Annotated in this window: 52 protein-coding genes, 1 tRNA gene, 1 other RNA gene and 1 pseudogene (1 of these 55 running past the window's edge); 25 read left to right on the plus strand and 30 right to left on the minus strand. The window is 42.0% G+C overall.

Translation table 11 applies throughout. The features are described from left to right. The 3 genes from PN457_RS07235 to egtB form a co-directional block, all read left to right on the plus strand. A partial coding sequence (locus PN457_RS07235) for a WD40 repeat domain-containing protein (protein ID WP_271732320.1) occupies window positions 1–497 on the plus strand: 497 nt, incomplete at its 5' end. Window positions 498–951: 454 nt separating this feature from the next. Then, on the plus strand, window positions 952–1740 hold the full coding sequence (egtC, locus tag PN457_RS07240) for an ergothioneine biosynthesis protein EgtC (protein WP_271732322.1): 789 nt from the start codon (window positions 952–954) through the stop codon (window positions 1738–1740). Then, a complete protein-coding gene (egtB, locus tag PN457_RS07245) occupies window positions 1715–2956 on the plus strand; it encodes an ergothioneine biosynthesis protein EgtB (protein WP_271732323.1) in 1242 nt (413 codons plus the stop codon). The genes egtC and egtB overlap by 26 nt, the downstream gene beginning before the upstream one ends. Here egtB and PN457_RS07250 read toward each other — a convergent pair. Then, the gene (locus PN457_RS07250) at window positions 2953–3654 is read right to left on the minus strand and encodes a serine/threonine-protein kinase (RefSeq protein ID WP_271732325.1); all 702 of its coding nucleotides are present in this window, start codon (window positions 3652–3654) and stop codon (window positions 2953–2955) included. The genes egtB and PN457_RS07250 overlap by 4 nt on opposite strands. Before the next feature lie 267 nt (window positions 3655–3921). Between PN457_RS07250 and egtD the strand changes: the two genes are divergently transcribed. Together egtD and PN457_RS07260 are read left to right on the plus strand one after the other, a co-directional pair. Continuing rightward, complete coding sequence (gene egtD / locus PN457_RS07255; protein WP_271732326.1) at window positions 3922–4953, plus strand: L-histidine N(alpha)-methyltransferase; 1032 nt, start codon at window positions 3922–3924, stop codon at window positions 4951–4953. A 148-nt stretch (window positions 4954–5101) separates the two neighbouring features. Then, entirely contained in the window at window positions 5102–5833 is a 732-nt protein-coding gene (locus PN457_RS07260) for a hypothetical protein (protein WP_271732327.1), read from the plus strand. 11 nt (window positions 5834–5844) lie between these two features. Here PN457_RS07260 and PN457_RS07265 read toward each other — a convergent pair whose 3' ends face one another. Next, a complete protein-coding gene (locus PN457_RS07265) occupies window positions 5845–6975 on the minus strand; it encodes a quinone-dependent dihydroorotate dehydrogenase (RefSeq protein WP_271732328.1) in 1131 nt (376 codons plus the stop codon). Window positions 6976–7179: 204 nt separating this feature from the next. Here PN457_RS07265 and PN457_RS07270 point away from each other — a divergent pair, with 204 nt between their 5' ends. Together PN457_RS07270 and PN457_RS07275 are read left to right on the plus strand one after the other, a co-directional pair. Further along, complete coding sequence (locus PN457_RS07270; RefSeq protein WP_271732329.1) at window positions 7180–7335, plus strand: DUF2256 domain-containing protein; 156 nt, start codon at window positions 7180–7182, stop codon at window positions 7333–7335. A 75-nt stretch (window positions 7336–7410) separates the two neighbouring features. After that, window positions 7411–8358, plus strand: coding sequence for an isoaspartyl peptidase/L-asparaginase (locus PN457_RS07275; protein ID WP_271732330.1), 948 nt, complete (start codon window positions 7411–7413; stop codon window positions 8356–8358). A gap of 285 nt (window positions 8359–8643) precedes the next feature. Here PN457_RS07275 and PN457_RS07280 read toward each other — a convergent pair whose 3' ends face one another. From PN457_RS07280 to PN457_RS07290, 3 genes are all read right to left on the minus strand, one after another. Further along, window positions 8644–9066, minus strand: a complete 423-nt coding sequence (locus PN457_RS07280; protein WP_271732331.1) for a DUF29 family protein — start codon at window positions 9064–9066, stop codon at window positions 8644–8646. Window positions 9067–9108: 42 nt separating this feature from the next. Then, a complete protein-coding gene (gene glmU, locus PN457_RS07285; RefSeq protein ID WP_271732332.1) occupies window positions 9109–10461 on the minus strand; it encodes a bifunctional UDP-N-acetylglucosamine diphosphorylase/glucosamine-1-phosphate N-acetyltransferase GlmU in 1353 nt (450 codons plus the stop codon). Between the two features lie 72 nt (window positions 10462–10533). Continuing rightward, window positions 10534–11418 (minus strand): tRNA (5-methylaminomethyl-2-thiouridine)(34)-methyltransferase MnmD, encoded by an 885-nt coding sequence (locus tag PN457_RS07290; protein ID WP_271732334.1) that lies wholly within the window; start codon window positions 11416–11418, stop codon window positions 10534–10536. Between PN457_RS07290 and PN457_RS07295 the strand changes: the two genes are divergently transcribed. Beyond that, complete coding sequence (locus tag PN457_RS07295) at window positions 11417–12238, plus strand: sulfurtransferase (protein WP_271732336.1); 822 nt, start codon at window positions 11417–11419, stop codon at window positions 12236–12238. The two genes, PN457_RS07290 and PN457_RS07295, sit on opposite strands and share 2 nt — an antisense overlap. On the opposite strand, the gene PN457_RS07300 is transcribed toward PN457_RS07295, so the two are convergent. From PN457_RS07300 to PN457_RS07315, 4 genes are all read right to left on the minus strand, one after another. Continuing rightward, entirely contained in the window at window positions 12239–12562 is a 324-nt protein-coding gene (locus PN457_RS07300) for a hypothetical protein (RefSeq protein ID WP_271732413.1), read from the minus strand. 153 nt (window positions 12563–12715) lie between these two features. Continuing rightward, window positions 12716–13423: a thermonuclease family protein gene (locus PN457_RS07305; protein WP_271732338.1), complete on the minus strand. Its 708-nt coding sequence runs from the start codon at window positions 13421–13423 to the stop codon at window positions 12716–12718. Window positions 13424–13670: 247 nt separating this feature from the next. Then, window positions 13671–13838, minus strand: a complete 168-nt coding sequence (locus PN457_RS07310; protein WP_271732339.1) for a hypothetical protein — start codon at window positions 13836–13838, stop codon at window positions 13671–13673. 192 nt (window positions 13839–14030) lie between these two features. Then, complete coding sequence (locus PN457_RS07315) at window positions 14031–14222, minus strand: hypothetical protein (RefSeq protein ID WP_271732341.1); 192 nt, start codon at window positions 14220–14222, stop codon at window positions 14031–14033. Window positions 14223–14466: 244 nt separating this feature from the next. Between PN457_RS07315 and PN457_RS07320 the strand changes: the two genes are divergently transcribed. Then, on the plus strand, window positions 14467–14691 hold the full coding sequence (locus PN457_RS07320; RefSeq protein WP_271732342.1) for a DUF433 domain-containing protein: 225 nt from the start codon (window positions 14467–14469) through the stop codon (window positions 14689–14691). Beyond that, on the plus strand, window positions 14688–15020 hold the full coding sequence (locus tag PN457_RS07325) for a DUF5615 family PIN-like protein (RefSeq protein ID WP_271732344.1): 333 nt from the start codon (window positions 14688–14690) through the stop codon (window positions 15018–15020). Before PN457_RS07320 ends, PN457_RS07325 begins: the two co-directional genes overlap by 4 nt. Before the next feature lie 358 nt (window positions 15021–15378). Here the strand turns inward: PN457_RS07325 and PN457_RS07330 are convergent, their stop codons facing one another. After that, entirely contained in the window at window positions 15379–17703 is a 2325-nt protein-coding gene (locus PN457_RS07330) for a hypothetical protein (protein ID WP_271732345.1), read from the minus strand. Between the two features lie 449 nt (window positions 17704–18152). Next, window positions 18153–21701, minus strand: a complete 3549-nt coding sequence (gene nifJ / locus PN457_RS07335; protein ID WP_271732346.1) for a pyruvate:ferredoxin (flavodoxin) oxidoreductase — start codon at window positions 21699–21701, stop codon at window positions 18153–18155. A 127-nt stretch (window positions 21702–21828) separates the two neighbouring features. Between nifJ and PN457_RS07340 the strand changes: the two genes are divergently transcribed. From PN457_RS07340 to PN457_RS07350, 3 genes are all read left to right on the plus strand, one after another. Next, window positions 21829–21993 carry a hypothetical protein gene (locus PN457_RS07340; RefSeq protein WP_271732347.1) on the plus strand — a complete coding sequence of 55 codons (165 nt, stop codon included), beginning with the start codon at window positions 21829–21831 and terminating at the stop codon, window positions 21991–21993. Window positions 21994–22086: 93 nt separating this feature from the next. Beyond that, window positions 22087–22827, plus strand: a complete 741-nt coding sequence (locus PN457_RS07345) for a cytochrome c biogenesis protein CcdA (RefSeq protein ID WP_271732349.1) — start codon at window positions 22087–22089, stop codon at window positions 22825–22827. Window positions 22828–22830: 3 nt separating this feature from the next. Beyond that, window positions 22831–24201, plus strand: a complete 1371-nt coding sequence (locus tag PN457_RS07350) for a cytochrome c biogenesis protein (protein ID WP_271732350.1) — start codon at window positions 22831–22833, stop codon at window positions 24199–24201. 57 nt (window positions 24202–24258) lie between these two features. On the opposite strand, the gene queF is transcribed toward PN457_RS07350, so the two are convergent. The 5 genes from queF to PN457_RS07375 all read right to left on the minus strand — a co-directional run bounded on the left by queF (window position 24259) and on the right by PN457_RS07375 (window position 26132). Beyond that, a complete protein-coding gene (queF, locus tag PN457_RS07355) occupies window positions 24259–24675 on the minus strand; it encodes a preQ(1) synthase (protein WP_271732352.1) in 417 nt (138 codons plus the stop codon). A gap of 27 nt (window positions 24676–24702) precedes the next feature. Next, the gene (locus tag PN457_RS07360) at window positions 24703–25101 is read right to left on the minus strand and encodes a hypothetical protein (RefSeq protein WP_271732354.1); all 399 of its coding nucleotides are present in this window, start codon (window positions 25099–25101) and stop codon (window positions 24703–24705) included. A gap of 211 nt (window positions 25102–25312) precedes the next feature. Further along, window positions 25313–25705 carry a phasin family protein gene (locus PN457_RS07365; protein ID WP_271732356.1) on the minus strand — a complete coding sequence of 131 codons (393 nt, stop codon included), beginning with the start codon at window positions 25703–25705 and terminating at the stop codon, window positions 25313–25315. A 26-nt stretch (window positions 25706–25731) separates the two neighbouring features. Beyond that, window positions 25732–25828, minus strand: an RNA gene (gene ffs, locus PN457_RS07370) — signal recognition particle sRNA small type. 37 nt (window positions 25829–25865) lie between these two features. Further along, window positions 25866–26132, minus strand: a complete 267-nt coding sequence (locus PN457_RS07375) for a YciI family protein (RefSeq protein ID WP_271732357.1) — start codon at window positions 26130–26132, stop codon at window positions 25866–25868. A gap of 144 nt (window positions 26133–26276) precedes the next feature. Here PN457_RS07375 and PN457_RS07380 point away from each other — a divergent pair, with 144 nt between their 5' ends. Next, window positions 26277–26558: a small RNA NsiR4-regulated ssr1528 family protein gene (locus tag PN457_RS07380; protein WP_271732358.1), complete on the plus strand. Its 282-nt coding sequence runs from the start codon at window positions 26277–26279 to the stop codon at window positions 26556–26558. A gap of 63 nt (window positions 26559–26621) precedes the next feature. Here the strand turns inward: PN457_RS07380 and petA are convergent, their stop codons facing one another. Together petA and petC are read right to left on the minus strand one after the other, a co-directional pair. Then, complete coding sequence (petA, locus tag PN457_RS07385) at window positions 26622–27623, minus strand: cytochrome f (protein ID WP_271732359.1); 1002 nt, start codon at window positions 27621–27623, stop codon at window positions 26622–26624. A gap of 60 nt (window positions 27624–27683) precedes the next feature. Next, window positions 27684–28223: a cytochrome b6-f complex iron-sulfur subunit gene (petC, locus tag PN457_RS07390; protein WP_271732361.1), complete on the minus strand. Its 540-nt coding sequence runs from the start codon at window positions 28221–28223 to the stop codon at window positions 27684–27686. A 229-nt stretch (window positions 28224–28452) separates the two neighbouring features. On the opposite strand from petC, the gene PN457_RS07395 reads away from it, so the two are divergent. Beyond that, window positions 28453–28761, plus strand: a complete 309-nt coding sequence (locus PN457_RS07395; RefSeq protein ID WP_271732362.1) for a DUF3067 family protein — start codon at window positions 28453–28455, stop codon at window positions 28759–28761. 364 nt (window positions 28762–29125) lie between these two features. Here the strand turns inward: PN457_RS07395 and PN457_RS07400 are convergent. Together PN457_RS07400 and PN457_RS07405 are read right to left on the minus strand one after the other, a co-directional pair. Beyond that, window positions 29126–29198: transfer RNA gene (locus PN457_RS07400), tRNA-Phe, on the minus strand. A gap of 88 nt (window positions 29199–29286) precedes the next feature. Continuing rightward, on the minus strand, window positions 29287–30156 hold the full coding sequence (locus PN457_RS07405; protein WP_271732363.1) for a metal ABC transporter permease: 870 nt from the start codon (window positions 30154–30156) through the stop codon (window positions 29287–29289). 179 nt (window positions 30157–30335) lie between these two features. Between PN457_RS07405 and PN457_RS07410 the strand changes: the two genes are divergently transcribed. Continuing rightward, on the plus strand, window positions 30336–30599 hold the full coding sequence (locus tag PN457_RS07410) for an ArsR/SmtB family transcription factor (protein ID WP_334310751.1): 264 nt from the start codon (window positions 30336–30338) through the stop codon (window positions 30597–30599). A gap of 183 nt (window positions 30600–30782) precedes the next feature. Here the strand turns inward: PN457_RS07410 and PN457_RS07415 are convergent, their stop codons facing one another. Next, a complete protein-coding gene (locus tag PN457_RS07415) occupies window positions 30783–31550 on the minus strand; it encodes a metal ABC transporter ATP-binding protein (protein WP_271732364.1) in 768 nt (255 codons plus the stop codon). Between the two features lie 53 nt (window positions 31551–31603). Beyond that, the gene (locus PN457_RS07420) at window positions 31604–32605 is read right to left on the minus strand and encodes a metal ABC transporter solute-binding protein, Zn/Mn family (protein ID WP_417006595.1); all 1002 of its coding nucleotides are present in this window, start codon (window positions 32603–32605) and stop codon (window positions 31604–31606) included. 363 nt (window positions 32606–32968) lie between these two features. Between PN457_RS07420 and PN457_RS07425 the strand changes: the two genes are divergently transcribed. Then, window positions 32969–34531, plus strand: coding sequence for an iron uptake porin (locus tag PN457_RS07425; protein WP_271732366.1), 1563 nt, complete (start codon window positions 32969–32971; stop codon window positions 34529–34531). 268 nt (window positions 34532–34799) lie between these two features. On the opposite strand, the gene PN457_RS07430 is transcribed toward PN457_RS07425, so the two are convergent. From PN457_RS07430 to trpS, 7 genes and pseudogenes are all read right to left on the minus strand, one after another. Further along, window positions 34800–36521, minus strand: coding sequence for an Rqc2 family fibronectin-binding protein (locus tag PN457_RS07430; RefSeq protein WP_271732368.1), 1722 nt, complete (start codon window positions 36519–36521; stop codon window positions 34800–34802). Between the two features lie 22 nt (window positions 36522–36543). After that, complete coding sequence (locus tag PN457_RS07435) at window positions 36544–37806, minus strand: glycosyltransferase family 4 protein (RefSeq protein ID WP_271732369.1); 1263 nt, start codon at window positions 37804–37806, stop codon at window positions 36544–36546. A gap of 606 nt (window positions 37807–38412) precedes the next feature. Then, window positions 38413–38901: an RNA recognition motif domain-containing protein gene (locus PN457_RS07440; protein WP_271732370.1), complete on the minus strand. Its 489-nt coding sequence runs from the start codon at window positions 38899–38901 to the stop codon at window positions 38413–38415. Window positions 38902–39256: 355 nt separating this feature from the next. After that, a pseudogene (locus tag PN457_RS18400) lies at window positions 39257–39588 on the minus strand (RNA-guided endonuclease TnpB family protein); the annotation flags it as partial. Between the two features lie 366 nt (window positions 39589–39954). Further along, entirely contained in the window at window positions 39955–42264 is a 2310-nt protein-coding gene (locus PN457_RS07445; protein WP_271732371.1) for a M48 family metalloprotease, read from the minus strand. Window positions 42265–42885: 621 nt separating this feature from the next. Further along, window positions 42886–43809, minus strand: a complete 924-nt coding sequence (locus PN457_RS07450; protein WP_271732373.1) for a methylenetetrahydrofolate reductase — start codon at window positions 43807–43809, stop codon at window positions 42886–42888. 59 nt (window positions 43810–43868) lie between these two features. Next, window positions 43869–44879, minus strand: coding sequence for a tryptophan--tRNA ligase (trpS, locus tag PN457_RS07455; RefSeq protein WP_271732375.1), 1011 nt, complete (start codon window positions 44877–44879; stop codon window positions 43869–43871). 248 nt (window positions 44880–45127) lie between these two features. On the opposite strand from trpS, the gene PN457_RS07460 reads away from it, so the two are divergent. Then, window positions 45128–45874 (plus strand): DUF429 domain-containing protein, encoded by a 747-nt coding sequence (locus PN457_RS07460; protein WP_271732376.1) that lies wholly within the window; start codon window positions 45128–45130, stop codon window positions 45872–45874. A 25-nt stretch (window positions 45875–45899) separates the two neighbouring features. Here the strand turns inward: PN457_RS07460 and glgP are convergent, their stop codons facing one another. After that, a complete protein-coding gene (gene glgP, locus PN457_RS07465) occupies window positions 45900–48464 on the minus strand; it encodes an alpha-glucan family phosphorylase (protein ID WP_271732416.1) in 2565 nt (854 codons plus the stop codon). Window positions 48465–49685: 1221 nt separating this feature from the next. Between glgP and PN457_RS07470 the strand changes: the two genes are divergently transcribed. The 7 genes from PN457_RS07470 to PN457_RS07500 form a co-directional block, all read left to right on the plus strand. Further along, entirely contained in the window at window positions 49686–49814 is a 129-nt protein-coding gene (locus PN457_RS07470; RefSeq protein WP_271732378.1) for a hypothetical protein, read from the plus strand. Window positions 49815–50373: 559 nt separating this feature from the next. Beyond that, complete coding sequence (locus tag PN457_RS07475) at window positions 50374–51063, plus strand: acyltransferase (RefSeq protein WP_271732379.1); 690 nt, start codon at window positions 50374–50376, stop codon at window positions 51061–51063. 581 nt (window positions 51064–51644) lie between these two features. Then, a complete protein-coding gene (locus PN457_RS07480) occupies window positions 51645–51761 on the plus strand; it encodes a photosystem II reaction center protein I (protein ID WP_200987887.1) in 117 nt (38 codons plus the stop codon). A gap of 367 nt (window positions 51762–52128) precedes the next feature. Then, on the plus strand, window positions 52129–54468 hold the full coding sequence (locus tag PN457_RS07485) for a DUF3769 domain-containing protein (RefSeq protein WP_271732380.1): 2340 nt from the start codon (window positions 52129–52131) through the stop codon (window positions 54466–54468). Between the two features lie 196 nt (window positions 54469–54664). Then, window positions 54665–56965 (plus strand): ribonucleoside-triphosphate reductase, adenosylcobalamin-dependent, encoded by a 2301-nt coding sequence (nrdJ, locus tag PN457_RS07490; protein WP_271732381.1) that lies wholly within the window; start codon window positions 54665–54667, stop codon window positions 56963–56965. Between the two features lie 102 nt (window positions 56966–57067). After that, the gene (locus PN457_RS07495; protein ID WP_271732382.1) at window positions 57068–57289 is read left to right on the plus strand and encodes a hypothetical protein; all 222 of its coding nucleotides are present in this window, start codon (window positions 57068–57070) and stop codon (window positions 57287–57289) included. 327 nt (window positions 57290–57616) lie between these two features. Beyond that, window positions 57617–57671, plus strand: partial view of an RNA recognition motif domain-containing protein gene (locus tag PN457_RS07500; RefSeq protein ID WP_271732383.1) — the 5' end (the start) only. The gene runs 230 nt beyond the window's last position; the window shows 55 of its 285 coding nt (coding positions 1–55); it begins with the start codon at window positions 57617–57619; its stop codon lies beyond the right edge, outside the window.

Below are 57671 nucleotides of genomic sequence, written 5' to 3' on the forward strand. Positions count from 1 at the left end.
TCACGGGACATTTCTTGTGGGTTAATTCAGTAGCATTCAGCCCGGATGGTAAAACCTTAGCTTCTGGAAGTCTGGATACAACCATCAAACTGTGGGATGTCGCCACGGGGAGGGAAATCGCCACCCTCACGGGACATTCAGATTCGGTTCTTTCAGTAGCCTTCAGCCCGGATGGTAAAACCTTAGCTTCTGGGAGTGAGAGTTTTCGCGGAATTGATAACACCATCAAATTGTGGGATGTCGCCACCGGGAGGTCAATCGCCACCCTCACCGGACATTCATCTTGGGTTAATTCAGTAGCCTTCAGCCCGGATGGTCAAACCTTAGCCTCTGGGAGTGTGGATAGAACCATCAAATTGTGGGATGTCGCCACGGGGAGGGAAATCGCCACCCTCACGGGACATTCAAGTAGGGTTACTTCAGTAGCCTTCAGCCCCGATGGTAAAACCTTAGCTTCTGGGAGTGAGGATGGTATCAAGATTTGGCGGGGGCGTTAATGGTCATGGTGTTGACGGTTGACTGTTGACGGTGGTCGGTGAGCGGAGTCGAACCGTTGACGGTTGACTGTTGAGGGTGGTCGGTGAGCGGAGTCGAACCGTTGACTGTTGACTGTTGACTGTTGACGGTTGACGGGTCAGGGGTTAAGAGCTACTCCTCATATCCCCCACTTCTGACCATACAGCAGTTTTCAAGTAAATAAAATACACACCTTAACATCATAAATCTTGTGGGGTGGGCATCCTGCCCGCCCCTCAATACCTCACTCAGATAAAATGCGCTGTAAATCTCCAGAGAAGTCGGGGATATTGTCCAGCAAAATCAAGCGATCGCATCTTGCAGAAGGTACTAAATAGGACAATCTATTTAATCAGTAGAGACATTGAGGGAGAACGTCTATACCCGGCGGGGTAGAATAGAGCAAAATTAGCTCTTATACAGTAAAATTCCCCTATGTGCCGCTTACTTGCCTACCTGGGTCAACCCGTCACCCTAGAAGACATACTATATAAACCGGAACATTCCTTAATAGTTCAGAGTTACCAACCGCGGGAAATGACCGCTGGGGTAGTGAATGCAGATGGCTTTGGTATAGGTTGGTATCATCGCCAAAAAGATACCGCCCCATTTACCTACAGAAATACCCTACCCATCTGGAACGATTTAAACCTGCCTCATCTGAGCCGTTATGTAGAATCTGAATGTATACTAGGTTATGTTCGCAGCGCCACACCGGGACAAGCCCTAGATTTTGCCAATTGTCAGCCCTTCCACCACCAACAACAGCTATTTATTCACAATGGATATATTGAGAACTTTCGTCAATCAGTATACCGAAAAATCCGTAATCAATTAACTCCTGATTTTTACGACCACATTCATGGTAGTACGGACTCAGAACATATTTTCGCCCTGCTACTGTCTCAAGGTCAAATCAATCAACAGCTACCTCCCGAAGATGCTTTACACAGTACCTTAGTCATCTTATTAGAAATGGCAAAACTGCATCAAGTAACGGTTTCCGCCAACATAGTCTTGAGTGATGGTCATCGTTTGATTGCTTCGCGCTTTTCTAGCAGTACCCCCGCACCATCTCTATATTGGCTCAAAGATGACCTCAATTTTCCCCAATCTGTAATTATTGCCTCCGAACCGTTATTTACTGGTAATTGGACTGCTTGTCCAGAAAATAGCATTATCAGTGTGGGAGAAGACCGTGATATCCAGATTAAATCAATCTAGTCTCAAAGAGGCTATTTTTAACGCTTTGGTGGAATGTCGCCTTAAAACCCAGACCCTGTTTGAGGGTATGGAGGAATCGACATTTTGTAGTCAACCTCATCCTGATTTTAGTCCTGTGGGTTGGCACTTAGGGCATATTGGCTTTATTGAGTCTTTATGGTTACTAGAACATAGCGGGGGTCTCCCTTGTCCTTTCCCCCAATACCGCAAACTATTTGCAGCTGATGGTTTACCTAAATCACAACGTGTACAGTTACCCCATCTTCAGGAAATACTTTATTTCTTGGAAACGGTCAGAAAACAGGTTTTGGAACGTTTGGAAGTGATTGATCTTGAAAAAGAAGAACGTCTTTGGCGCTTTTTGATTCAGCATGAAAGCCAACACTGTGAAATTATCAGCTTTGTGCTGGAATTGATGAATCGGGAAAAAGTGAAGATGACAAAGATGATTTCTGGGGGTGAAATCAGCAATATTACTGAGATGATTCTCATCCCCGCTGGTGAATTTGAACAGGGAAGCGATGATGTATATGCTCTGGATAATGAGCGCCCCGCCCATAAGAGATATTTAGAAACTTATTATATTGACCGCTATCCGGTGACTTGTGGACAGTATCGCTTATTTATGGCAGCCGGCGGTTATGATGATTCTCGGTGGTGGTCAGCCGCTGGGTGGAAATGGCGGGAAAATCAGCAGGTCATTCAGCCATTATACTGGAGTGGCGATCGCCATGGGGACAATCATCCGGTTTGTGGTGTTAGTTGGTATGAAGCCGAAGCTTATTCACGATTTGTGGGTAAACGCCTCCCCACAGAAGCTGAATGGGAAAAAGCCGCGAGTTGGGATGCAAAAGCTGGTTGTAGTCGCGTTTATCCTTGGGGGAATAAATTCCCCACATCTGAATATTGTAACTGCGATCGCTCCATTGGTGAGACAACACCAGTCAATGACTACCCTGCGGGGAAAAGTAGTTATGGCTTATACGACACTCTCGGTAATGTCTGGGAGTGGACTAGTACTTGGTTTGATGGTTACAATGGTTTCCAGAGCTACCCTTATATTGGTTACTCCCAGGTTTATTTTGACCAGCAGCACCGGGTTTTAAAAGGCGGGAGTTGGGCTACACGCCCTTGGGGACTACGTGCTAGTTTTCGTAACTGGTATCATCCCCATGTACGGCAAATTTTTGCTGGGTTTCGCTGTGCTACTAGTTAAGGTTTAAAAAATTTCCACTGAGGTAATTTCAGCAGTACTTGACGACAGTAATTTCTCACAGCACTTAGTAGACGATAGGATTTACGAATCATATCTAATGTAGAGTATGATACATGCAGTCGTAATGGGGATAACACAGGGAGATAAAACCAGTAATAAGCCGTTTTGAGGTCATTCCACTTTGAACAGGGTTCTTCATGTAGGAAATCTGAGATATCTACTACCAATCCTCTACCCTGGTACATCATCACATTACGACCGTGGACATCATGGGGTCGTAGTCCACGACTTTGAGCATATTCAAGAGCCTGGTCAATATCCCGTATGACTTGTTTGGGGATAGATAATCCCTGGTGTAGACAGTCGTACAGAGTTGTGCCATAAAGCCGTTTCAAAACTAAAAAGTTATCTTTAGCATATAAACACTCAGAGAAAGCAGGGTGAGAACCCAGAAGACGATAGACCTCTATTTCCTCTGTAAAGCCTGGGCGATTAGGGGCATAAATTTTCACGACTAAATCTGGGTGATGAGGATGATAAACGACTACAGCATAATTCCCTTTGCCAATCAGCCGCCAGGGTTGTGGTAGATACCTGACCTTGATGGGATTACGTGAGTCCACACTTTCAATTTCTAAGCTAGGTAGTAGTTGCTGATCAATAATCTCTAGCAAATCCTGTGGGGGTAACTGGTTCATGTTACATAAACTAGTTGGGTCTAATGTTGAGTTTAGCTGTTTGTACTGACTTATCCGACAAATTTCTACTTGACTTAGTTCAACTCGATTCGTTTTTTATATAAAATCAGTAAAGTCGTGAAAAAAACTTGATTAATCTAGCTCAGGCGTGATGTGATGGGCTATGAATATGTGTTTCATTGGGTGGGGTAAAGCTTACCCTAACTTATTTTGTGCTGAAATACACAGTATCCCGTATGCTCAATGAGGAATTAAGTTGGAGGTTGAATGTCAATATCTCAGGTTGCTAGTAGCTTCACTTCTGAACATAGTATTGAAGAGCGCTTACAAATAGAGCATTTAATCCCCAAAAACCCCCTATTTGTTCCCAGTGCTGGGAGTGATGTAATTAAGGGATTAACTCAAACACCCAAAACCCTTCCCGCTCGTTATTTCTATGATGACCGTGGCTCTGATTTATTTGAGCAAATCTGTGAGTTACCAGAATATTATGTCACACGTACAGAAACCAAAATTTTACAGCAATATGCTGGTGAAATTGCCAGGATCACCGGACCTTGTGAATTGGTAGAGTTGGGTAGTGGTAGTTCCACCAAAACTCGTATAATCTTAGATGCCTACGCACAACTAGGCCACACCCTGCAGTATATGCCCATTGATGTCAGTGCAGGGATATTAGAAACCAGTGCTAAACAGCTATTAGCAGATTATCCCTCTTTGAAAGTTCATGCCCTAGTGGCAACCTATGAGTTAGCATTAGCACAAATATCGCCGACAAAATTATTCAGCAGAATGATTAGTTTTATCGGTAGCAGTTTAGGTAATCTCAATCCCCAAGAATGTGATGTGTTCTTTACTCAAATTACCAACGCTTTACAAGTGGGTGATTATTTTCTCCTGGGTATAGATTTACAAAAGCCCAAACATATCGTAGAACCAGCTTATAATGATGCCCAAGGTGTGACAGCAGCTTTTAACCTGAATATGTTAGAGCATTTAAATCACCAGTTTGAAGGGAATTTTGACACCACCCAGTTTGAACACTGGGCATTTTACAATGAAGCTCAAAGTCAAATTGAGATGCATTTACGCTCTTTGCGATCGCAGTCTGTAGAATTAAGCGCCCTCAACCTCACCGTTGATTTTGCTCCGGGGGAAACTATCCTCACAGAAATCTCCCGCAAGTTTAATCTTAACATGATGCAAGAACAGCTCACCGCCGGGGGTTTAGTACCCATCCAGGGGTGGACTGATGCTGATGGCTGGTTTGGTTTATTGCTTTGTCAGCTACAAGCATAAATTTTCAGGAATTTAAGGGGGGAGGCAGTTTTTCCCTCTCCCTTCACAGCCAATTACCGGGAGTTTTGCTAAAAGATACAAAAAAAGGTCACACTTTTTGCCAAGATGATAGTATTATTTCCCCAAACTTCAATTGGCAATGGTCGGCATGAGTGAAAAAATAATAGACAGCAGCGGGAAAGGTTTTCTCGTTCTGCTTTTGCCAATCTCGTTTTTAATTATTTTCCTGGTTGCTACCTGGAAAATTTTGCTGGTTATGTTAATGGTAATCATTGGCTTCCGGGCTGTGCAAGAATATCAATGGCAAAAGTGGACTGAGCAAGTTAATCCGATTTTTAATGAGTTGCTCTGGGAAACCCAAGGCAAAATTACCGCCATGGATTTAGCAATTAAGGGTAATTTTTCCGGAACAACGGCAAAACGCTATTTAGATAGTAAAGCTAGTGAGTTCGGTGCAAGTATACAGCCTTCACAGGATGGCGGTGAGGTTTATTACTTTATCAGCGCCAGTATTCTCGGCGATATCCTGGACAGTAGCGAACCGGTTACACAAGTTTCACCTTCCTCAGTCACTCAAAGAAACCTATCTCTTTTAGCCCCACCAGCAACCCCACCAGTAAATTTAGAATCAGAAACTGAAGCACCACCACCAGAAACCCATCAAGCAGTTAAGCGCTCACTAGAACAACAGTTAATGTTTGGTTCTCTCATCCAATCGGAACTAGCCAAGCGACTAAATGTGTATTCTAGCACGGTGTATAAACGGCGTAATGATCCAGACTTTTCGGAGTGGAGTCGCAACAGAGACCCTGATAGTATTGCTTGGAAATACTCAGAAAAAACTAAGGAGTTTTTTCCCCTAGAGGAAGGTGAAACATGATTGATGTTTAGTTATTCACAATTGTTGATACCTACAGCCTCGGTGATGGAATTTAACTGATGTTTTTCCAGTTCTAACAGCAAACCTTCCAGAATACGGCGCACCATCATTGGTCCTTGGTAAATCCAACCGGTGTATACTTGAATTAAACTAGCACCTGCAGTGATTTTTTCCCAAGCGTCTTGGGGGGTAAAAATGCCACCGACACCAATAATAGGGATGGTTCCTTGGGTTTGCTGCCAAATATACCTAATTACCTCAGTGGAGCGATCGCGTACCGGCGCACCGCTAATTCCCCCAGGCTCCTCCTGGGGTGATTTGCCTGTTTGCTCAATTAATTGAGTTCTCAATCTATCCCGGCTAATGGTAGTATTAGTGGCAATAATCCCAGCTAATTGGTAAGTTTTCGCTAAACTGATAATGTCTGCGATCGCCTCCCAGGTTAAATCTGGGGCAATCTTGACAAAAACCGGCTTTTGTGTCTGGTTTTCCTGCTGTAATAACTCCAAGATGGTACTCAGCATTGCAGCATCTTGGAGCGATCGCAGACCTGGAGTATTAGGAGAAGAAACATTAACCACAAAATAATCCCCCAAGTCCTTGAGTAAGCGAAAACTATGTAAATAATCTTCCCCTGCTTCCTCTAGGGGTGTCACCTTAGATTTACCTAAATTTATCCCTATGGGAATTGTTCGCCCTAAATCTTGGTAATCTGTGCTGAGTCTGGTAGCCATTGCTGCAGCACCACTATTATTAAAACCCATGCGATTGAGAGCAGCTTGATCCAATGGTAACCGAAATAACCGCGGACGGGGGTTTCCTGGTTGGGGTACAAAAGTCACAGTTCCTAATTCTGCAAAACCAAAACCCAGACTAGACCAGATTTTTGCCCCCACCCCATCCTTATCAAAACCCGCTGCTAACCCCAACGGATTGGGAAACCTTAGCCCCCATAAATTTTGTTCTAAGCGTGGGTCTTGCAGACATAAAGACTGCTGTAAACGTCGATTAACCCAATGAGCAGAAGGGTTGCGAGTGTGGGAGAGCCAGTTTAAAGTACTAATAGTTTGCTGATGTAACCACTCTGGGTCAGCCTTGATGACATTAAATAATACGGGACGAATTACTTGGTAAAAATCCATTGCCAATTTTACTCATAAATATCTCAGAATAACTTAGTCTGACTTCCCCACCCGTAACAGTCATTCATAATCTAATTCACCACATTGATACATGCTATCGTCAATTAAACCTGGACTAAACACCCAGATGTTTTATAAAACTTTTATAAAACATCAATACATACACCGGAACTTTGACACATCCTCTTACAAATCTGAATATATATGGGGCGTAAAGTATCTAAATCTGACCTACCTGAAAAAATCTGTCCTGTATGTCAACGTCCCTTCACCTGGCGCAAAAAATGGCAAGATTGTTGGGATGAGGTGAAATACTGCTCAGAACGTTGTCGTCGTCGTCGTTCTCAAGTTCAAAATTAAAGGGACTGCAAAAAACACTATTTCCTAGTTACATTAATGGGAATACACACGCACATAGCGCAAGGGTGATAAATCATGAGGGTGCAACCAAAAGTAATTATTCATGGGGGAGCTGGTAGTTCTCTCCAAGGTAAAGGAGGTTTAGAGTCCGTACGCCGTTCACTACATACCATAGTCGAGGCGGTTTATTCTCTACTACTGTCAGGCGCAACTGCATCTGAGGCGGTGTTGCAAGGTTGCAGAATGTTAGAAGATAACCCCCGCTTTAATGCTGGTACTGGTTCGGTTCTGCAATCGGATGGTCAAATTCGTATGAGTGCTTCTTTGATGAATGGTGCATCGGGGCGCTTTAGTGGTGTAATTAATGTTTCACGGGTAAAAAATCCCATTGAGTTGGCACAATTTTTACAAAGTTCTCCAGACAGGGTACTGTCGGATTATGGGGCGGCGGAACTAGCACGGGAGTTACAAATTCCCAGTTATAATGCTTTAACTGATTTAAGATTACAAGAATGGATACAAGAACGCCAGGATAATTTTCAAAGCACTATGGCTGGTGTGGTGGCAGAACCGGAATTAGCCCCAAGTAGTAATGCAGGGCGGGGGACCATTGGCGTAGTAGTTTTAGATACTTATGGTTGTGTGGCTGCGGGTACTTCTACCGGCGGTAAAGGCTTTGAGCGTATTGGTAGAGTCAGTGATTCTGCTATGCCGGCTGGTAATTATGCTTCTAGTTATGCTGGGGTTAGCTGTACCGGTATTGGGGAGGATATTATTGATGAGTGTTTAGCCGCTAAGATTGTGGTGCGGGTAAATGATGGTATGTTGCTCAAGGATGCAATGCAGCGCTCTTTTACGGAGGCGAGTCAAAATCATCGGGATTTAGGGGCGATCGCACTGGATGCGACTGGGGTAATAGCATGGGGTAAAACCAGTCAAGTCTTACTTGCTGCCTATCATAATGGTGAGGCGATTGGTGATACTTTGGAATGGAATGATGGCCAGTTAATCGGTTATTGTTAAATTCGCCCCAAGGCTATTTAGTCCCCTCCCCTTGGGTTAGGGGCTCACAGGGGTAGGTTTTTAATATGATCTGTGAAGGGAAGACCACCGAAGACAAGGAAGGAAAGTGGACAACGAAGATTTTATACGGACAATGGTCTTTTAAGGGGCTATTTTTGTGACTAAGAATACAGACTTTGTACTGTTTTCCTCCCTTGTCACCTTGTCCACCTTGTCCACCTTGTCTTACCCTCACGACAATGTAGAAAACCTACCCTTGTAAGAGGGTTAGGCTGGGGTGAGACTTCAACCATGAATGAGTTGTAAAGCCAGCGTTAATATTTCTGATTCTTCAACCATAGTGGCTAATTCTTCAGCTTCATAACGCCCTTCAAAGGCTTCTACGGATGCTTTTTTGAGTGCTATTTCATATCCTTGTTGGAGAATATCGCGCATTTGTGCATAGTTGAGATAATTACCCCCTGATTTGCGCCGCTGATTGATTTTTTTGATTTCCCGCACAGCATTGGCCATGGAAATCTCCCAAGAGCGAGTTAAACGTTTTTCTGCTTGCTGTTTAATTAAGTGGATGAGAAGAATAACCCCATAACTATCAATTTTATTGATTTTGTCGCTGAGGCTCATTTCTTCTAACTCATCCACCAGCAGTAAAGCTTGCTCAATTTTGCCTTGTTCTAGAAGTCGCCTGAGTTCTAGTAGTTCTTCCATGTTGAAGACGGAAATTTGGGCTAAAATATTAATCTAACTAATTTAGCCATCCTTTTTCATCTGCCAATCTGGTTTGACTACCTGACGACTACGAGCAATTACCAAGGAATTATCAGGAACATCTTCTGTGACAGTGGAACCTGCAGCTACGTAAACATCATCACCTAAAGTCACCGGTGCTACTAAAACACTATTAGAACCGGTTTTAGTGCGATCGCCTATGGTGGTAGGATGTTTGTTCACACCGTCGTAGTTAGCGGTAATTGTCCCAGCGCCAATATTGACTTGTTGACCAGTGGTTGTATCGCCTAAGTATGATAAATGTGCCGCATTAGTGCGATCGCCTAACTGAGTATTTTTCAATTCTACAAAATTACCGACCCGGCAATGACTACCTACCTCAGCATGACCGCGTAAATGAGCATAGGGACCAATTTTACTACCAGTCTGCACCACACTATCAGTAATTACCGAATACTGCACCCTGACATTTTCACCCAAGTGGCTATTTTCAATTAAACACCCAGGTCCAATGCGACTCCCGGTATTAATAAAAGTATGACCTCGCAGGTGGGTTTGAGGTTCAATAATCACATCTGCCTGTAACTCTACCGTATCATCAATAGTGATACTGTGGGGGTCAATCAGGGTAACACCAGCAGTCATCCATTTTTCCTTGACTCGCCCTTGTAAAATTTCGTATGCTGTGGCTAATTGTAGGCGGTCATTAATGCCTAAAATTTCTTGGTAATCTTCCACATCCACAGCCATAACCTGACCCACTTGAGTCACAGCATCAGTGAGATAATATTCCTTCTGAGCATTATTTGCTTGTAGGTGGGGTAGAACCTGCTCTAATTGCGGCCAATTAAAACAATAAACCCCCGCATTAATGCGGCGATTTTGTCTTTGAGCAGCGGTACAGTCCTTATGTTCCACAATTTGCTGCACTACATTCTCACTATTACAAAAAACCCGCCCATAGCCTTGGGGTTCAGGAACGTGAGAAGTCAGGATAGTAGCGGCGTTATTATTGTCTTGGTGAGTTTGTAATAAGTTTTTGAGAGTCTGAGTGCGTAATAAAGGTACATCCCCATTTAAAACCAGCAAATCCCCAGTATAACCCTGTAAATGGGGTAGTAGTTGCTGGATAGCGTGACCTGTCCCCAGCTGCTCGGTTTGTTCCACAAACTCTAAAACCGGGGATTTGATGGCGGTTTTTACTTCTTCACCCTGATACCCTACAATCACCATCCGTCGAGAGGGTAAAAGCGGTTCTACACTGTCAAGAACTCTTTGTACTAGCGATCGCCCCCCCAAATGGTGTAAAACCTTGGGTAAGTGTGATTTCATCCTTGTACCCCGTCCCGCCGCCAGAATTGCTACAACTACCATAATTTAGTTATCATAGATTTGGCCTCAAATCATACCAGCTTATCAATGTGATGTCATATAGCTGATGTGAGGCTATTTTCCTGAAAACCAGCGTTTACGCCAACTAGAAGTAGGTTCTAGGGGAGAAACTTCCTGTTCTTGGTTCCGTCGTCTGAGGATGACATCAGCAGCATCTATTAATTGTGGGTCGCGGTAAGGAACAGCAGCACGGGTTTGTAAATGCTCTTTTTCCGATTCACAAAGGGGTGGGAGACTATTCCCAGGATATCCGGCAATTGTACCAGGCGATCGCCTGCCCACAGGAGGAGTAGAACCGATTTCTAACCCCGCAGCTAATAGCGCCGTGCGCACCGCAGCAGCACAAGAATAAGTTGCTAGCAAACCTTGGGGATGTAAACACCCAGCTACCTTTTGCATAAACTCCACAGTCCATAACTGAGGACACCGGGGAGGAGAAAAGGGGTCTAAAAAAATTGCATCAGCGAGAAACCCTGATTGATGTACCTGGGTAATTAAATTTCTCCCATCACCAATCAGCAGTTTCCCCTGAAACCGACTTGTTTTCACTTGCTGCTCAACAGCCAATTGAGTTAAAATCGCCGTATACTCATAGTGCCAATTATCAAATAGCCCATGGGCGATCGCCGCTTGTGGTACAGATGGATTCAGTTCTAAGCCAATTAATTCTACATTACAATGGGGATTCACTGCCCAAATTGTCTGCAAAGCGGCGGCTGTGTTGTATCCTAGACCATAGCAAATATCTAAAATTCGCAAACTTGGTTTAACAGCAGAGGTTTCTAATCCAGTAGGAACTACAAACTTTAAAAAACTTTCCTGTTTAGCTCCAAAATGGCTATGAAACAATTCACCAAACTCATCAGAGATAAAGGTGAATGAACCATCTGCTGTTACTTGTGGTTTAAATTCTTCTAAATTTGGCGTTGCACTTGTCATGAATAACACCCAAATTGCTGTTTCCCCTGCTTGGTTATTTGCACATCTTAACGATCCAGATATCGTTATTGTTGATTGTCGCTTTTCTCTGGCTCATCCACAACTGGGAAAACAACAATACCAAGCCACTCATATCGAGGGTTCCTATTACCTAGATTTAAATTTAGACCTTTCTAGTCCTGTCGGTCAACATGGCGGTAGACATCCTTTACCAAATGTCCATGATTTCGCCGAGAAATTAGCAGCAATCGGGGTAAATTCTCAAAAAACTTTAGTTGTAGCTTATGATGATTCCCGCTTGGCCTTTGCATCCCGTCTGTGGTGGTTATTACGCTACCTAGGACATCAGCAAGTAGTCGTATTAGATGGAGGGTTTACAGCATGGCAACAAGCTGGTTATCCTGTCACCGATATCATACCCCAACCCAGACCAGGACAGTTTGAACCAATGGTAAATCCGGACTTATTAGTAAACTATGAAACCGTCAAAACTCGCAAAGACCTACCCACAGTCACCTTAGTAGATTCCAGAGAAGGCGATCGCTACAGGGGAGAACGAGAACCAATAGATAAAATTGCTGGTCACATTCCCGGTGCAGTTAACTATCCTTGGTTGGAAATTACCGACTCATCCGGCTATTTACTTTCACCCTCACAGCAACGCCAAAGATGGGATAAACTAGCAACATCCCCAGAAATTATAGTTTATTGTGGTTCCGGTGTCACTGCCTGTGTAAATTTACTTTCCTTAGAACTAGCTAATATTCACACCGGAAAACTTTATGCTGGTAGTTGGAGCGATTGGATTAGTTATGATTAGTTATTTACCCCCATCTTCCAAATCGGCTATAGCGTAAGCAAATTCACTAAAAGCAGTTTTAATTAACATCTCTTTCATACTTCTGTCTAACCGAGAGTTGCGGATGATATCAGCTAACTCCACAAACAGCAAAGAAAACATATAACGGTCTTGGCGGTCAACCTGTTTTAAACAAGATAAGATAAAACTATAAAGCTCTGTTTGTCGTGGTTTAGTTTGTTCGTCCCACATTTTCAAACCAAGGCGGAAAGTTTTCAGGCGAATTTCATTACTGTTATAAGACGTATCTTTGTAGCGAACTGATACGCGCTGGGGGATGTCCATAAGTTTTAGAGATGGAGACTGCATATAGATTTATGCATGTATTTCTGACTGCATCCGGATCAAAAATAATCAATATTTCCCAACAGATGAGCTGCTTAACTGTTGGGAAGTGTCTTCGTCACAGACCATGGGATGGTATATTTATTCCATGATTTAAGAAGTTCTTTTTTCGCAACCAATACCATTGTGATTACGGTCAAATCCGTGGGGGTCGGGAGGTAATGTTTTGAAGTTCCGTTCAGTAATATCGCTGCAATTAAGGTCAGGTGGATATTTAGGAATGCAAACATCTGGGTAAGCAGGGTCACAGCCGCTTGTCTTTTGAGCAGAAATTTCTAAATTTCTGACTGCATGCCTAAAATCCCAAGGCATTTGGGGGTCAGGTTGGCTCCAAAAACCCAAACTTTTTTCTTTCGCGGATTTTTCAGCTTGTATGAAGCTATTTTGATGCTTTACACAATTCTTGAGATACCGAAGATACACAACAGCTTTTCCTTCTTCTACCATATTAACGTTAATGTTGCGATCGCCAATTAATACCTCTGCTACTAAGCGGTTATATTTATCAGCGTCTACAGGTTCGAGAGTGACTACTTGACCAATGGGAAGCAGTTGCTTTAGTGTGGCTGTGGATTCATTTCCCCAAGGTTGTTGGGATGTTTCTGGTGCATCGATACAAGCCAAACGGATTGTCTTAATTACGGTACTAGTTTTTACCCTAATTGTGTCTCCGTCACTCACACTAATCACTGTACCACTGATATTCTCAGCCGCGACAGACAGTGTGGGAATAAAAGCCAGAAATAGAATAGCAATAAATATGATTAAGCGATTGATGTTTTTTTGTAATATTTGATCCATAATCTCAAGATTTTTTAAGTTTTATTTAAGTTTTATTTAAGTTTTATGATTTAATTTGACAGTTACTTTTGATCAACTCAATGATATCAGAGATATATCAGAAGCCTTTAACCCCCCTCACAAGGGTAGGTTTTTTACATTGAGACTTATAATCGGGAAAGACAAGGCAGACGAAGAATTAAAACCCATGAAGATTTATTTAGTTATCTATCAAAAAGCGTTTAATGCAGCACAGCAGGGGAGGAGATTAGTATGATTTTAAACTCAGCCAAATTTGATATATTTGCCAACGGGCGTTAACTTCCCCTTGGGCTTGGTCTAACAACTGTTTAGCAAGCGGATGACTCTTGGTTAACATCTTGAAGCGATTTTCTTGATACATGGATGCTTCTACCGATTGGGTAGGCGATCGCATATCCAAGGCTTCAGCCCTGAGAGTGTCAATTATCTGCGCATTGGTAATAGTCCCACATCAAATGTTTTTTGGTCAATCCAGACTTTTTTTGATGTAGAGATGTGGTATTTCTACATCTCTACATCTCTACATCTCTACACTAGATTATCTCCTATCCCTGATTACCTCAGGGAGTGTGTAGGGTTAGCTAAGTTAAAATCTATCACCAAAGTCATCCTCAAATCCATCGCCAAAGCCGCCACCTCCGTCTCTTTCACGGAAGTAGGAACCACAACGGGGGACGATGACACGCCGAGGACAGCGTCGTCTTCCTCCACAGAGCAGCTGTTGCTCCTCTGTGGTCAATTCAACCATAAATTCTGGTGCGATGACTGCTAATGTCATAATTATTTACCTCACTTACAAATTAGGTGGTAAGGATATCGCTACCTAACTACATAACTGTAAGAACTGCTGATGAATAATTCATAACACTCAAGGTATAACCTATACTCTACCCAAAGACCAACCTATTCAAACAGTCAGGTGTTTGACTAGTAGTTTACATGATCATGGGCGGATAAGATGACCTGTTAATGGCTTGGGCATTGAGAATATAATGACAAAAGATTAAACAGTAGGTGATATCATGACTTATCAAAACATTATTACAATTGAACCAGGAAAACGCAGTGGTAAACCTTGCATTAGAGGAATGCGGATCACAGTGTACGATGTTTTGGAATATTTAGCAGGTGGGATGACAGAAGCAGAAATTCTCGCAGATTTTTCAGAACTGACATCTGAAGATATTAAGGCTTGTCTTGCTTTTGCTGCTGATAGAGAGAAAAAGTTATTTGTTGCATCTATATGAAATTGCTATTAGATGAAAATTTGTCAGACCGGATTGTTGATCAAATTATCGATTTGTATCCTGATTCTCAACACGTTAAAACTTTACAACTTACAAATACTGATGATGCCATTATATGGGAATTTGCCAAAATCAATAGTTTTGTGATTATATCCAAAGATTCTGACTTTCATCAACGTAGTTTACTTTATGGTCATCCACCTAAATTTATTTATCTGCGTATTGGTAATAGTCCCACATCAAAGATTGTGCATATTTTAAGAGATAATTTGAGCACAATTACCCAATTTGATAGCAGTGACACTGAAAGTATTCTGGTATTAACTTAATTATATTTGGTGGATATTGCAGCGCCATATTTTATTAGATACACATCAAAGCTCAGTTTGTCGCGGTTTAGTTTGTTCGTCCCATATTTTCAACCCAATACGGAAAGTTTTCAGGCGAATTTCATTACTGTTATAAGACGTATCTTTGTAGCGAATTGATACGCCTTGGGAGATGTCCATAAGTTTTAGAGATGGAGACTGGATATAGATTTATTCATATATTTCTAACTGCATCCGAATCAAAAATCAATAATATAGCAATTCTAAATGATACGTGAGAGTTCAACAAGCCTCAAATGCTTATAAAATAAGGATTTTTATCTACGTATTTTCTCACGATTTGGGTAGGATTGCTATATCATATCTCATCCCAGAGTAATTGCGATCTGCTTGCAGCCGAGTTTCGCAATCGCTCGGTTCTAAGTCGTTCCACTCGCAGTGACATAGCAGAGCATCCATGACTACAAAAACCACAGTTATCTTTACGACATATCAGACGACCACACTCACGGCAATTTTTCTCCTTACCAATTACCAATGGTCTATATCCACATTTTCCTTTCCCATCTATCCATCCACCACAATATGCCAAAATTGTTGTTAGGTTATCCAATTCTGAACGTTTTCCTTGTAGTAATCCTTGACCAGAGAATTTAAATATTTTGAATTCATTTATTTGTGATGATTGACGATTATCCCAAAGGATTGTTAATGTATCACAAAAATCTTTGATAATGTGTAAAGGGTCGTATAGTTTGAGAGGATTGCTTCTGTCTGTGTCGCTTGTGTATATAAGTTTTAAATATGCTTGAGGACTATAATCACCTGCTTGGTAAGAGAGCATTGATAAAAAATGCGTCAATATAGACAGGAATAAATATGGCAGAGTAGTTCGTTTTGTAGGAAGATTAATCAACCGATTGATGAATTCGACTTGCCACTGCGGTAAATTATCAACCCAACTCCGTGGTAATTGACGTTTTGCTGCAATAAATAAAGGTAGAAAATTTTGAGCTACAGATGATACTTCTTCCCAAGTAGGTATATCCTGATAATGTAAATTTTGTAATTCTGTTAAGATTGTATACTGTTCCCGATAAAAACGCTCATCATAATCAAATAGCCAAGGAGGTAAGTATTTATTAGTATCAGATCCCCTGGGCATATTTATGCTTATCAATCGGTCATTAAAGATTTGCTCTAGTTCCGTTAGCTTTGTTCTATCAAAACTACCTAATACTTGAGGATCTTGAACATTAAAATTAGGTTTTTCTGTCCCACCCATATATCTTTGTTGAAGGTACGGGGATAAAACACCAACGATTTTGACATCATTAAGACGGGACTCTTTGAATTGGGGAACACAAAATTCTGAATAAGAATCTGAATTAAAGCTTTTTCTACTATTTTTAACATCAAGTAAATATTCGGAATCTAATCTAATATCACCCAATCTCCAGTCTTGACTTTGTGAATTAACTTGGTGAATTGAAATATCTTCTACCTGATACCCTAAAGCTTGATAAAATTGGATTACTAATTTCTCAGCACCACGGGCTGAAATCATTTTTCCTGCCGTATGATTATTATAATCTACACTAGAATCCCATTGTGTTATTAACAACCTATCTAGTTCATTCAACTGATATAATTGATTCCAATTATGAGAAATATATCTCTTGTAAGGATAATCACTTTCCTTAAAACGAGAAATCATATTAAGTAGTTTTTGAAATCGGTTTCTGATAATAGTTCTTTTTCTTTCTATGGGTGCAATATGCCAGAGAAAATTTTTATAAGCTAAATTTTCTTGTAGATATTGAACTTGATCCCAATAAATCTGACGTTCTCTTTCATTAGCTTGTTCTATTTTTGTAATTAGTTCATCTATTAATTTCTGTCTTACATCTTCTTCTACTAAATTAATATATTTATTTATAAATAAAATATAACTATTTGCACCGGAGGAATCCAATCTTAAGTACGAACGTAATGTCGAAGAAATAATTAAAATATTTGGCAGTTTTACAGCAATTTCACTAATTATAAATTTTTTTTGGATATCATCTGCATATTGTAGTTTATTAACAACAAAATTTTCCGCTGTCTCTAATGGTAAAGACAATAAATATTCAATAATAAAATTTTTAAATATTGGGAATATATTACTATTAGCATACTTCTCAACTATTCCTTCATCATTATCAACTTCTCTGACGTCATTAATTGTTCTTAATAGGAATGGCACTAGTTTATATCTTATTTCTTGTTCCTCTCCCAATATCTCAGCCATTTCCATAGCTTCTTTATCCTTAGTTTCCTTAATGTTAAAAGCAACAAGACTTCCACTTTGATAGTAAGTGTTTCTACTGTAATTGATTTGACAGTTATCATCATAGATAATCTGCCATGTCCCCCCAAATTCAGACCTCTTAATAACACCAATAAAGGTTCGTACTTTCAGGTTGATTGCTCGATTACGCCGTGAATCAGTATCAAACTGAACATAAACTCCCTTTCCTCTGTTTCCCTCTATAATTTCTTGTATATCCAATGGAACATCATATCGCTCAACACGAATACCTCGTGTATTTTCTTCTCCCAAGGGAGTAATATAACCAAAATTCACTTGAATGTTATTCCTATTAACCCCACCAAACCAATCAATTTTACCTAGCATCATTTTTATTATGATTTACGTATTAGATTTAAATTACAATTCAATTAATACTCATCTGAAAAAGCATGAGGATTAAACGCCTGAGCAGTGACGATATACCGTAGCATAAGTAGCCAAAACTTCGCCGGATTTTGTATCGTTAATAACTGTGGCTTCTCAATTTTGCTGAAGATAGTAAAGCTTGTCTTGCTTTTGCTGCTGATAGAGAGGAAAAGTTTCTTGTTGCATCTATATGAAATTACTATTAAATGAGAATTTGTGAGACCGGATTGGATATTGCAGCACGATATTTTGATATTTTATTATATACCCATCATGGGTCAAAGTATTTTAACTAATAGTAACTATTATACAGCATATTGCGGAAAAAATACCCACCCCACAAAAGTTTGATTATTCATACAGGGAGCAGGGGCGGGGTTGGGGTATCAATTGTCATCAACAAGGAAATATTACCGATTAGCCAAATATTGATACATTTGCCAACGGGCGTTAACTTCCCCTTGAGCTTGGTCTAACAATTGTTTAGCAAGTTCCGGGTGACTCTTGGTCAACATCTTGAAGCGATTTTCTTGATACATGGATGGTTCTACCGATTGGGTAGGCGATCGCATATCTAATTGCAGAGGATTTTTACCTTGAAGTTGCCAGTCTGGGTTATGGCGATACAACAACCACCTACCTGATTCTACCAGAGATTTCTGATGATTCATCCCTGTAGTCATATTAATGCCGTGGGCAATACAATGGCTGTAAGCAATAATCAATGAAGGACCATCAAAAGCCTCTGCTTCCAGAAAAGCCTTGAGGGTATGTTCATCTTTGGCACCCAAAGCCACACTAGCCACATAAACATTACCATAGGTCATAGCCATCAAACCTAAATCTTTCTTAGGTGCGGGTTTACCACTAGCAGCAAACTTCGCCACCGCAGCCTTGGGCGTGGCTTTGGATGATTGCCCCCCAGTGTTAGAATAAACTTCTGTATCCATGACCAAAATATTCACATTTCGCCCACTGGCTAACAGATGGTCAATACCGCCAAAGTCAATATCATAAGCCCAACCGTCACCGCCCACAATCCAAACACTCTTCCTGACTAAGTAGTCAGCTAGGGACTTGAGACTGTGAACTTGGGAGATGAGACGGGGGTCAGAAGTGGTAATTTGCTCTAACTGTTGTTTGAGTAACTCTACCCTTTCCCGTTGTTCCCAGATTTCCGCCTCTGATGTTTGTGTAGCTGTCAAGATAGAATTAACAAGTTTGTCTTCTAGTTGACTTCCCAAACTTTGCAATAACTCCGCTGCAAATTCCGCCTGTTTATCCAAGGACAGACGGAAGCCAAAACCAAACTCGGCGTTATCTTCAAATAAACTATTAGACCATGCGGGTCCGCGTCCTTGAGCGTTGGTTGTCCAAGGAGTAGTAGGGAGGTTTCCCCCATAAATAGAAGAACAACCCGTCGCATTCGCAATCACCGCGCGATCGCCAAACAATTGTGTTAATAACTTTAAATAAGGTGTTTCACCACAACCAGCACAAGCACCGGAAAACTCAAACAGTGGTTCTTGTAGTTGTTGTTGGCGAATTTGGTTCACTTTTAACTGTCTGCGGTCAGGGTGAGGTAAACTCAAGAAGAAATCCCAGTTTTGGCGTTCTTGTTCCCGTAAAGGTAACTGGGGAGCCATATTAATGGCTTTCTGGGACGGTTCAACCTTACTTTTAGCCGGGCAAATATGTACACAGATAGCGCATCCTGTACAATCTTCTGGGGCGACTTGAATAGTAAATTTCTGCTGACTAAAACTCTTATCCTTAGCATCCACAGATTTAAAGCTACCCGGAGCATTAATTAACTCATCCGGTAGATAAACCTTAGCCCTAATAGCACTGTGGGGACAAACCATCACGCACTTACCACATTGTACGCAGATATCAGGTTCCCATACAGGTATATCTTCAGCAACGTTACGTTTTTCCCATTTAGCCGTACCAGTGGGAAAGGTTCCATCAGCAGGTAATGCACTTACAGGTAATTCATCACCACGCCAAGCCATGATTTCACCCAGGACATCCCGGACAAATTCCGGCGCACTGTCTAGTAATTCGAGCTTTTGGGTTTTGACCTTTGACTTTTGCACTGTTGGGGGTATATCAACTTTATGTAAGTTAGTCAGGGTGTTATCTACTGCTTGTAAGTTCTTCTGGACAACTTCCGACCCTTTCTTACCGTAAGTCTTTTTAATAGCTGTTTTAATTTTACTAATTGCTTCTTCTTGGGGTAACACACCTGCTAAGGCGAAAAAGCACACCTGCATAATAGTGTTAATTCTCCCACCCATACCACTGTCACGGGCGACTTGGTTGGCGTTAATAATGTATAATTTCAGTTGTTTACTGATAATTTCTTCCTGGATTTTGGGGGGTAGATGTTCCCAGACTGTATCCGCACTATAGGGACTATTCAGCAGTAAAGTGGCTCCCGGAATGGCAGCTTTTAATACATCTACCCGTTCCAAAAAGCCCCAATGATGACAACCAATAAAGTTAGCTTTGTCTATGAGGTAAGTGGAGCGAATTGGTACCGGACCAAAGCGCAGGTGAGAAACCGTCATTGACCCAGACTTTTTGGAGTCGTAGACAAAGTAACCTTGGGCGTAGTTGTCAGTTTCTTCCCCAATAATTTTAATAGAGTTTTTGTTAGCACCTACTGTACCATCGGAACCTAAACCATAAAACATCGCCCTAACAACGTTATCTGCTTCCGTGGAGAAGTTGGGGTCAAAACTCAAAGATGTATGATTGACATCATCATTAATGCCAATAGTAAAGTGATTTTGCGGTTGTGCTTGCGCCAGATGATCAAAAACTCCTTTGACCATAGCTGGGGTAAATTCCTTGGAGGACAGACCATAACGACCACCGATCACTTTGAGTTTGTTTCCCCCTGCTTCATGAATGGCGGTGACTACATCTAAATATAAGGGTTCCCCCGCGCTCCCCGGTTCTTTGGTGCGGTCAAGGACGGCGATCGCCTCTACACTCTTAGGTAAGACCGCCATAAATCTTTCCACATCAAAGGGGCGATAGAGTCGCACTTTCACTACTCCCACCTTTTCCCCCGAGGCGTTAAGATAATCTACAGTTTCATGGACAGTTTCACAACCCGAACCCATGAGAATAATTACCCGTTGTGCATCCTCCGCACCGTGATATTCATAGATTTGGTAATATCTGCCTGTAATTTCCCCAAATTCATCCATGAGGCGTTGGACAATAGCAGGAGTTGTGTTATAATAGGGGTTAGCAGCTTCCCGGGACTGAAAGTAAATATCTGGATTCTGGGCTGTACCCCGCAATAGCGGACGGTCTGGGGTGAGGGCGCGGGCGCGATGGGCTAAAATTAGATTTTCTTTAATCAGCGATCGCAATTGTTCATCTGATAATAAATTGACTTTCTGCACTTCATGTGATGTGCGGAAACCATCAAAGAAGTGCATAAATGATACACGTGTTTCCAGAGTAGCAGCTTGGGCGATGAACGCAAAATCATGACTTTCCTGCACCGAAGCGGAACAAAACAGGGCGAAACCTGTAGCACGGCATACCATGACATCACTATGATCACCGAAAATTGATAAAGCGTGGGTAGCCAAAGAACGTGCGGCGACATGAACCACAGTACTAGTTAATTCACCGGCGATTTTGTAGAGGTTAGGTATCATCAACAGCAACCCCTGGGAAGCGGTGAAAGTGGTACTCAAAGAACCCGTTTGTAACGCCCCGTGTACAGCAGCAGCAGCGCCACCTTCACTCTGCATCTGGACGACGCTAGGAATAGTATTCCACAGGTTGGGACGGTTTGCAGCTGACCAAGCATCTGCCCATTCACCCATGGCTGAGGAGGGTGTGATAGGATAAATGGCAATTACTTCGTTTAATTTGTACGCAACACGCGCAACAGCTTCATTACCGTCAATGGTTGCAAAGTTCTGGTTCATGTGTGTTCTCTTTCTTTTGTGTGTAGCGATAGAGAATTTGGCAGATTTTATATGTATTTATCTATAATTTTGACTCTGTTGGGAATTCTATCATTTGCTAAATTTTGACATCTGTTGTAAATTAATTTTGTACTCACTCTTATCTGTGTGTGATGGTTGGGGTTTGGCGGTGTTGCTTATGAGTTTATGGGGTGGTGGTTCGGGTTTTTTAACGCAAAGGTACGCAAAGGTACGCGCAAAGGTAAGCAAAGGTTTACCTGTTCTAGAAGTAGAATATATTTATGGCTGGTAGGGTGATAGTTAACCATCTGAATTTTAGCCTCAACATTAATCCCATAATCAACTAGAATGCTAATATAACAAGCATTTGCCGGTTAAATATCCCATGCTGGAGACTCTACAAACACGATTTTACGAACTAGAACAATTTGCCAACGGATTAGTATCTTCCCAACTTACCCACATCAGTCTACTAAGTATTGGCATAATTTTTGCAGCTGGTTTACTTACTAGTCTTACCCCCTGTATGCTTTCTATGCTCCCAATTACTATTGGTTACATTGGGGGTTATGAAGCTAAAGGCCGCGTACAAGCAGCAGCTCAATCTACATGGTTTGCTTTAGGTTTAGCGACTACCCTGGCAGGTTTAGGGATTGTAGCAGCTTTTGTTGGTAAAGTCTATGGTCAAGTGGGAATCGGTTTACCAATTATCGTCAGTATGATCGCCATTCTTATGGGGTTGAACTTACTAGAAGCATTACCCCTACAATTTCCATCTTTAGGTGAAACTAAGTGGATTTCCTCAGATTTACCAGCGGGTGTGCGGTCTTATTCCCTGGGTTTAACCTTTGGTTTGGTTGCTTCTCCTTGTAGTACTCCAGTTTTAGCCAGTTTACTGGGTTGGGTGGCTAGTACACAAGATTTAATTATGGGCGCTGTGTTGTTACTATCATACACAGCCGGCTATGTAGTACCTTTGATTTTAGCCGGTACTTTTACTGCTACTATCAAAAAGCTGCTGGAACTCCGGCGGTGGTCTGGTTGGATTAATCCAGTTAGTGGGGTGCTATTGGTGGGATTTGGTGTATTTTCTTTAATTTCGCGGTTTCCCTTGAGCAGTTTTTAAGCAATGACTACAGAAAATTCAGCATTTACAGCATCTTGGTGGTCAGTACCGGGGCGAATATTGCGCAGGGAGGTTTTACCTGTACTCACTAATTTACGCCTAGCGATCGCACTTTTACTATTAATTGCTGTTTTTAGCATTAGCGGTACAGTCATCGAACAAGGTCAGTCACCGGCATTTTATCAGACTAACTACCCCGAACACCCAGCTTTATTTGGTTTCTTAACTTGGAAAGTAATTCAAGTCCTGGGTTTAGACCATGTATATCGCACTTGGTGGTACCTGGGGTTACTGATTGTATTTGGTGCTAGTCTGACAGCTTGTACCTTCACCCGTCAACTACCAGCTTTAAAAACCGCTCGTCGGTGGAAATATTACCAAGAACCGCGACAATTTCAAAAGTTAGCATTGAGTGCGGAATTAGATGATATTTCTGTGCAATCCTTAAAGGAAATCTTACACAAGCGCCAGTATACAATATTTCAAGAACCGGAAAAACAGGATATTCTTTACGCCCGCAAAGGAATTATGGGACGTATCGGACCTATTATCGTCCATGTGGGGATTGTCACCATCCTCCTGGGGGGAATTTTGGGAGCGATGACTGGATTTATTGCCCAAGAAATGATATCTAGTGGTGATACATTTCAAGTAAAAAACATTATAGACGCGGGACCATGGGCAAACTTCCAAAACCTCAAAGATTGGTCTGTGCGTGTAAATCGGTTTTGGATTGATTACACTCCCACCGGTGGAATTGACCAATTTTATTCCGATATGTCGGTAGTGAATAACCAGGGAGAAGAAATTGATCATCAAAAAATTTTCGTGAATCAACCCCTGCGCTACCATGGAGTCACATTTTATCAAACCGATTGGGGAATTTCCGCGATTCAGATTAAATTTAATAATAGCCCCATCTTTCAATTACCTATGGCTTCCTTAGACACAAAAGGTAAAGGAAGACTGTGGGGAAGTTGGATACCCACCAAACCAGACTTAAGTGAGGGGGTTTCCGTCATCGCCAAAGACTTGCAAGGAATGGTATTAATTTATGATTCCACAGGTAAACTAGTAGATACAGTCCGCACAGGAATGTCCACTAACATTAATGGCGTTAACTTAAAAATAGTCGATGTTATAGGTAGTACCGGATTACAAATCAAATCAGACCCTGGCATCCCCATAGTATACAGCGGATTTGCCCTATTAATGTTAGGCGCAACCATGAGTTATTTTTCCCATTCCCAAATTTGGGCATTAAAAACAAGCGATCGCCTGTATATTGGAGGTAAAACCAACCGAGCCCAAGTAGCATTTGAAAAAGAGATTTTAGAAATACTAGAAACCCTCTCATCCCCAGCAAAAACATAAAAGCAGACAGAGGAACCCTTTGCGTACCTCTGCGCTGACCTTTGCGTACCTTTGCGTTTAAACATCCTTCTGGTGACGCACTTCCACCACAGTATGGACATTACCACGGGGGGTAAAATCTGCCTTAATAGTCACTGCTAGCGGGTCACAAGCAGCCACAAAATCATCTAAAATTTGGTTAGCCGACTCTTCATGGGAAATATAGCGATCGCGGTAACTATTAATATAGAGCTTCAAAGCCTTTAACTCTACCACCCGTTGATCTGGGACATAGGTAATATAAATCGTAGCAAAATCAGGATAACCAGAAAAAGGACATTTACAAGTAAATTCTGGTAAAGTGATACTCACATCATATCGCCGACCCACACGGGGATTAGGAAAAGTAATTAATTGACCTTCTGCAATTTCCCGTTCTCCATACTTCATTTCTGACTGTGACTCAGATACCGTTTCCGATGAATAATTGTTCATACTTTCAAAGATATATAAATAATGGCTCTAATTTTCTTTTTCCCAATCAGGACAATTTTCATCATCCCACCCATGGGGATGCATAGCACAGACTAACAAATTACCACCGTAAACTTGACCGTGATAATTCTGACAACCTATACAAGCAGCATTCCTTTGTGGTGTTGCTTCTACTCCGTAGGGGAAACCAATATCTGTATCTATCATCACATCTTCCAGTTCCCAGTAAACCTCCAAAATAGGATCTGTTAGTTCCTGTAAATACTGGTCAATTTCCGTAGCTATATAATTTTGTACCTGATCAGATAATTCTTCGCTAACTTCAAAAAATCCATCTATCATGTCACTTACTTCCAGTAAAAAACGCTCTACTTCATCAGCTACAGTTTCCAGGATTTCCCCTAAGTTTTTTTGCCATTCTTCCATAAACCTACGCCCTTACTGAATGTCAACAGGACGTTTAGTGCTACCAGGCTTGCACCACTATAATACATCCTAGTCAATGTATATTATCAAATTTCTGCACTTAAGATTCCCGGTTTTCTGTGAAACTTCACTATCTCTGGTAAACCGGATGATTCATTTATCTTAACTCAAACAAGAATACACCTAGTTTAAGTATCGCTAGTATTAAATACTACTTATCACGTTGCAGGTTTTTCAACTCTTCTTTTAGTTGGAGAACTTGCTCACGCAGTTTATCAACATTATTATTTGCATCTTGGGAATCTTTGACGGTTTCCCCTTCATCTTCTTCTAAAATTTCAATGCGGCGGGGTTCAGAGGCTGGTTTTTGCTCCGCCGGAGTTTCACTAGATTTCGGCGACTGTTGGGCTTGTTTCATCATATCTTCGACAAAACGCCGGGCTTCTTCCGTGTTCATTTCGCCCTTAGCCACCATGTCATCCGCCAGGTTCTGGATTTGCGATCGCAGTTCACCCAACTTACCCCCTGCTTTCTCAGTGGCGTAAGCAGCCAATCCTACACCCAAGTAAAAAGCTTTTTGAACAATATCTCCAAAACCAGGCATTGTTACTCAGCGCTGCTAAAAAATAGGGCGACCCGGATAATACGCCTACTATAAGCATCCCGTATTGCTGCTACCTTCCGGTCCTGACAAGATTTGGGCGTTACAGTCGCGTATGTCCAGGTCTACGACTACTATAACACTAAAATACCCAAAGTGTGTGTTATTCCACAACAATTTTCCATTCATAAAGCTGATAAGTCACACAGCCATGCTGCACCAATGGGTCACGAGCCACAATGGACTCTGCTTCATCCCTAGAGTCCGCCTCAAACAGTAACATTCCGCCCCTGTCTTCTACCCAATAGCCTGTGCGGGCTTTGTGTCCTTGAGCAATCAAATCCTCAACATAGGCTTTATGGGCGGGGACATATTGGTCAAAGGTGGATTTATCAACTTTACCGGCTTCAATTTTCACAAACAAAGGCATTTAATTAGTACCTCGTAATTTTTTGTATCTGATTGTGAAGTAAAGTTACCTCAAAACTAGCTCATTCATCCGCAAGACTCGATATTTTTTCTTGATCCGGGAAAGACTGGTAAAATCTACCCAGAGAATTGAGAATAAAATACCATGAGTACAACTAAAGGTGCTGATGCCATCGATGAAGCGATCGCCCAGGGAATTGATTTTGATGGTTCCCCCATTCCCCCAGAAAAACTAGAACTGTATAATCAGGTGATGGGATTAGAGGCCAATAGACAACGCAGTGGTGTATCGAATACCATGCGATCGCGGATTGTGCGCATTGGCGCTAAACACATTCCACAACCAGAACTAGATCAAATGCTGGTAGAAGCAGGTTTTGCGCCCCTCAAACCCAAAGAAATCGCTTTTTTCTACGCCGGTAAATAAGTTAACATACAAAAAAAGACAGGCATTTTGCCTGTCCTCACACTCATTGATTTAGCAAAGAATTTAGAAATTAAGTTCAGCCGCTTGGACTTTTTCCACTTGCTTCTTCTTGAGCACAAGCATAACTTGAGCTAACATCACAAGAGCAATGAAGGCAATCAATCCTTGAACCCTTGCGGAATTTTGCAATACAATTTCTACATCTTTCTGACCAAATCCACCCACATTGGGGTTATTAGTCAAAGCATCACCAGCAGTAACAGATTGTCCTTCGGAAACAATCAATTCTGGACCGGGGGGAATGGTATCAATAATGGTATCGCCAGATTCTGTTTGGATGTTAACTAGATATTTGGCACTACCATATTCATCTTCTTGTTTCGCAATCTGAGTAATTGTACCAGTAGCGGAAGCATTGTAAATGGTATTATTGCTCTTTTCGCCAGTAGGATAAACTTGTCCACGTCCACGGTTTGCGCCTAGGTGAACTGAATATTTACCGAAGTGAATATTTTTATCGGTAGCTGGGTTAGGAGAAAGAACTGGGAAGACGATTTCTTGATACTGTTCACCGGGGATGGGTCCTACAAGCAGCACATTCTCCTGGTCTTCAGTGTAGGGTTGGAAGTAAACATCACCTACTTCCTCTTTAAGTTCCTCAGGAATGCGGTCTGCTGGTGCAATTTTGAACCCTTCGGGTAACATCAGTACAGCGCCGACATTCAAGCCAACTTTAGAACCATCAGCCCCAACCTGTTGGACGCTGGTATCATAGGGGATTTTCACCACTGCTTTAAACACAGTATCAGGTAGAACTGATTGAGGAACTTCTACTTCTGCTGGTTTAGCTGCTAGGTGACAGTTAGCGCAAACAATCCGCCCTGTCGGTTCCCGGGGAGTTTCAGGATAGGTTTGTTGAGCCCAAAAGGGATAAGCGGCGGCGCTTTGAGGTAAGGCTAGATCGCTAGTCAAGTAAAATGTTAAGGTAGCGATCGCTATGAGCAATGTTTTGACCATTGCTTTAGCAGTGCGAGTCACACTCGCTGTGGTACAGGCATTTCTCATCTCTATAAGGACAATGATTCTCTGGTTAACTGGTCATTGGTGATTAGTCGCGGCACTTAATTAAGACCACCAAGGTTCTTCACCGGTACGGAAGTCGGTTTCAGTCCAAGGGGTCAAGACGATTTTGTCATCTTCTGCTTTGGCGTGTGCGAGAGCCAAAGATAGCGGTGCTGGGCCTCTGACCACCTTACCAGTTGCATCGTACTGGGAACCGTGACAAGGACACTTAAACTTGTTCTCTGCTACATTCCAGGGAACAACACAGCCTAAGTGTGTGCAGATAGCATTAATACCGTAATCAGCAATAGCTTCTTTGCTTTCTACCACAATATAGGTGGGGTCTCCCTTGAGTCCTTGAACTAAGGGGCGATCGCCTACGTTATGGCTTTCCAGAAACTTACTTACACTAACATTATTACCCAACTCGTCTTTTGCTGTGGTACCGCCACCCGCGCCACCGCTGGCAGGTGGAACAAAGTACTTGACTACAGGGTACAATGCACCCAGAGCCACACCAGTTACAGTTCCAAAAGTCAACAGATTCATGAACTGACGACGCCCCATATCGGGTACGTCCATTGATTCAGAAAATTGAGCCATAATCTACGCGCTCTTTGTGTATTTTGTTCATCATGCTTACAAGAGTACCAACACTTGAGCAACTCCTGTTTAAGTCGAAATGCCAAGGACTACAATGATGCTAAATTTCTTTATTTCAAGATATATTGAGCATCTGTTCTCTTAGCATTACATTTCTTTATATCTCTATCATACTTGAGTCACGGAACGTAACATCATAACTAAATGTAAAATCTAATGGAGGAAAGCTATGACAGGAAAGGAATTACGCAAATTATTACTTGACAAGTGGGGATACTCCTATGATCTGCAGTTCCGCCGCACAAAAGGCAAGATATTTCTACAAATCATGTGGAAGTATCTTGAGCAAGCTTCTTTTCCCTTGACTGAGGCGGAGTACCAAGAACATCTTGATAGCATTGCTAATTATCTTCATGCCTTGGGTGGTGCTGTGCAAGTGCAAACATTTATTACCCAAACCCGGGAGCGTCCCCGTTTAGGTAAGGCTGTGAGTATTCCTCTTGATTTAGGCGAACGCGCATCGGAATGGATGATGTGATATAATTCCCTACACCCCTACATAGACAATTAGGGGCAAGTATTAAAACTTTTAGCACCCAATCTGACTTGATATCTTGATATAAAGCCTTTTTCAGGCTCATGAAGTACACACCAATTCCCTATTCCCTATTCCCTATTCCCTATTCCCTATTCCCTATTCCCTATTCCCTGTTCCCTGTTCCCTGTTCCCTCAAACTAAAAAAAATTGTCCCTCACGAGCATGGGAAATGCTATATTTAATAAATTTGCCAAAACCATCGTTTTTTTCTTTTGAGGATTCACCCATCTGACCTATCTGATGATTTACCGTTATGATTACACCCTTGAAACTAATCAGCCTCAAGGGTTATAATAAAATAAAATGCCAGGAACCAGACTTGAACTGGTGACACGAGGATTTTCAGTCCTCTGCTCTACCAACTGAGCTATCCCGGCTGGTTGATTTATTTAACCAACGATTATTTAATTTAGCACAGGCAAAAGAGTTTGGCAAGGGGTTGGAGGAAAAAAATTTCCCAAGATTTCAATTTAGTTTCAACTTCAACTTCACTGACAAGAAAACAGCCAAAAAAAACAAAAACTGCACCACCACAATACTAGGCCCTGATGCCAGGTTAAAAACACCCGAAACCATAATACCAGCAATGCTTGTGGTAGAACCTATGATGATTGATAACACCAAAAAGCGGTGAAAGTGATGACTCATCAACTTGGCTGTAGAAGCGGGAATCACTAAAAAAGCATTGACTAGCAAAACACCAACGGCTGTAATTGTCACAGCCACAGCTAGGGAAAGTAGCATTACAAAGGTATAGCGATACAATTGCACCGGAACCCCTTGTACTTGAGCTACATCCGGGTTAATGGTCAGCAAAATTTGCTGTTGCAGGGTGGAAAATAAAAATACGCCACTGACTACCAGCAAGACTAGCGTCACAATCAAATCTGTATTGTCGATGGCCAGAATATCCCCAAACAATACTCTCATTAAATTTCCCCGATAACCGGGGACGAAGCTAGTCAAGAGCAAGCCAATACTTAATGCTCCTGATAGCACTATTACCAGAACGCTATCGCTGGCTAAATCGGTTTTATCAATCAAATAAAGGACAACCACCCCAAATACTAATGTAAAGGGTAGTAGCATCAAAGTTGGATCCAACTGTAGCAATACCCCTAAGATCACACCAATTAATGCTGCATGACCCACAGCATGGCTGAAAAACGATAGTTGGCGCAATGTCGCAAAACTGCCCAGTAATCCTCCTAGTATTCCCATTAATACAGCACCGGCGATCGCTCGCTGCATGAAAGGAAATTGTAACAAATTTACTAAATCACCTCCAGGGGCGATCGCTACTAAGTTTGTCAGTAAAATCGAGTATAAGTACATAACGACAATCTATATAAGGTAAATCTTGAAAAACTCCCATCAAACAAATAAGATGATTAAAATTAGATTTAATTTTGAAACTGTAAAACATTGAGTATAATTTAAGAAAGATCACTATAGATATTAGTATTGTGCAAGACTTAGCAGAACAAATTATCAGCCCCGAAAAAGCTCAACGTATGGCAGAATTTTTTAGCTTTTTAGGAGATCCTAATCGTCTGAGGATTCTTTCTTTTTTAGCGACCAAAGAACTGTGTGTAGGTGATTTAGCAGGATTACTAAACATAAGCGAATCGGCGGTTTCCCATCAGCTAAGAAACCTAAGAGCAATGCGACTAGTCCGCTATCGTAAACAAGGGCGTAATGTATTTTATCACCTCCACGATCATCATATTTTCCATCTTTATCAGGCTGTTGCTGAACATTTAGATGAACCAGAATAAAAACAAAAATCAAAGTTATGGCAGAATTTCATTAGCAGTAAATTACCATAATATAGCATTTCCCATGCTCGTGAGGTACATTTTTTTTTAGTTTGAGGGAACAGGGAACAGGGAATAGGGAATAGGGAATTGGTGTGTACTTCATGAGCCTGAAAAAGCCTATAAATACCCCATCTGAAAATATTAATGCTGATGATGGTAAGGACTGAATCCTGGCCCATAGGTTGCTAATAGATTTTGGGGTGAAAGGGCAATTTCAGGTTTACCAGTACATACAACAGTTTGGTTCAGACACAGAACGCGATCGCAATGATGACTGACCATATCAATATCATGGGAAACCTGTAGCACAGTCCAACCTTCTTCGTGCTTTAACTCATTTAACAACGCGTAAAAATCTGTTATACCCTGGACATCAACGCCGGCAAAGGCTTCATCTAGTATCAATAATTGCCGAGGAGTGACCAAACAATAAGCCAGCAATACCCGCTTCAACTGACCCCCGCTGAGAGTTCCAATAGCTTTATCCTTGAGATGATAAACATCGGTTCGCCGCATCGCCTCCCCTATTGCTACGGACTTTTGCCTATCTTTTCTCCACAAGGGAAAAAATAAATTTTGCTTTTTGTTGGGGTTTTCCCATCCCAGTCCCACTAATTCGCCTACAGAAATAGGGAAACTGCGGTCAAAGATAAAATTTTGGGGCATATAACCCAATCGGTGACGCAACTTTCCTAACTTGGTCATCGGGCGACCAAAAATTTCAATCTGACCACTACTGTGGGGAATCAAATTTAAAATTGCTTTTACCAAGGTACTTTTACCGGCACCATTAGGACCAACAATAGCCGTATCTGTTCCTGCTAGCAATTCAAATGTCACATCTCTAACAGCCAAATAACTGCCTTGATATACATTTAATCCTTCGACCTTTAAAATAGGAGACATCATTAGTCCTGGATTATCGGTAATTAATCATTAATATCACTGGCGTTGCCATGCAATTACTGACACCCAGCCTCAAGAATTTGCAAGTTGTTTCTCATAGCCTGGAAGTAATACTGTGGATTTGTATCACCCCCAGTAGTTTCTAGAGAATCCAAGTTACGCACAGTTACATTCAAATCTTGAGCAAGACTAGTTAATAACTTATTATCTACCCCTGGTTCGCTAAATACAGCCTTAGCATTATACTTTTTCACAGCGTTAACAGCTCTTTGTACATCTGCTGGTGAAAGTTGGTCTTCAGGAATTTGCACCACAGCAACCTGTTTGAGATTATAGCGTTGAGCTAAATATGGAAAGGCATCATGAAAGGTAATAAAGGTACAGTTCGGAGTCTTCTGTAAAGTTTGCTCAAACTCTTGATGTAATTTATCCAATTCTTGCAGATAAGCCGCAGCATTGGCTTCATAAGTAGCTTGATTAGCAGGATCCGCAGCAATTAATCCATCCCGAATATTTACTACCTGCTGTTTTACTAAAACCGGGTCTAACCACACGTGAGGATTTCCATCACCATGGTCATGACTGTGACCGTGACTATGACCATGTTCTGTTACCGTTTTATCAACCGCGGAAATGGCATTTAACGTTTTAAGACCTTGACTAGCATCGATTTTGATTAAGTCAGGATTTTCGGCATTTTTGATAGTATTGTCCAGAAATTCTTCTAATCCCAACCCATTTTTTACTAATATTGCGGCTGTAGAAATCGCTTTCACATCATCCGGTGTTGATTGGTAATCATGCACATCGGTAGTTGGGGTCACGATAATTGATACATCTGCTGCTTCTCCAGCTACAGCCTTAGTAAACAAATAAGTCGGCAAAATTGTAGCGACAACTTTGGTTTTTTCTGGCTGTACTTGGGGTGTCTGTTCTTCTACCGTACTTGTGTTTGATTGGTTACAGCCAATAACCACTGAAAATGTCAGTAGAGCTATTAAAGTCAGGATACCTCGGCTGTGTCTACCTGTTATAGGTCTTAAAAGATTCCAGATCACGGTTTTTATAACCCTTAATGATTACTCTACTTTTGTCAATGAACTTACTTGGATATTATAGAATAAGTCTCATTCTCACACAATATGCAGGAGTTACCCAACTAATATCTTGGTGCAGTCAATCGAATAGAGTATAAAATATGTTAATTATTTGATATTGTCGGCACGGGAATAACTAATAAGTGTTACCTAAGATACTGTTTTTTTTAATTTTTGCCTTAAGTATAAAAAGAGGTTGTTAAGTTGTAGTGATAGGAAAATTCTTAAACTCCTGTTAATATCCTGAATATACTTTTTCAGCAAATTATTCTCGAAAATGCTGAGTGTGAGTGCAATCTACGATAAATAAGTGTGAGGAAGGAAATGCGAGAATTCTGGAAGTATCTACCGATTAGCCCAGTATTTGCCTGTAATATCCTGTTGTTTAGTGGCTCTGTCTATGCAGGGGAAATACCGACAACATCAGTAATACAGAATCAAGAAACTCAAGCTCATAACTTGACAACAGGTGAGGTAATAGCCCAAACTACCTCGGTTTCTCAGTTATCTGATGTCAGACCTACTGATTGGGCTTTTCAAGCATTGCGCTCATTGATTGAACGTTATGGTTGTATTTCAGGTTATCCAGATAACACTTTTCGCGGTAATCGCACTTTAACCAGATATGAGTTCGCCGCGGCTTTGAATGCTTGTTTAGATCGGGTAAATGAATTAATTGCTGAGGCTACTACCAACGTAGTCACACAACAAGATATACTCAGACTACAAAGGTTGCAAGAAGAATTCTCCGCAGAACTAGCAACACTAAGAGGGCGCGTAGATTTACTAGAAGCACGCACATCTAAATTGGAAGCAAATCAGTTTTCCACTACTACTAAGCTGCAAGGGGAAGTAGTGGCAGTTATGAGTGGTGTTTTGGGCGATGATCAAAGCATCACACAGAAGAATACAACCCTGGGACTGCGATCGCGCATTGAATTTGTTACCAGTTTTACAGGGCAAGATACCCTGTTTACCCGCATCGCCGCTAACAATCTTCTCAGCCCTAACATTAGTACACCAGAGGGTGGTTTAGCCTTTGCTGGTGGGACTGGCACTACTGATGCCCAGATAGATACTGTATTTTACAAATTTCCCCTCAGTGCAAACACACAAGTAGTTGCGATCGCCAATAATGGCGCTGCAGATGACATCACCAATACAGTCAATATACTTGACGGTGATGGTAGTCGTGGTGCCTTGTCTACCTTTGGTACACGTAACCCAATTTACAACCAGCTAGGTGGTGCGGGGTTGGGAGTCAGCCACCAGTTCGGTGACAGATTAGCACTCAACTTAGGATATTTAACTACTACTCCTAACGAACCCTCAGATGGGAGCGGTTTATTTAATGGTCCTTACGGCGCTTTGGCACAGCTGACTCTTAAACCAAGCGATCGCATTAGCCTAGGTTTAACTTATATCAACTCCTACCGCAAGCCCCTAGTTAGTGGTAGCACTAATGCCATCTTCCAAAACATAGACACACCATTCTCCAGCAATTCCTACGGCCTTCAAGCATCCATTGGTATCAGTGAAAGATTTGTCTTAGGTGGTTGGGCTGGATACACCAACAGTCAGTTAACAGGTAACCCCGGAAAGGCTGAAATTTGGAATTATGCCGTTACCCTGGGCTTCCCGGATTTGGGTAAAAGAGGTAACTTAGCCGGGATTATTGCTGGTGTAGAACCTAAAGTTACAACTTCCACCATTCTAGGAGTAAGTACAGATCCAGATACCTCCTATCACCTGGAAGCTTTCTACCAGTATCAACTCAGTGACAACATTACCATTACCCCCGGTCTGATCTGGTTAACATCCCCCAATCATAACAATAACAATAATGATGTTGTGATTGGTGCCCTGAGAACTAGATTTAGTTTCTAAAGATCACCAATCTCATATCCCACAAAAAAGACCAGCTTTCCACAGCTGGTCTAAAATATCTTTTTCCGCGTTGTCTTCTCAATAGAGTGAAAACCAAATTGCACGTTCCCAAAACTAACGGGCAACCTTTCTTAACATTATTGTAACAGTCAACACAGTTTTTTGATAAAAATCTCTAAAAAAACATATATCCCCCGACAATCAGCCTCTATCTAAGAGCATAAATTCAAAATTCCCGCAGGTGGAAATGGCGAAAAATTCTCACGGACTAATCACTAATGACTAATTGCGGCTGTCCCCAGATGATGCGCTCCTGCTTATAAATAGCAATACCCGGCTGGGCTCCTTTGGGTTTGTAAACGTGCTTGGGCTGAGTATAAACTACTGGTACTTGGTCACTCTGACGGCCACGACTGTAGTAGGCTGCAAGATTAGCCACAAATTGTAAATCTACGGATTCGGGAACTGCACCCGGTTCTAAACGTAGTAGTACATGACTTCCGGGTATTTCTTGAGCGTGGAACCATAAATCATAATCTCCAGCCACACGAAAGGTTAATTGGTCATTTTGACGATTATTACGACCGATTAAGACTTCAAACCCGCTGGGGGTATGATAACGATGAAAATTCGTGCTTGTGGTTTCGCCGCGACTGCGATATCCTGGGTCTTCTAAATATTTCTGTGCAATTAACTCGTCACGGATTTCTTCCAAAGCCTGCAAATCTGCTGCTGTTTGGTAGTTTTCTATCTGAGCGACGGCGGCTTCTACTTGCTCTAAATAGTTAATTTCTGAGTTGACATCCCCAAGCAATGGTTCCACAGCACTACGAGCGCGTTTAAGTTTCTGGTGCTGTTTGTAAAGGCGTTGGGCATTTTGGACGGCGTTTTTATCTGGTAAGAGGGCGATGGCTATTGGTTGTTCTGTCTCAAAATCAGTCAGGATAATTTCTGTCATCCCTGGTTGCCATTTTTGCAGGTGAGACATCAACAAATCCGCTTTTTTGCGATATTCATCTGCTTGTTCTGATTGCTGCAGGCGTTGGGCAAAGGTTTGCGCTTTAGTACGTATTTTTACTAATATAGTATATAGTTTTTGATTTAATTGATGCCGTAACTGAGAAAATACTTGCTGATTTAATTCGTCAGTGTAGTATCTGTTAACTAAGGTTTGGATATCTTTTTCTGGTGCAACTGCGCCCCAACCCATGACTGTATATCCTTTTGCTGTCCAAGCTGGTTGGAATTTATTCAAATCCAATGCTTGTAGCCATTCTTGCCATCGTCTAAATAGTCGTTCCCAGTCGTCAGGTTGGAGCTGCTCTGTGCTGGTTTCCGGGGCTAAATCTGCCGCAATTAACATGGATTCCACTAAGGCAGAACTCAAGCCGCTATAACTTTTTAATAACTGAGGCTTAATTGCTCCTGGTACTAAGCTGACCCGTTCTTGCCAGCGTTGAGCGGATTCATTCAAACTAGGAACAGGTCCAGTGAGTTTGGGTGGGGTTTCATAAGGTTGTCCGGTTTGAATGGGACGGACGCTAGATTGATGCTGACCAACTTGATGGGCAGCTGTGATCATCATATTGTTAGCATCGGTGAGGATAACGTTGCTGTATTTGCCCATCACCTCTACATATATATGGTACAATGCCTCCTCTCCAGGACGGCGGGCAAATTGTAAGTTAACAACACGCTCCCAAGGGGCGATGGCTTGAATTTCCACCAAGGCCAAGCCACCTAATTGATGTACTAATTGTTGGCTAAAGGTAAATGTATCTGGTAATCTTGGGGGTGGTTCGCCAATACAAATATGCGCCGCTTGGGGATGCCAAGAAATCTCTAGCCAGTCCCTTTGTTTGAGGGTGCGTAATGCTACAGCAATAGTATAGCGATCGCGCTGATAAACTTGTTCTAATCGAGATGGCAGCCAGTGAGCGCGTAGTTCGCTACAAGCAGCAGTTAGGGTAGTATAGTCAACTGGTTGCACAAGAGTTATGATGACCTATTAATTACTGGATCAATGCTGGTTCTTTAACTTTTTTCTGCAAAATTTCACTGTAGAGTTGACTTAGCTGGGTGGCTACCCCATCCCAACTAAACTTACTTTCTACCCGTTTTCTTCCAGCTTTACCTAATTCGTCTCGCCATTGTGGATTTAACAAAATCCGATCTATTGCAGCTGCAAAGGCGGCTACATCTTTGGGTGGAGCTAATAAACCTGTGATTTCGGGAACTACAGTAAATTGCAGCCCACCTACATCACTGGCTACTACAGGCGTATAACTAGCCATGGCTTCAATGGCCACTAGTCCAAAGGGTTCATAGTGACTCGGAACTACGCAAACATCAGCCGCAGCGTAGTAAGTCGGCAATATTTCCTGACTCAGGCGACCAGTGAGGGTCGTAAATTCACTCATCCCCAATTCATTAATTATATTCTCGATGCGATCGCGCTCCATCCCATCACTATTACCGGGAGTGCTACCACCACCAATAATTAATTTCAGGTTTTGATCACCACGTAATTGGGATTCGTTGACCGCACGCACCAAGTGTTCTATTCCTTTACGTCGATCAAAACGTCCCACATAGAATACAAGTTTAGTCTCCGGTGCAATTCCCAATTGTAATCTTGCTGTTTGACGGTCAATAGAACCAAAGCTACGAATATCTGTACCGCAGGGAATAATTTCAATATTACCTTGAGGGGAAACCAGCGATCGCATATGTTCCTTTTCCTGGGGACTTGTGGCCACAATTGTTTCTGCCCTCTCCAACACTTCTTTTTCCACTGCCAATCGCTGACTAGCAATTATGGGAATATTTTCTATTGTACTGTACTTAACGGCTCCCAGTGAATGGTAAGTATGAATTTGCCCCGTACCTTGGATTTTATTGAGTTGCATCCCTATCCAGCTAGAGTGCCAGTAGTTTGTGTGCGCCAACTGATACGTTATACCATTGTGTCTTTGGAATTCCAGGAAATTATCCAAAAATTCCGGCATATATGCCAACAGATTATCTCGGGGTACAAACTCTACAGCACCTGCTTTTAAACGAATAGTGCGGCAATTTTCGCTCAATTGCACAATTTTATCTTGTTCTCTACTCAGCCGGGTAAACATATCAACTTGCCATCCCAGCTTCGCGAGTGCTTCACCCACATTACGCACATAAACATTCTGTCCACCTGCCTCTTCCTGACCAATTTCAATCGCCGGGTCTCCATGAACAGAAATTAAGGCAATACATTTGTCGGTAGTAGGTTTCATAGTTTGTCTGTTGCTTATTCTGAGAATGTATCGTCAAAGTTTCGCCTCTTACATGATTATTTAGGAACTTTGAGTAATCTTTATTTTAATTTAATTATGTCCAACAATTTAATCTTTTGGGTACTCAGTCTATAGTTATTTGCGTATACAGCACTTGTGAAGTATAAAATACACAGTTTAATATTATAAATCTTGTGGGTTGGGCATCTTTCCCAGCCTTTTGTACCTCACTCAGATGTAATCTACTGTACATTGATATCTAATGCCAGTAGATAACTGCAAATCTAATTCTCATAAAAGCAACCCTCCCCCAAAGTTAACTTAGAGGAGGGTATGAAGATATGTCCGTCATGACCCGATCTGCTGACATTGCCTAGGCCTAGCTCAGGGTAGACATCGCGATTCTTGATATAATTCACACAACATGGGCATAAAGAATCCTGTGAAATTTTTTTCCATGTGCGTAGATCATAGATAAATTTCAGAAAAATTTGGCACCACACTAATAATCATTTCCTAGAAAAACTCGACAAAGGGGGATTTATAGGGAATTAAAACCTAAAAACCGCGATTTTTAATTTTAATTCCTCTCCCCTCTAGACTCAATTAGCTTTGTGCTGCTAACATCTGCTTGAGCTTTTCTAATTCAGAAGCCCAACGTGGATCTGGACGAATTGCATCTGATTCAGCACTTGTGCTGGTTTCCCGCACAGCACCACCGCCGCCACGCCGTGACTTCTTAGAACCTTTCTCACGACGACCGCCTTCTTTTGGTGTAGGAGCCGGATGACCACTAACACCACTAGCTGCTTTAGCAGGTTGCTCTTCAGCTTCCTCAGGTTTGGTTCGAGGTAATGCTTTTTCTAGCTTGAGGGGCGTCTCTTTGAACAATTGACCATTATACTTTTCAATAATTTGATCAGCTTGCTCGTCATTGTTGACCGTGAGAAAACCAAAACCACGGCATTTGCCAGTTTTGCGGTCTTTAATTAGTTTTGTAGTCACAGCATCGCCTTCAGCGGCAAAAACTGCTTGCAAATCTTGACGATCTATTTCTTCTTTTGGCAAATTGCCTATATATAGGCGAATGGACATGAACTATACCTCCAGATTTGAACGAATATGGCAAGGCAAGAAAAGTATTACTTTACCAAAACTGCTATCAACCAAATTTTTTACTCCAAACTGTCAACCTATACAATACAATTTTTTGTTGGGATCAGGCTTGTTTAATACAAAAGCGCATACAATACTCAGCTAACAGCACCTCAATTATCAGATTCTTCACCTCTTCCCTGTCTTAAGAGCCGGGAATTGTCAACTGCTGCTACGTGACAGGTATCAACCTTGCCACTTCGCTTTTAGTTTTCGTTTCCCAGATCCGAAATCTGGGAGCAAGGGTCAAAACTTGCATACAGACCTGTGTGAGCATTGCAAGACGTTTGTTTTACCATTGGTTAAGACTTTTAACTTTGCGTCCATCAAAGATAAAACTATTTCCACTGTTGGAAACACAGCTTAACCAATTCTTGATGCCAGGGTCAATTGCTAAAGCGTTGTCTGGATTAAGATAGTGGTTGATTGCGGATTCTTTTTTTATAGACGAAATCAGCAATAAAAACTGATTTATTGGCAAGATTCGCACTTCCTTAATGTCTTCAAACTGCAAATTGGATGGCATTAGGATAGGAAACTATCAAAATTGAACCAACGTTTAACGGTGTTTACCAAAGGAATCTTGATGTGATCACCCACAAGTTTTAATGCTTGCTTAGGATAGCTCTGTCCGCAGAATTAAATACCATTTCTTATATTACCATGGTATCATCTACGTAACTAGTTCAAAGCATACATTTTTAATAACAACATTTGTATATCGTAGCATAAAATACTTTTTTTTCCTCAAGGGGGATCATCATAAACAAAAACCAGCCATTGGCTGGTATATTTGTGACTGCATGGGTGATCTAGTCCAGAGGTTCTTATCCCCACAAGGGTTAACTTTGGGGATATACCCCCCTGGATTTTCTAGTAGGGTTTTCAGCCGGGCTTCTGGAGCAAAAGAAGATTCATTGACTCAGGGTGCAATTTTTATCCACATTCCCTAGGAGGTGAGTTTGGCTTTTGGCTGTTGAGTTCAAGGTAGTACTAGCCGGTGAGAAAAATGTATGCAACCCAAGCCTGTGCAGCTACAGCCACAAAAGTAGACCAAATGGGATGAGGACTATAAATATTTTTACCAGTTTGAGTTTGCACTGTGTGAATATCAATCCAGGGTGTTGCTCCTCGGCGAAACCAGCCTGTAACTATAATTTGCCGACCAATTAAATCTTGGGGATTAACTGACTGTCCCAGAGGAATGTGGTGTAATTTCACTAACCCCGTGCTGCACTGAAGTATTAGGTCTTGTCCTAAGCAATTACCCGTACCTCGACGACCCAGGAGCTTACCCACAAGTTGCACGCTTATACTATCAATAGGAAGCGCAGATGGATTAGTTAAGAGGTTGATCAGGCTTTGATCATCCTGGACAGTAGCAGTTTTGATGTCTGGAAAAAATGAACTCATCCGCGACACCATACCGATGCTAAAGCCCATTAGTAGAAAACCCGTAATCACAGTCCAATCTTTGTATGTCCACTGGAGATTTAACCACCTCAGATTGACAGCAGTTTGCCACATCAGCCAAGTGAAACCCGCAAATACCAAACCCAGGGGAATACCCAAAAAAGGAGCGATTTGCAATAAGAATGACTGACTCTTTACCTGATAAGTTGCTTGGGCTTCGGCTACGGTCAACCCCAGGCTATTGAGATTTATTTCAGTATCTATATGCCAATGGCGAGCAATTTGGCTCAGACGTTGGATGCGATCGCCTATTAAAGGATGGCTATTATTAATAGTAAACCAGTGGCGATATGGATGAAGACTATCCCACATCAATAGAGATTCAAAGGGGCGTTGACCAGCAATACTACCCAAACAAAGGCTCTGCTCATAACCGACTGGTATTAAGAAATTTAAACTTTCCAAATGCCAACTTGTTTGTTCTGATTTTTGGATATCAGCAGAAATACCCATGGCAATTTTCAGTAAAGCACGAGTCAGAGCGTTGGGATTACCGGTAATTTCCGCAGCTAGGCGATCGCTATAGTAAAGCCGCAACCGCGACAAACATAAACTAATAGTAGTAAGCACATACCACAATCCATAAATCACACTCGCCAAAACATTGATGGGCTTATACCAAATTCCCTCTGACTTCCTGTTTCCCCATGTCGATATTTGCTCATATAGTCGATGAATGGGTAGTGAAAGCAGCAACACCAGAGACATAACCGCAAAATCCCAATGAGCAATATGTCCTAACTGTGTGGCATAAATAGTCGCAATTTCATCATCTGCCAGTTGCTCTAATAGTCCCTGAGTGACTACAATCCGAGCGTTGTTAGCCAGACTACCATAAGTCAACGCCATTGGTGCTGTTATGGGTAAAATTCGGAGTTTAGGACAGTGCCAGCGACGCTGTTGACAGTAACGTTGTATGACTCTAGCCGTTTCGCGACTGTGGCGATTTAATAAATCCTTGGACAATTCAGTCTGTCCATAAGACTTTCCTAATAGCCTATCTAACAACCAAGGTGATAGTCCCATCATAATCAATAAAACTATCAATAACAATGGCGCAGGGTTGCTGTGCGGCAACTTTTGGACTGTTAGGTAAGGTAATTTGTCTAAAGCAAAGTTAATCAATGCCGTGGTTAAATTGAGTATTACTCCCAGTAACCACAGCAAAGCCATGAATGTTCCCAGTCCTAGCAACCGCAAGGGAATTAACTGAGGCTTACCCAGGGGTTGCCATACCTTAGCACGTTTGGCTTGTCGCCAATAAATACACCGATGAAAGCTGGGACTAATCTCACTCCGAGGAGTTTTTATATAGCTGGAGGATCTGAACAAATTCTGCGGGATCACCGTATTCGGCACGCTACTCAGACTGGCTCGCGAATATTGACTAGTTTCTGCTACTCTCTGTTTCTGGGACTCCACCACCCCAGGGGTCTTAGTTGTTGATGCGGTAGCGTTTTGAGAATTCTCACCAGTTACAAACTCACCTCCGGGATTATCTGATAGCTGGCGTGGCGTAGCCATAGATTTACTACTTTTTTTACGGCTTTTTGCCAAGTGTGTGAGAGCAAGTTCAGCCCATTGTTTAACTCGTGTATCTTGGCTCTCTCTGAGAGTCTGACACAGAATAGTAGCCTTGCGAATTTGGCCAGTGCGTGCATAAGCCATGACTAAACCAACCCTTGCCTGTAAGTTAGCTCTAGGATTTACTTGACTAGTGGCCACAGGTGTAAGTTTAGCGATCGCAGTTTGGTAATTTCCTTGTTTGAGGGCTACTAAACCGGCTTCCAAAGACAGTTCGGCATCTGACAGCTTGCGTGGCGTAGCCATAGGCATAGAAATTTGGTTACTCCAATGTCCAGTAACTGATCCACGGTGGTAAACAAGAGCAAATCCTTAATGCCGTGGTCATTAATTTCACCCGATAGCTGGCGTGGCGTAGCCATTGAGTCCCATTAACACTCATGTTCCTCCAATCCACCGGGGCGATCTGCTTGCAGCGGCGTGGAAAACCCTACGCGCTTCACTTCAACTCACCGATGACCTCCCTGTAACTGTTGACAATTCCATGAAATGTGCAAGAGCAAAACTCCGCTTTCCATATTATCCAGTCTGTCCCACCGTACTTATTCCCTGATGCAAGATGTAGACAACCACGTTAATATTTCTATCTTCAAAATTTTTGCCACAATCTGGACAAATATAAATTTTAGGTGATAGACATTTTTGTCATTTTTCGGCACAGTTACCAAAATGGTGGCTGGTACTGGTATCTGAGGTTATATCCTTTTCAAACTTTCTTCGCTTCATACCCCCATAAATGCACCTCCCCAAGCTGATGACATGGGGGGCTTTTGTCAGTTCGCTGTTTTCCGCTCACCTCAAACCCTCTCCACAGGTTTGGAGAGGGGAGACTTTAATGCCGGTTAAAACCCTTGATTTAGAGGTAATCTAATTGACATTACTAACTGGTGTAATTCCCGCCAAATCTAAGATTGGTGCAATCAGATCCTCCCGCTTTACCGCCATCATGTGGACACCCTGACATAGTTGTCGCGCCATCTGCACTTGTTCAGCAGCAATTTTCATTCCTTCCTCCAGGGGATTTTTTGCGGTAGCCAACCTATCAATAATATACTGAGGAATATTTACACCCGGAACACACCGATTAATAAACTCAGCATTCTTTGCCGATTTCAACAGGAAAATTCCAGCCAAAATGGGTTTATTATGACTCAAGGCTATGATATCCATAAACTTTTCTAGGCGCTCAAAATCTGTAATCATCTGACTTTGGAAAAACTGCGCTCCAGCTTCAATTTTGCGTTCAAATCGCTTTTGCAAACCTGACCAACTCGGAGACTGTGGATCCACAGCCGCACCAGCAAATAAATCAGTCCCCCCATCTGTCAAGGGCTTCTCATCAGAATCAACGCCTTGATTCATTTTCCGAATCATTTGCAGGAGCCGCACAGATTCCAAGTCAAACACCGCTTTCGCATGGGGGTGATCACCTACTTTCACCGGGTCGCCAGTTAAAGCTAAAATATTGCGGATACCCAAGGCATGAGCACCCATCAAATCAGCTTGTAAACCAATTCTATTGCGATCACGACAAGCAACCTGACAAATCGGTTCAATGCCATTTTGCAACAGAATTACTGACGCTACCAAAGAAGACATCCGTAATACAGCGCGGCTACCATCGGTAATATTGACAGCATGAACCCTCCCCTTAAGGGTCGCCGCCATTGAAATCATGTGTGCTACATTCACCCCTTTTGGTGGAGCTACCTCCGCGGTAACTAAAAATTCGCCGGATTGGGCTGCCCGACGAAATGAGTTTAAAATTGTGGTATTTTGGGTATCCTGCATAACATTAATGTTTCACTTTTCTTCAAGGGTATAACGAATTACGCCCAAAAGTGAAACCTTTACAGAGGTAGGGAGTAGCCCAAAGCAGTTTTTACCTGTGCCAAAGTTTGATTAGCAATGGCTTCGGCTTTCTCCCGTCCCTCACGCAAAACAGACTGGAGATAAGCTTGATCTTCTATTATCCCTTGATATTTTTCCTGTATGGGTTTTAACGCATTAATTGTCGTTTCTGTCAATAGTGATTTAAATTGTCCCCAGCCCATATCTTGACATTCTGCTGCTACCTCTTCCTTCTTCTTCCCAGACAGCAGCATATACAGCGTTAACAAGTTATTACACTCTGGACGATCTGGATCACCGAAAGTCAAACCCCGAACTGGGTCAGTTTTACAGCGCTTAATCTTGTATTGAATCTGCTCTGGTGTATCCAGTAAATTAATTCGGCTTAAATCAGACGGATCAGACTTGGACATTTTGCGTGTACCATCGGCCAAACTCATCACCCTAGCGCCTTCCTGACGAATTAAAGCGGATGGTAACTTGATCACTGGTTGATCAGGTTTACCAAATTGATGATTTAACCGCGCTGCAATGTCCCTAGTCAATTCCAAATGTTGTTTTTGGTCTTCACCCACTGGTACTTTATCAGCTTGATACAGCAAAATATCAGCAGCCATCAGCACAGGATAGTCCAACAAGCCGACATTGACATTTTCACCCTGCTTAATCGCCTTCTCCTTAAACTGAATCATGTCTTGTAACCAGTTTAAAGGTGTAATGCAATTAAACAGCCAGGTCAACTCACTGTGGGCAGAAACATGAGATTGCACAAAAATCGTCGAGTGATTTAAATCCAGACCACAAGCCAGATAAAGCGCCACCAGGGTATAAGTATCAGATGCTAACCTTGTGGGATCGTGTGGTACCGTAATCGCGTGCAAATCAGCCACGAACAGGTAATTTTCGTATTCGCTCTGACCTTCTACCCAATTGCGAATGGCTCCCAAGTAGTTACCCAGATGGTAATTACCGGTTGGTTGAACTCCAGAAAGAACACGCTGCTTGCCCATAAATTTCCAATTTATCTCAAATCCGCCCGAAGAATATGGCGGTTACAAAACTCCTTCAATTTTGACACTTTCTGGGATAACTCGCTAATTGCTCATTGCTGCTTTTGTTATGTATCTATGTGACTCATCCATTTACCGATTGTTAATCTCTAGTGACTATCAGTCTACGGACGATGTGTCACATCAAGCTGATTGCTGAGAAAATGTAGAAAAAATGCCATAATAACCAGGCATATAACTTTACGTCAATGAAATTTATCGGCATTGATTTAGGCTGGAAATCCCAACCAAGCGGCTTATGCTGTTTAGAATTAATAGCAGAAAAACTGCACATCATCGATTTAGATCGGCGCGAATGTATTACAGACATTTTCGCCTGGATAGATAACCATGTACCCGCAAATCAACCGGGGATGATGGCCGTAGACGCGCCCACATTGATCCCCAATGCTGTAGGGAGTCGTCTCCCCGATCAACTCACACATAAATACTTTGGCAAATATCACGCCGGATGTTACCCAGCTAATCAAAATTTACCCTTTGCAGAACGTACTGTAAATTTTGGTTTAGAATTAGAGTCTCGTGGATTTGTCCATGCACCCACAATTGAACCCCGAAGACCCGGTAGATATCAAATAGAAGTTTTTCCCCATCCCGCAATAGTTAACTTATTTAACCTAGAACGCATCCTGAAATATAAAAAAGGACGCATCAGTGAGCGCCGCTTAGAATTAATTAAACTTTACAATTACATTATTGATATTTTACCCACCATAGAACCTTCTCTGATCCCTGTACCCTTGGGTGGTTCATTTTCCCAAATCCCTACCACAGGCGCAGCACTTAAAGCAGCTGAAGACAAACTAGATAGTGTAATTTGTGCTTATGTAGCAGCGCACTGGTGGTATTGGGGTAAAAAACATAACTTAGTGTTAGGCGATCGCACAACCGGTTATATTGTCATCCCCACAAATGTGGGGAGCGGGGAATATTGAAACCCCTACTCCCTCATCCTTGAGCTTATTCCGCCCAAGCAATCAATCTCGGCTCATAAGGACTAGATAGATGTTGGTGGTGCGGTAACACACGCAAAGACAAGCCTTGCAAACCAGAGACAGTATAAGTAATGTTAGCTGTGTAAACACTCAACCCTGTTGCATCCTGTCCTTGGTAATCCATGACTACAGGCACTGCATTCACAATTTCACCATTAGCATCAATGCTACCTTGGTATAACTCCACCCGCACATCATCATTAGTCAACGTGGCCAAGTCAACCTTAGCTTTCACAGCAACGGTTTGATTTACCTCAATATCCGTATCTTCAGATACATCAATATCTTTAATTCTGATATTGAACCAGTGATCTCGGAGTTTTGATTTCCAACTAGCTAATTCTTTAGCAGGGGCGTAATTATCGACAGTGAGAATATGATAGCGATCGCTAGCTGGAAAATAAGCCCGTTGAGCATATTCTCCCACCATCCGGGCTGTATTAAAGAAAGGACAATTCAAGCGAATTGCATCTTTCATTTTAGCAATCCACGCACGGGGTAAGCCATCCACATCGTGATACTCGTAGAACAGAGGTATCACTTCCTTCTCTAGTAATTCGTAGAGGGCATTAGCTTCTACCTCATCTTGATAATTAGGATCATCATAATTCTCGCCATGTCCAATTGACCAACCAGTGCGGACATAATCAGCTTCATCCCACCAGCCATCGAGAACACTTAAATTCAGCAATCCATTCATGGCGGCTTTCATACCGCTAGTACCGGAGGCTTCCCGTGGACGGCGTGGCGTGTTTAACCACACGTCACAACCAGCTACCATCAACCGAGCAATATAAATGTCGTAATTAGGAACAAACACTACTTGTTTTTCCAAGTGTTGTTCACGGATAAAGTGATTAATGTCGCGGATTAGTTCTTTTCCGGGGATATCTTTGGGGTGAGCCTTACCAGCGATCACAAATTGTAGCTTGCGATGTTTGTTCCCCTGCAAAATCTGCTTGATTCTGTCTAAATCGCGCATCCACAGGGTCGCACGTTTGTAGGTAGCAAAACGTCGAGCAAAGCCAATGGTTAAAACGTTGGGATCGAGAACTTCCTGAGCTTGGTTAATTTCTGCAGCCGCCGCGCCGCGATCGCGCAAATGCTTCACCAAGTGTTCTCGGACATATAAAACCATGTCTAAGCGACAGCGTTCGTGATTGCGCCACAATTCCTCATCGGGGATCGCATCCATCCGTTCCCACAATGGGCTATCTGGTGGTGCTGATGACCAGTTAGGACCCAAGTACCGATCATACAACTCTTGAGTTGACTTTGCTACACAACTGCGGGCATGAACACCGTTAGTAATTGCCGCAATTGGTACTTCTTCCACAGGGACTTTTTGCCACAAACCCTTAAACATCTGCCGTGACACCACACCATGCAACTGTGCCACACCGTTGGAAAATGTCGCCATCTTCAAGGCCAACACCGCCATACTGAAAGGTGCCGATAAATCACCCGTATTTTCCCGCCCCAGTCCTAAAAATTGCTCTTTAGGCAAACCAAAGATTTCTGCATAATACCCCAGGTAATACAAAATCTTATCAGGAGCAAACAAATCTATCCCAGCTGGTACTGGTGTGTGGGTAGTAAAGATATTACTCGAAGCTACCACTTGTCGGGACTCGGCATAACTTAATCCTTCTTCCTGAATTAAGATCCGGATCCGTTCTAAAGCAGAGAATGCTGCATGGCCTTCATTCATGTGGTAGGCCGTGACATTGTAACCCAGTGCTTTCAACATCTGTACACCACCGATCCCCAGCATAATTTCCTGGTGAATCCGCATATCAATATCACCACCATATAGCTGGTCTGTGATGTCGTGGTCGTAAGGGTTATTGGGTTCAATATTCGTGTCTAGCATATACAGTGGTACCATTCCCACCTGTACACGCCACACTCTCGCGTAGACCTTGCGCCCTGGATAATCCACCGCAATCCTTAGTTCTGAACCATCTGGATTACGCTCTAGGTGCAAGGGCATATTATAGAAATCGTTGATGGGGTAGCGCTCTTGTTGCCAACCATCCGCATTCAGGTATTGAGCAAAGTATCCTTGCTGATACAACAACCCCACACCCACAAGAGGTAAACCCAAGTCACTGGCAGATTTGAGGTGATCCCCCGCTAGAACACCCAACCCGCCAGAATAAACCGGTAAACAATCTACCAGACCGAATTCAGCCGAAAAATAGGCATAGCATTCTTTTGGCTTTGAGCTGCGCTGTTTCTGATACCAAGTACGCTCTTGTAAATAATCTTCTAACTGACGAGCCGCCCGATCCATTTGTGCTAGGAAGCCTTCATCTTCCACAACTTCCAAGAGCCGCCCTTGATTGATGGTACCCAGCATTAATACGGGGTTATGATGGCTAGATTCCCATAGATCAGGGTCTAATCGACGAAATAAATCTTTACTTTCAACATTCCAATCCCAATGCAAGTTATATGCTAGTCGTCTCAGGGGTTCGAGCCGCGAGGGTAAGGAAGGGGAAACATTAAATGTGCGAATCGGCTGCATAGTTTGGTAAAGCTCCAAGTTTAATTTTCGGTATTGTTTATGTATTTATTGCTGTTTATACTCAATGTTGCCAATTCTTTTGACTGTGTGTGTAAATAACTTTGTTCAGCATTGATAGTGATTCTTTCCATCGCTGATAAAGTTTACACTAAAGACATTTTTAAGTCTATGGATTACTCACAAGTATGTACTTAGTATATTAAAATTTGACTCTTATCTGTCGGCTAAAAGTTAAACAAATATAAATAAATTTTTCTTAAATCTCACAAGTTTAGCTAAGAAGACTCTATTTGATGTGTCCAAAAGACTCAATAAACATCTGTATCTTCTTCTTTATTGCTTACCAAGCTAGTTAGATGACTATGGCGATTGCCCTATAGACAGAGCCGCTGTATAAGCTAAAATTACCCTGTATCAGGTATTTGAGACAACAGGTTCATCTTTTTTTAGTTATTGCACGCAATATTGTATGCTAAACTACTAAGTAAACATTGAGTGTATCTGAGGACATGGCTGGATTAATAAAAATTAAATAAGTATCAATCATAGCTATATTAAGGAATATTTAGGGTTATACGTCCTTTCAGGGAGTTTTTATCAGTAAATCATTCATGTTTCCTCTGAAATATAACTTCTTTCTCCTAACTCTTCCTTTTTTTTCAGGGATTGCGTATTTTTTTGTACTACATCACTTATGTATAGCCTCAAATAAATAACGTTAGTTGTAATTTCTCAGAGGATGTTTGATAAGTTTTCAACAGGTAATTTTTATCTTAGGGAACAGGGAACACACCGAACACACCGAACAGGGAACAGGGAATGGGAAATGGGAAATGGGAAATGGGAAACACACAAAAAACAATAAAATCCAGTCCCCTACCCTTACAAGGGGAGGGTTAGTGTGGGGTCAAACAATAGTTGATACACTAATCATGACTTGACAAACATCCTCTCACAGGTATGATTTTTTTCATATCTGGCCATCGCTGTTTGATATATAAATGTATCTAAGTATGATCTCAATATCGGTAATTATTACCCTATGAATAATATTATTGTTAATTGTCAATTAGCTAACATTAACCAACTTGGAACAAACTTATTTATTCAAAATGTTCCCATCTAAGAAAAATATGTTAATCTTAAAAGCAGTTATCACCAAAAAATATTGATGTAATTCAAATTGTGACTTGGTTCCCCTGTAACTCACCGATGTGCAACATGATTAGCGCCGCATACTCCAAAAATTCGTTCCAAGAAATTCGTCATCGCAATCGTGGAAGCGCTTATTTGTTTGCACCAATGGTGAACTTTAATGTGATGGCTCAAGTTGGTGAAACTCCACCCTAAATTTATTCTTGTGTATAACGAAAAGCACTCATAAAAATCCCGGAATAATTATATGTGAATCCTGTTAAAAATTATCTGCAAAATTTGGGATCATTCAGCAGAGTAATTTTAACGGCAAGGGATTTGAATGTAAAAAAAAATACTGAACAGTAGTATATATAAAGCAGGCTGCATGTAGATAAACTACGGATTTATCTGTGTAACCTGCGGTCAGAGGCTATTGGTCTAAAACTCTTAGCCATGTTCGTCAGTCTATGTAGATAGGATAAATTTTGCTGCAACTACACAGACCAAACCTGCAATTCATGTGAATGAATTAACCTGGAGTAAATATTACCCATGCTAATTAGTGTCTCTATATTTCAAGTTAGTCAAAATTAGGAATTAGTTTCCTATTTATCCATGAGACTAACTAATAATTGGGGAATGATTTTCTACACCTAAAAACAAACTTCATCATTTTAATAATCTTCAGTGTCAGTGCCACTACCAAAACAAAGCTTACCTTCTCAAGAGTTCTGCAATAATTGCCCAAAACTTGAATGAGAGATATTTAACCATGATTAACAAGCAACATACCTCAAAATTGCAAAGACTACAAGAACTATTGCTCACGACCCTGTTAGGAGATATTCCCACAATTGCTTTTGGTCCCAAACTGCGAAATCTCGTATATCCCCAGATTTTTTCCCAGATGGGGAAACTAATTTATATCCAACACGGCGTGGAATTTCTGGGGACTTCTGCCATTGAGATGGGCAATGGTGTATATATTTTTAAAGGTGTACGCTTGGATGCCCAAGGACACCCAAATAATAAAATTTCTTTAGGAAATGGAGTAGCTCTTGAGCGTTACATTGATATTGGATGTTTGGATAACACTTGCATATCCATTGGTGATGAAACGTTTATAGGTCCCAATGTCTGTATTGCTGGGCCGGGAAATATCAAAATTGGTAAGCATTGCATGATAGCGTCTCATTCGGGAATATATGCCAATAACCACAAATTTGCTTCTGTAACACAACCCATAAAATACCAAGGAATAACCCGTCAGGGAATCGAGATTCAAGATGATTGTTGGCTAGGGCACGGAGTAACAGTAGTAGATGGCGTTACCATTGGTAAAGGTAGTGTTATTGGCGCAGGATCAGTTGTCACTAAAGATATTCCCCCCTACTCTGTGTCCGTAGGTATACCTGCAAGAGTAATCAAAAGTCGAGTTAGCAAAGATTTGGTGACATCGTAGCAAGGACTAAGTTAACGCTCCCCCCACTTTGGTGAAGGCGATTATTACCCAAGACGCAACCAGAACCAGGGTTTTCTAAACCTGGGGATGTAGGACACTAGCGATTTTATATGACTAACGCCACGCTATGGCTATCGCAGTCATTATAAATCCTGTGATTAGTTTGTAAAATAAATTGTAAAATGTATGCAATATGGGATAAACAAGACTCGTCACTGTTGACAAACATCTAAGAGGATGTTTGTCAAGTCATGATTAGTGTATCGAATATTATTTGACCCCACCCTAACCCTCCCCTTGTCAGGGGAGGGGACTGGATTTTATTGTTTTTTGTGTGTTCGGTGTGTTCCCCATTCCCCCTTCCCTATTCCCTGTTCCGGTGTTCCCTGTTCGGTGTGTTCCCTGTTCCCTAAGATAAAAATTACCTGTGGAAAACTTATCAAACATCCTCTAAGGAAGATTCACTACTGAAACTGATCTTAAAAAGGGGCGACATTTCGGTAATATAAAGTAGTTATCTTTTCTGTATAGCAGATACACAGGAGATACACTTTTTTCTCACAACCTTTGGAGATATTTGTATGGTGACTTTAAAAATCGCTGTTTATATTGTTGTTGCCTTTTTTGTGGCTATATTCGTCTTTGGATTTTTGTCAAACGATCCAGCTCGTAACCCCGGACGCCAGGATTTAGAGTAGAATAGCCACCAATTATTAACTTTGAGGGGAAGTGCAAAACTCCTGTTCTTCAAGGAGGGGGAGCAGCTGGCTTAATAATCAGCGTTAACATAGTAGTGGCTCTCAAAACAGCCCGAAGACGTAAAACACCAGCGCCCTCTCTGAGCAGCTTCCTAATATATTTAGGCAGAAAGCAAAGGTCGGAAGATCAACGTATAATTGATCCTTCCGGCTATTAATTGGCCATCAGAAAACTGAGTGGGAGCCTGAGAACCCCTGTGTCCAAGATCCGGGATGAAAACTGATTGAGTCAGTCAAAGCCCGAAAGGGGAGAATCCTGGTTTTTCAAAGCCGGGAGAGTTCAATTGTTAGCTTGATGTGCCTAGATATGCTTCATCCAGTTCCCCTACCTCCACCGCCTGCCATTCTCCAAGTGGTATCATCAGCAGATTCTATTTCTCGTGCTAGTGATACTCAGTTTTTCTCATTTATACCCAATCAAAAAAATCCCCAAGCACACAAACAAGCGTCGCCGCCACCAGAGGAAATTCCACTTTTCAATGTGGGAGATGGTACATCCAATACCTCACAAACCTTCACGGATTCTCAGAGTGCTGCTTGTTTGAGTCAACCCCAGACATTTGCTAATCACCGACAGCAGTTGGAAGCGCCCAAGAATAAACCCAAAGTGCCAGTCGCAACGGGAAAAGTAACTCCACAACAGCAGGAAACTAATATTTGTGTTCAACAATTTCCCGAAGGCATAAATATTTCAGTTGATACCCCAAATTATACACCAAGTTCTCAACCCGTACAAAATACCCTACAGTTAAAGTCTCGTTACCCTGGTAAGGAAAGCTCGACACCGTCTACTATAGAATTTGGTTCACCTACACCTTCAGCCAGACAAAGAACTATACAAGTTATCTCAGATAGGCAGGAGTATGATCAAATACGGCGAATTGTCACTGCCGAAGGTAATGTAGTAGTCCGATTTGATGGGGCTGTGGTGGATGCTGACCGCCTGCAAGTAAATTTAGATAACTTGGTCGCTGTGGGTTCTGGTAATGTGGCATTAACACGAGGAGATCAAGTCCTGCGGGGAGAACGCTTTACCTATAATTTTATCCAAGACAATGGGGAAATAGAAAATGGCAGCGGCGAGATTTTCATACCCTCAGCCCAACAAGATTTCGCTTTTTCATCCGGTAATTTTACACCGGTTGGAATTGAGGCTCCTGTAAGTGATAGGGTCAGAAGAAATCAGCCCCTGACTCAAATCACTAGCCCCGGGGGTATTGACTTCACATTAGGTGGTATCCAAGCCGGGAATCTCCCTTTACCTATAACCGGAGGTGAAGTCAGGAGACTCCGGTTTGAAGCTCAACGGATTTCGTTTGATCCCCGAGGTTGGCAAGCTTTTGATGTGCGAATTACTAACGACCCCTTTTCACCCCCAGAATTAGAGTTACGTGCATCTCAAGTTACCTCTATCAGGGAGTCTCCTGTTAAAGAAACTATTACTACACGGGGACAGCGTTTAGTTTTTGACCAAAAAGTCTCTTTACCAATTCCCGTAGATAAACAAACTATTGACAGTTTTGAACGCGACGCCTCACCATTTCTAGTGTCTCCAGGTTTTGATGGCGATAAGCGGGGTGGTTTATTTGTGGAACGGGGTTTCACACCTGTTGATACCCAGCAGGTACGTTGGAGAATCATCCCTCAGTTGTTTGTGCAAAAAGCCTTGCAAGGGGGTACAGATGATTTAGCTGCCTTGTTTGGTGTCAAGACCAGTTTAAATGCTGTTTTCAACCCAGGGTTAACACTAGAAGGTGGGGGTGAGTTAACCAATTTAAACAATTTAGAGGAAAATTTGCAGCTTGGTTTGCGCATGCGCCAAATATTAGGCAATGTTAATCCTCACGTATTAAATCTAGAATATAGCTACCGCGATCGCCTGTATAATGGCTCTCTTGGCTTTCAAACTGTCCAGAGCAGTCTTGGTGGTCTGATTACCTCTCCTGTGATTCCTTTAGGTAACACTGGTGTTAACCTCAACTATCAGGCTGGCGTACAATATATCAATGCCAACACCGACCGCCTAGATTTGCTAGCAGCCCAGGGTCACAATAATCGTATTACCCTTGGTCGATTACAAGCTACTGCAAGCCTCAGTCGGGGGTTTTTACTATGGCAAGGTAAACCATTACCACCTACTTCTACAGAGGGATTACGATATACACCAAACCCCGTAGTCCCTTACGTACAGACAATTGCCAGTGTCATAGGTACACATACTTATTATACTAATAACCAAAATCAAAGCACCCTCACCGCCGCAGTCGGTTTGGTCGGGCAGTTTGGTAATTTCTCTCGCCCCTATTTAGACTATACCGCTTTCAACGTGACTTATTCTCAGGGATCAAATAGCGGGCTGTCACCCTTTTTGTTTGACCGCTCAGTTGATAATAAAGTCCTAAGTCTTGGCGCTCAGGTGCAAATTTATGGGCCATTTCTTTTAGGCTTACAAACAGCAATTAACTTGGAAACTGGTAGAGAAACTAGCACAGACTATATTTTAGAATATAGCCGCCGTACCTATGGCATCACTTTGCGTTATAACCCAATAGTGGAATTAGGCGGTTTCAGCATCCGCATTAGTGATTTTAACTGGGTTGGCGGTACAGATCCATTATCTGGATTTTCTTCCAGAAAATCCAGATAATTAACGATAATTAGTTTTTGACCATAACTCAGTATCAAACCAATAGCAATCAAAGCGAATTAAATTATACATTCTGAATGTAAGTTATTATTAGTACACCAGGGTGAGTAGCGCAAAGTGGAAAATTTGGCAATCTTTCATCCAAAATCTAGTTAGCGTATAGTCATAATCTGTTAGCAAGCTACAAGACTTGATTATGGTTCGAGAACTAGAAAGAATACGTCAGAGTGCAGAGTTCCCAGAAACAGCGCCAGCTGCTAATCCTGTATTTTTTAGAACCTACAGCCGTCTGACAAAGGCAGGGCTGAGGGAAACATGGGACGAGGTATGCGATCGCACCCTTGAGGGGATCATCGAATTAGGGAAGCTCAACCCAGACGAGATTGCCACCCTAGAAAATATGCAACGCCACCTCAAAGCCTTACCCAGTGGACGCTGGTTATGGGTGGGTGGTACAGAGTGGATCACCAAATCCAAAAACTTTTCCGGCGCTTATAATTGCACATCCACAAACCTGCAAGACTGGAGTGCATTTGCATTAATGATGGATTTAGCCATGATGGGCTGTGGTACTGGTGCGGTTATAGAACCCCAACACATCAATCAACTCCCTGTGATCCGTAATCACTTAAATGTCACGGTACAAGGGGAAATTGGTAGCATACCTTCAGGATTACGTTATCAACATACTAAAACCTCCATAGAAGGCAATACCGTTACCATCTATGTGGGAGATAGCCGCGAAGGCTGGGTAGAATCCTACAAATCCCTATTGGAACTCTCCACAAATGAAAGGTTATCCACAGAACTACAGGTAATAGTTGACCTCAGTAATGTACGTAAAACCGGCGAACCCCTCAAGGGCTTTGGTGGAGTAGCTAATCCCGTCAAATTACCAGACCTATATGAAAAGTGTGCATCTATACTCAACAAGGCTATAGGAAGACAATTAAACTCCGTGGAATGCTGTTTGCTGATTGACCAGGCTGCTGTTGCAATTGTTGCCGGAAATATTCGGCGCAGTGCTGGAATGCGTCAGTTTAAGTCTGATGACAATTTAGCAGCAACAGCTAAAGATAATCTTTGGCAACAAGATCAAGAGGGTAACTGGCGCATAGACCCAGAACGTGACCCTTTACGCATGGCTAATCATACCAGAGTTTTTCACCGCCAACCCACATTAGAAGAGTGTATAGAATCTGTTCGTAAACAATACTATAGTGGCGAAGGTGCTATTCAGTGGGCTGGGGAATCCGTAGCCAGAGCTAATTGTGATTTGCTCAATACACCACAATTAAAAAAAGATTTTCTGCAAGCTTATGATCAAGGAAAAGCCAAAGAATGGATACAACAACGTCACCCAAAGATTGATTCTCAAGAATTAGAACATCGTTTAAACCGCTATGGCTTAAACCCCTGTGGTGAAATCATAGGCTCTAACTTTCACTGTAACTTATCAGAAATTCACTTAAACCAAATTGACCCAGAAGACTACAAAGAACAAGAAAAAGCCTTTACTGCTGGGGCTTTATCTGTAGCAGCACTGTTAAACCATCAATTTTTAGAGCCACGCTACCAAAAGAGCCGGGAATTAGACCCGATTGTTGGGGTCTCCTTTACCGGATTATTCGATTTCTTTGTTCATGCTTTTGGTGTAGACTGGTTGCGCTGGTGGTCTGAAGGTAGACCAGAAACACCCCAAGGTTTGGCTTGGAAAGAGCAAGAGGCAAAATATCTTAGCTACTGGAAAGATACAGTACACCGAGTTGTTTGGGACTACTGCGATCGCCACAACATTAAACGGCCCAATCGCTGTACCACCGTCCAACCCAGTGGAACTAAATCTTTATTAACAGGTGCTAGCCCGGGTTGGCATCCTCCCAAATCACAGAGATTTATCCGACGGATCACCTTCAGGAAAAATGACCCAGTAGCACTAGCCTGCATTGACTACGGGTACAGCGTCATTCCATCCCAATCAGACAAGGACGAACAGGGAAACTTACTAAATGACCCATTTGACCCCCGTGTAACTGAATGGCTAGTAGAAATTCCTGTATCCGTATCTTGGGCTGACTTACCAGGAGCAGATGAAATTGATGTTTCTCAGTTTTCCGCCTTAGCTCAATTTGACTTTGCCCTCCAAGTTCAGCGTTGGTATGTAACTCACAACACATCAGCAACAATAGAACTACGTTCTGAAGAAGTTGAACCGTTAGGACAGCGAATTTATCAAGCCATCCAAAATCATGAAGGCTATATTTCCGCCGCGCTGTTAGCCCGGTTCGATGACTTGCAATCATTCCCACGCTTACCATTTGAGCCCATAGACAAGTCAACCTATGAGCGTTTAACTCAAAAAGTTAAAGCACGCCGCAGAACAGATAATTTCTGTACCGTTTTGAGTCGCTATGATTCGGGTGAATTAACAGAGGTTGGGCCTAGTGGATGTGATTCTGATAAGTGTATGTTTCCTATTGAATCTCCTGCATCTTAGGACCAAAATCCAGTAGGGAGATATTGCCTTGTAGAGACGCGTTCAATTGCGTCTCTAGTTTTTCAGGTTAGGATCATTTAAAACTACAGCAGACTCTCAAATATGTTCATTGATGAATTGTCACCAATATTTCAACAATTAACCAAGCACCCAGTTTCATTTATGGGGGGATTTTTTTCTGGTGTGCTGCGACTCAATCTCAAGGACGATCCGGTCAAAAGCTGGCTGGATAAACACATCAATTCTACTTGTCACACCACCAGTCCAACTAGTGAAGCCCACAATGGCAAAGCTCGCGGCCCTCAGCAAATTTCTATTGATTGAGATTTAGACCTATCCTAAAATGGACTAAACCAGAATTGAGGTTGAACAAAAGTATTATGGGTAGGCATTTGCCTGCCCTGCATGATCAGTTTAATACAGTTTGTTAAATCTCATACTTTGAAAAATGTCACAATCAGTTATCATGTGAGCGTATGGCTAAGTTCAGTCCCTTGGCATCTTGAGTTGAAGCGAAAGCAAGCATGATGATCGCTGTCCTACAACATCCGCCATGGGTGAGTCAGAACAGACTATGCAAAATTTGCAGTTTGTTCATATCTCTTTCCCCAGCTGAACTGATCGCTTTTTGTTACAAATTACGTGATCCACATGACTATTTACGTTGGAAACCTCTCTTACCACGCTACTGAAGAAGACTTAAGAA

This window comes from Anabaenopsis arnoldii (genome assembly GCF_028331025.1).
Lineage (GTDB): Bacteria > Cyanobacteriota > Cyanobacteriia > Cyanobacteriales > Nostocaceae > Anabaenopsis > Anabaenopsis arnoldii.

What these genes read in the sequence shown, in the direction of transcription:
- egtC (WP_271732322.1), top strand. Translation starts at nt 952, where the DNA reads ATGTGCCGCTTACTTGCCTACCTGGGTCAACCCGTCACCCTAGAAGAC.
- PN457_RS07250 (WP_271732325.1), bottom strand. Translation starts at nt 3,654, where the DNA reads ATGAACCAGTTACCCCCACAGGATTTGCTAGAGATTATTGATCAGCAA.
- egtD (WP_271732326.1), top strand. Translation starts at nt 3,922, where the DNA reads ATGTCAATATCTCAGGTTGCTAGTAGCTTCACTTCTGAACATAGTATT.
- PN457_RS07260 (WP_271732327.1), top strand. Translation starts at nt 5,102, where the DNA reads ATGAGTGAAAAAATAATAGACAGCAGCGGGAAAGGTTTTCTCGTTCTG.
- PN457_RS07265 (WP_271732328.1), bottom strand. Translation starts at nt 6,975, where the DNA reads ATGGATTTTTACCAAGTAATTCGTCCCGTATTATTTAATGTCATCAAG.
- PN457_RS07270 (WP_271732329.1), top strand. Translation starts at nt 7,180, where the DNA reads ATGGGGCGTAAAGTATCTAAATCTGACCTACCTGAAAAAATCTGTCCT.
- PN457_RS07275 (WP_271732330.1), top strand. Translation starts at nt 7,411, where the DNA reads ATGAGGGTGCAACCAAAAGTAATTATTCATGGGGGAGCTGGTAGTTCT.
- PN457_RS07280 (WP_271732331.1), bottom strand. Translation starts at nt 9,066, where the DNA reads ATGGAAGAACTACTAGAACTCAGGCGACTTCTAGAACAAGGCAAAATT.
- glmU (WP_271732332.1), bottom strand. Translation starts at nt 10,461, where the DNA reads ATGGTAGTTGTAGCAATTCTGGCGGCGGGACGGGGTACAAGGATGAAA.
- PN457_RS07295 (WP_271732336.1), top strand. Translation starts at nt 11,417, where the DNA reads ATGAATAACACCCAAATTGCTGTTTCCCCTGCTTGGTTATTTGCACAT.
- PN457_RS07290 (WP_271732334.1), bottom strand. Translation starts at nt 11,418, where the DNA reads ATGACAAGTGCAACGCCAAATTTAGAAGAATTTAAACCACAAGTAACA.
- PN457_RS07300 (WP_271732413.1), bottom strand. Translation starts at nt 12,562, where the DNA reads ATGGACATCCCCCAGCGCGTATCAGTTCGCTACAAAGATACGTCTTAT.
- PN457_RS07305 (WP_271732338.1), bottom strand. Translation starts at nt 13,423, where the DNA reads ATGGATCAAATATTACAAAAAAACATCAATCGCTTAATCATATTTATT.
- PN457_RS07310 (WP_271732339.1), bottom strand. Translation starts at nt 13,838, where the DNA reads ATGCGATCGCCTACCCAATCGGTAGAAGCATCCATGTATCAAGAAAAT.
- PN457_RS07315 (WP_271732341.1), bottom strand. Translation starts at nt 14,222, where the DNA reads ATGACATTAGCAGTCATCGCACCAGAATTTATGGTTGAATTGACCACA.
- PN457_RS07320 (WP_271732342.1), top strand. Translation starts at nt 14,467, where the DNA reads ATGACTTATCAAAACATTATTACAATTGAACCAGGAAAACGCAGTGGT.
- PN457_RS07325 (WP_271732344.1), top strand. Translation starts at nt 14,688, where the DNA reads ATGAAATTGCTATTAGATGAAAATTTGTCAGACCGGATTGTTGATCAA.
- PN457_RS07330 (WP_271732345.1), bottom strand. Translation starts at nt 17,703, where the DNA reads ATGATGCTAGGTAAAATTGATTGGTTTGGTGGGGTTAATAGGAATAAC.
- nifJ (WP_271732346.1), bottom strand. Translation starts at nt 21,701, where the DNA reads ATGAACCAGAACTTTGCAACCATTGACGGTAATGAAGCTGTTGCGCGT.
- PN457_RS07345 (WP_271732349.1), top strand. Translation starts at nt 22,087, where the DNA reads ATGCTGGAGACTCTACAAACACGATTTTACGAACTAGAACAATTTGCC.
- PN457_RS07350 (WP_271732350.1), top strand. Translation starts at nt 22,831, where the DNA reads ATGACTACAGAAAATTCAGCATTTACAGCATCTTGGTGGTCAGTACCG.
- queF (WP_271732352.1), bottom strand. Translation starts at nt 24,675, where the DNA reads ATGAACAATTATTCATCGGAAACGGTATCTGAGTCACAGTCAGAAATG.
- PN457_RS07360 (WP_271732354.1), bottom strand. Translation starts at nt 25,101, where the DNA reads ATGGAAGAATGGCAAAAAAACTTAGGGGAAATCCTGGAAACTGTAGCT.
- PN457_RS07365 (WP_271732356.1), bottom strand. Translation starts at nt 25,705, where the DNA reads ATGCCTGGTTTTGGAGATATTGTTCAAAAAGCTTTTTACTTGGGTGTA.
- PN457_RS07375 (WP_271732357.1), bottom strand. Translation starts at nt 26,132, where the DNA reads ATGCCTTTGTTTGTGAAAATTGAAGCCGGTAAAGTTGATAAATCCACC.
- PN457_RS07380 (WP_271732358.1), top strand. Translation starts at nt 26,277, where the DNA reads ATGAGTACAACTAAAGGTGCTGATGCCATCGATGAAGCGATCGCCCAG.
- petA (WP_271732359.1), bottom strand. Translation starts at nt 27,623, where the DNA reads ATGAGAAATGCCTGTACCACAGCGAGTGTGACTCGCACTGCTAAAGCA.
- petC (WP_271732361.1), bottom strand. Translation starts at nt 28,223, where the DNA reads ATGGCTCAATTTTCTGAATCAATGGACGTACCCGATATGGGGCGTCGT.
- PN457_RS07395 (WP_271732362.1), top strand. Translation starts at nt 28,453, where the DNA reads ATGACAGGAAAGGAATTACGCAAATTATTACTTGACAAGTGGGGATAC.
- PN457_RS07405 (WP_271732363.1), bottom strand. Translation starts at nt 30,156, where the DNA reads ATGTACTTATACTCGATTTTACTGACAAACTTAGTAGCGATCGCCCCT.
- PN457_RS07410 (WP_334310751.1), top strand. Translation starts at nt 30,336, where the DNA reads ATGGCAGAATTTTTTAGCTTTTTAGGAGATCCTAATCGTCTGAGGATT.
- PN457_RS07415 (WP_271732364.1), bottom strand. Translation starts at nt 31,550, where the DNA reads ATGATGTCTCCTATTTTAAAGGTCGAAGGATTAAATGTATATCAAGGC.
- PN457_RS07425 (WP_271732366.1), top strand. Translation starts at nt 32,969, where the DNA reads ATGCGAGAATTCTGGAAGTATCTACCGATTAGCCCAGTATTTGCCTGT.
- PN457_RS07435 (WP_271732369.1), bottom strand. Translation starts at nt 37,806, where the DNA reads ATGAAACCTACTACCGACAAATGTATTGCCTTAATTTCTGTTCATGGA.
- PN457_RS07440 (WP_271732370.1), bottom strand. Translation starts at nt 38,901, where the DNA reads ATGTCCATTCGCCTATATATAGGCAATTTGCCAAAAGAAGAAATAGAT.
- PN457_RS07445 (WP_271732371.1), bottom strand. Translation starts at nt 42,264, where the DNA reads ATGGCTACGCCACGCAAGCTGTCAGATGCCGAACTGTCTTTGGAAGCC.
- PN457_RS07450 (WP_271732373.1), bottom strand. Translation starts at nt 43,809, where the DNA reads ATGCAGGATACCCAAAATACCACAATTTTAAACTCATTTCGTCGGGCA.
- trpS (WP_271732375.1), bottom strand. Translation starts at nt 44,879, where the DNA reads ATGGGCAAGCAGCGTGTTCTTTCTGGAGTTCAACCAACCGGTAATTAC.
- PN457_RS07460 (WP_271732376.1), top strand. Translation starts at nt 45,128, where the DNA reads ATGAAATTTATCGGCATTGATTTAGGCTGGAAATCCCAACCAAGCGGC.
- glgP (WP_271732416.1), bottom strand. Translation starts at nt 48,464, where the DNA reads ATGCAGCCGATTCGCACATTTAATGTTTCCCCTTCCTTACCCTCGCGG.
- PN457_RS07470 (WP_271732378.1), top strand. Translation starts at nt 49,686, where the DNA reads ATGATTAGCGCCGCATACTCCAAAAATTCGTTCCAAGAAATTCGTCAT.
- PN457_RS07475 (WP_271732379.1), top strand. Translation starts at nt 50,374, where the DNA reads ATGATTAACAAGCAACATACCTCAAAATTGCAAAGACTACAAGAACTA.
- PN457_RS07480 (WP_200987887.1), top strand. Translation starts at nt 51,645, where the DNA reads ATGGTGACTTTAAAAATCGCTGTTTATATTGTTGTTGCCTTTTTTGTG.
- PN457_RS07485 (WP_271732380.1), top strand. Translation starts at nt 52,129, where the DNA reads ATGCTTCATCCAGTTCCCCTACCTCCACCGCCTGCCATTCTCCAAGTG.
- nrdJ (WP_271732381.1), top strand. Translation starts at nt 54,665, where the DNA reads ATGGTTCGAGAACTAGAAAGAATACGTCAGAGTGCAGAGTTCCCAGAA.
- PN457_RS07495 (WP_271732382.1), top strand. Translation starts at nt 57,068, where the DNA reads ATGTTCATTGATGAATTGTCACCAATATTTCAACAATTAACCAAGCAC.